This is a genomic window from Streptomyces sp. NPDC033177 (genome assembly GCF_055577715.1).
Genome location: NZ_JBVIPS010000011.1, coordinates 367432 through 425102 on the forward strand (window position 1 = coordinate 367432; position 57671 = coordinate 425102).

General features: G+C 70.8%; 51 protein-coding genes (1 of these 51 running past the window's edge). 37 read left to right on the forward strand and 14 right to left on the reverse strand.

The annotated features are described in order from the left end of the window. Positions 1–266: 266 nt before the first annotated feature. From ACZ5U5_RS34390 to ACZ5U5_RS34405, 4 genes are all read left to right on the forward strand, one after another. Positions 267–1298: an oxidoreductase gene (locus ACZ5U5_RS34390; protein WP_469029625.1), complete on the forward strand. Its 1032-nt coding sequence runs from the start codon at positions 267–269 to the stop codon at positions 1296–1298. A 140-nt stretch (positions 1299–1438) separates the two neighbouring features. Beyond that, a complete protein-coding gene (locus tag ACZ5U5_RS34395) occupies positions 1439–2629 on the forward strand; it encodes an NAD(P)/FAD-dependent oxidoreductase (protein WP_469029628.1) in 1191 nt (396 codons plus the stop codon). A gap of 44 nt (positions 2630–2673) precedes the next feature. Beyond that, positions 2674–3549, forward strand: a complete 876-nt coding sequence (locus tag ACZ5U5_RS34400; RefSeq protein WP_469029631.1) for an RNA polymerase sigma-70 factor — start codon at positions 2674–2676, stop codon at positions 3547–3549. A 58-nt stretch (positions 3550–3607) separates the two neighbouring features. Further along, a complete protein-coding gene (locus ACZ5U5_RS34405; protein WP_469029634.1) occupies positions 3608–5251 on the forward strand; it encodes an ABC-F family ATP-binding cassette domain-containing protein in 1644 nt (547 codons plus the stop codon). 39 nt (positions 5252–5290) lie between these two features. Here ACZ5U5_RS34405 and ACZ5U5_RS34410 read toward each other — a convergent pair whose 3' ends face one another. The 3 genes from ACZ5U5_RS34410 to ACZ5U5_RS34420 form a co-directional block, all read right to left on the reverse strand. Beyond that, positions 5291–7669 (reverse strand): Tex family protein, encoded by a 2379-nt coding sequence (locus ACZ5U5_RS34410; RefSeq protein ID WP_469029637.1) that lies wholly within the window; start codon positions 7667–7669, stop codon positions 5291–5293. Positions 7670–7732: 63 nt separating this feature from the next. After that, positions 7733–7900: an LPFR motif small protein gene (locus tag ACZ5U5_RS34415; RefSeq protein ID WP_469029640.1), complete on the reverse strand. Its 168-nt coding sequence runs from the start codon at positions 7898–7900 to the stop codon at positions 7733–7735. A 118-nt stretch (positions 7901–8018) separates the two neighbouring features. After that, positions 8019–8909: an SCO6745 family protein gene (locus ACZ5U5_RS34420; RefSeq protein ID WP_469029643.1), complete on the reverse strand. Its 891-nt coding sequence runs from the start codon at positions 8907–8909 to the stop codon at positions 8019–8021. A gap of 143 nt (positions 8910–9052) precedes the next feature. On the opposite strand from ACZ5U5_RS34420, the gene ACZ5U5_RS34425 reads away from it, so the two are divergent. Beyond that, the gene (locus ACZ5U5_RS34425; RefSeq protein WP_469029646.1) at positions 9053–10045 is read left to right on the forward strand and encodes a GlxA family transcriptional regulator; all 993 of its coding nucleotides are present in this window, start codon (positions 9053–9055) and stop codon (positions 10043–10045) included. 6 nt (positions 10046–10051) lie between these two features. After that, positions 10052–10684, forward strand: a complete 633-nt coding sequence (locus tag ACZ5U5_RS34430; protein WP_469029648.1) for a DJ-1/PfpI family protein — start codon at positions 10052–10054, stop codon at positions 10682–10684. Here ACZ5U5_RS34430 and ACZ5U5_RS34435 read toward each other — a convergent pair. After that, entirely contained in the window at positions 10674–11450 is a 777-nt protein-coding gene (locus tag ACZ5U5_RS34435) for an enoyl-CoA hydratase/isomerase family protein (protein WP_469029651.1), read from the reverse strand. The genes ACZ5U5_RS34430 and ACZ5U5_RS34435 overlap by 11 nt on opposite strands. A 93-nt stretch (positions 11451–11543) precedes the next feature. Here ACZ5U5_RS34435 and ACZ5U5_RS34440 point away from each other — a divergent pair, with 93 nt between their 5' ends. Further along, positions 11544–12206 (forward strand): HdeD family acid-resistance protein, encoded by a 663-nt coding sequence (locus tag ACZ5U5_RS34440; protein WP_469029654.1) that lies wholly within the window; start codon positions 11544–11546, stop codon positions 12204–12206. A 141-nt stretch (positions 12207–12347) separates the two neighbouring features. Next, complete coding sequence (locus ACZ5U5_RS34445) at positions 12348–12839, forward strand: ATP-binding protein (RefSeq protein WP_469029836.1); 492 nt, start codon at positions 12348–12350, stop codon at positions 12837–12839. 15 nt (positions 12840–12854) lie between these two features. Here ACZ5U5_RS34445 and idi read toward each other — a convergent pair whose 3' ends face one another. From idi to ACZ5U5_RS34465, 4 genes are all read right to left on the reverse strand, one after another. Continuing rightward, positions 12855–13448 carry an isopentenyl-diphosphate Delta-isomerase gene (gene idi / locus ACZ5U5_RS34450; RefSeq protein WP_469029657.1) on the reverse strand — a complete coding sequence of 198 codons (594 nt, stop codon included), beginning with the start codon at positions 13446–13448 and terminating at the stop codon, positions 12855–12857. A 105-nt stretch (positions 13449–13553) separates the two neighbouring features. After that, positions 13554–14480, reverse strand: a complete 927-nt coding sequence (locus ACZ5U5_RS34455; protein ID WP_469029659.1) for a cation diffusion facilitator family transporter — start codon at positions 14478–14480, stop codon at positions 13554–13556. A 165-nt stretch (positions 14481–14645) separates the two neighbouring features. Further along, on the reverse strand, positions 14646–15629 hold the full coding sequence (galE, locus tag ACZ5U5_RS34460) for a UDP-glucose 4-epimerase GalE (protein ID WP_469029662.1): 984 nt from the start codon (positions 15627–15629) through the stop codon (positions 14646–14648). Between the two features lie 206 nt (positions 15630–15835). After that, complete coding sequence (locus ACZ5U5_RS34465) at positions 15836–16069, reverse strand: hypothetical protein (protein WP_469029665.1); 234 nt, start codon at positions 16067–16069, stop codon at positions 15836–15838. On the opposite strand from ACZ5U5_RS34465, the gene ACZ5U5_RS34470 reads away from it, so the two are divergent. The 19 genes from ACZ5U5_RS34470 (at position 16055) to ACZ5U5_RS34560 (ending at position 37151) form a co-directional block, all read left to right on the forward strand. Continuing rightward, a complete protein-coding gene (locus ACZ5U5_RS34470) occupies positions 16055–17701 on the forward strand; it encodes a DUF5941 domain-containing protein (RefSeq protein ID WP_469029667.1) in 1647 nt (548 codons plus the stop codon). The two genes, ACZ5U5_RS34465 and ACZ5U5_RS34470, sit on opposite strands and share 15 nt — an antisense overlap. Next, the gene (locus ACZ5U5_RS34475; RefSeq protein ID WP_363207563.1) at positions 17698–18435 is read left to right on the forward strand and encodes a phosphocholine cytidylyltransferase family protein; all 738 of its coding nucleotides are present in this window, start codon (positions 17698–17700) and stop codon (positions 18433–18435) included. Before ACZ5U5_RS34470 ends, ACZ5U5_RS34475 begins: the two co-directional genes overlap by 4 nt. Continuing rightward, positions 18423–19487, forward strand: coding sequence for an iron-containing alcohol dehydrogenase family protein (locus ACZ5U5_RS34480; protein WP_249586470.1), 1065 nt, complete (start codon positions 18423–18425; stop codon positions 19485–19487). The genes ACZ5U5_RS34475 and ACZ5U5_RS34480 overlap by 13 nt, the downstream gene beginning before the upstream one ends. Next, on the forward strand, positions 19465–20244 hold the full coding sequence (locus ACZ5U5_RS34485) for a CDP-alcohol phosphatidyltransferase family protein (protein ID WP_160508728.1): 780 nt from the start codon (positions 19465–19467) through the stop codon (positions 20242–20244). Before ACZ5U5_RS34480 ends, ACZ5U5_RS34485 begins: the two co-directional genes overlap by 23 nt. Before the next feature lie 20 nt (positions 20245–20264). Next, complete coding sequence (locus ACZ5U5_RS34490; protein WP_469029839.1) at positions 20265–21137, forward strand: glycosyltransferase family 2 protein; 873 nt, start codon at positions 20265–20267, stop codon at positions 21135–21137. A 95-nt stretch (positions 21138–21232) separates the two neighbouring features. Beyond that, entirely contained in the window at positions 21233–22171 is a 939-nt protein-coding gene (locus ACZ5U5_RS34495; protein WP_469029670.1) for an ABC transporter permease, read from the forward strand. Then, positions 22164–22967 carry an ABC transporter ATP-binding protein gene (locus ACZ5U5_RS34500; RefSeq protein WP_469029673.1) on the forward strand — a complete coding sequence of 268 codons (804 nt, stop codon included), beginning with the start codon at positions 22164–22166 and terminating at the stop codon, positions 22965–22967. Before ACZ5U5_RS34495 ends, ACZ5U5_RS34500 begins: the two co-directional genes overlap by 8 nt. Positions 22968–23301: 334 nt before the next feature. After that, positions 23302–24198 (forward strand): squalene synthase HpnC, encoded by an 897-nt coding sequence (gene hpnC, locus ACZ5U5_RS34505; protein ID WP_469029675.1) that lies wholly within the window; start codon positions 23302–23304, stop codon positions 24196–24198. Next, positions 24195–25145 (forward strand): presqualene diphosphate synthase HpnD, encoded by a 951-nt coding sequence (hpnD, locus tag ACZ5U5_RS34510; RefSeq protein WP_469029678.1) that lies wholly within the window; start codon positions 24195–24197, stop codon positions 25143–25145. The genes hpnC and hpnD overlap by 4 nt, the downstream gene beginning before the upstream one ends. A gap of 109 nt (positions 25146–25254) precedes the next feature. Further along, complete coding sequence (hpnE, locus tag ACZ5U5_RS34515) at positions 25255–26667, forward strand: hydroxysqualene dehydroxylase HpnE (RefSeq protein WP_469029681.1); 1413 nt, start codon at positions 25255–25257, stop codon at positions 26665–26667. 248 nt (positions 26668–26915) lie between these two features. Continuing rightward, entirely contained in the window at positions 26916–27974 is a 1059-nt protein-coding gene (locus tag ACZ5U5_RS34520; protein WP_469029841.1) for a polyprenyl synthetase family protein, read from the forward strand. 103 nt (positions 27975–28077) lie between these two features. Next, positions 28078–30072 carry a squalene--hopene cyclase gene (shc, locus tag ACZ5U5_RS34525; RefSeq protein WP_469029683.1) on the forward strand — a complete coding sequence of 665 codons (1995 nt, stop codon included), beginning with the start codon at positions 28078–28080 and terminating at the stop codon, positions 30070–30072. Beyond that, entirely contained in the window at positions 30072–30722 is a 651-nt protein-coding gene (locus tag ACZ5U5_RS34530; RefSeq protein WP_469029686.1) for a phosphorylase family protein, read from the forward strand. The genes shc and ACZ5U5_RS34530 overlap by 1 nt, the downstream gene beginning before the upstream one ends. 5 nt (positions 30723–30727) lie before the next feature. Next, a complete protein-coding gene (gene hpnH, locus ACZ5U5_RS34535; RefSeq protein WP_469029688.1) occupies positions 30728–31753 on the forward strand; it encodes an adenosyl-hopene transferase HpnH in 1026 nt (341 codons plus the stop codon). A 4-nt stretch (positions 31754–31757) separates the two neighbouring features. Next, entirely contained in the window at positions 31758–32924 is a 1167-nt protein-coding gene (ispG, locus tag ACZ5U5_RS34540; RefSeq protein WP_469029692.1) for a flavodoxin-dependent (E)-4-hydroxy-3-methylbut-2-enyl-diphosphate synthase, read from the forward strand. A gap of 40 nt (positions 32925–32964) precedes the next feature. Then, on the forward strand, positions 32965–34872 hold the full coding sequence (dxs, locus tag ACZ5U5_RS34545; RefSeq protein ID WP_469029694.1) for a 1-deoxy-D-xylulose-5-phosphate synthase: 1908 nt from the start codon (positions 32965–32967) through the stop codon (positions 34870–34872). Next, complete coding sequence (locus tag ACZ5U5_RS34550) at positions 34869–36254, forward strand: aspartate aminotransferase family protein (RefSeq protein ID WP_469029697.1); 1386 nt, start codon at positions 34869–34871, stop codon at positions 36252–36254. The genes dxs and ACZ5U5_RS34550 overlap by 4 nt, the downstream gene beginning before the upstream one ends. Before the next feature lie 82 nt (positions 36255–36336). Beyond that, positions 36337–36978: a helix-turn-helix domain-containing protein gene (locus ACZ5U5_RS34555; protein WP_469029699.1), complete on the forward strand. Its 642-nt coding sequence runs from the start codon at positions 36337–36339 to the stop codon at positions 36976–36978. A gap of 56 nt (positions 36979–37034) precedes the next feature. Then, entirely contained in the window at positions 37035–37151 is a 117-nt protein-coding gene (locus ACZ5U5_RS34560) for a DUF6126 family protein (protein ID WP_469029844.1), read from the forward strand. 27 nt (positions 37152–37178) lie between these two features. Here the strand turns inward: ACZ5U5_RS34560 and ACZ5U5_RS34565 are convergent, their stop codons facing one another. Further along, complete coding sequence (locus ACZ5U5_RS34565) at positions 37179–38000, reverse strand: tyrosine-protein phosphatase (RefSeq protein WP_469029702.1); 822 nt, start codon at positions 37998–38000, stop codon at positions 37179–37181. A gap of 250 nt (positions 38001–38250) precedes the next feature. Here ACZ5U5_RS34565 and ACZ5U5_RS34570 point away from each other — a divergent pair, with 250 nt between their 5' ends. After that, a complete protein-coding gene (locus tag ACZ5U5_RS34570) occupies positions 38251–39069 on the forward strand; it encodes an SGNH/GDSL hydrolase family protein (RefSeq protein WP_469029705.1) in 819 nt (272 codons plus the stop codon). Here ACZ5U5_RS34570 and ACZ5U5_RS34575 read toward each other — a convergent pair. Both ACZ5U5_RS34575 and ACZ5U5_RS34580 read right to left on the reverse strand, forming a co-directional pair. Next, a complete protein-coding gene (locus tag ACZ5U5_RS34575) occupies positions 39053–39691 on the reverse strand; it encodes a TetR/AcrR family transcriptional regulator (protein ID WP_469029708.1) in 639 nt (212 codons plus the stop codon). The two genes, ACZ5U5_RS34570 and ACZ5U5_RS34575, sit on opposite strands and share 17 nt — an antisense overlap. 35 nt (positions 39692–39726) lie before the next feature. Beyond that, positions 39727–40950 carry a glutamate dehydrogenase gene (locus ACZ5U5_RS34580; RefSeq protein ID WP_469029710.1) on the reverse strand — a complete coding sequence of 408 codons (1224 nt, stop codon included), beginning with the start codon at positions 40948–40950 and terminating at the stop codon, positions 39727–39729. Between the two features lie 166 nt (positions 40951–41116). Here ACZ5U5_RS34580 and ACZ5U5_RS34585 point away from each other — a divergent pair, with 166 nt between their 5' ends. Then, positions 41117–42358: an MBL fold metallo-hydrolase gene (locus ACZ5U5_RS34585; protein ID WP_469029713.1), complete on the forward strand. Its 1242-nt coding sequence runs from the start codon at positions 41117–41119 to the stop codon at positions 42356–42358. Between the two features lie 208 nt (positions 42359–42566). On the opposite strand, the gene ACZ5U5_RS34590 is transcribed toward ACZ5U5_RS34585, so the two are convergent. After that, a complete protein-coding gene (locus ACZ5U5_RS34590) occupies positions 42567–44123 on the reverse strand; it encodes an ATP-binding SpoIIE family protein phosphatase (protein ID WP_469029715.1) in 1557 nt (518 codons plus the stop codon). 505 nt (positions 44124–44628) lie between these two features. Between ACZ5U5_RS34590 and ACZ5U5_RS34595 the strand changes: the two genes are divergently transcribed. From ACZ5U5_RS34595 to ACZ5U5_RS34615, 5 genes are all read left to right on the forward strand, one after another. After that, positions 44629–46404 carry a sensor histidine kinase gene (locus tag ACZ5U5_RS34595; RefSeq protein WP_469029718.1) on the forward strand — a complete coding sequence of 592 codons (1776 nt, stop codon included), beginning with the start codon at positions 44629–44631 and terminating at the stop codon, positions 46402–46404. Positions 46405–46471: 67 nt separating this feature from the next. Beyond that, complete coding sequence (locus ACZ5U5_RS34600) at positions 46472–46906, forward strand: roadblock/LC7 domain-containing protein (RefSeq protein ID WP_344524647.1); 435 nt, start codon at positions 46472–46474, stop codon at positions 46904–46906. A 2-nt stretch (positions 46907–46908) separates the two neighbouring features. Beyond that, positions 46909–47280: a DUF742 domain-containing protein gene (locus tag ACZ5U5_RS34605; RefSeq protein ID WP_469029721.1), complete on the forward strand. Its 372-nt coding sequence runs from the start codon at positions 46909–46911 to the stop codon at positions 47278–47280. Next, a complete protein-coding gene (locus tag ACZ5U5_RS34610) occupies positions 47258–47854 on the forward strand; it encodes a GTP-binding protein (protein WP_469029724.1) in 597 nt (198 codons plus the stop codon). Before ACZ5U5_RS34605 ends, ACZ5U5_RS34610 begins: the two co-directional genes overlap by 23 nt. Next, positions 47851–48423 (forward strand): GAF domain-containing protein, encoded by a 573-nt coding sequence (locus ACZ5U5_RS34615; RefSeq protein WP_469029847.1) that lies wholly within the window; start codon positions 47851–47853, stop codon positions 48421–48423. Before ACZ5U5_RS34610 ends, ACZ5U5_RS34615 begins: the two co-directional genes overlap by 4 nt. A gap of 14 nt (positions 48424–48437) precedes the next feature. On the opposite strand, the gene ACZ5U5_RS34620 is transcribed toward ACZ5U5_RS34615, so the two are convergent. Both ACZ5U5_RS34620 and ACZ5U5_RS34625 read right to left on the reverse strand, forming a co-directional pair. Beyond that, positions 48438–50324 (reverse strand): DUF2264 domain-containing protein, encoded by a 1887-nt coding sequence (locus ACZ5U5_RS34620; protein WP_469029726.1) that lies wholly within the window; start codon positions 50322–50324, stop codon positions 48438–48440. A gap of 51 nt (positions 50325–50375) precedes the next feature. Beyond that, positions 50376–52841, reverse strand: a complete 2466-nt coding sequence (locus tag ACZ5U5_RS34625; RefSeq protein ID WP_469029729.1) for a polysaccharide lyase 8 family protein — start codon at positions 52839–52841, stop codon at positions 50376–50378. Between the two features lie 224 nt (positions 52842–53065). Between ACZ5U5_RS34625 and ACZ5U5_RS34630 the strand changes: the two genes are divergently transcribed. The 3 genes in view from ACZ5U5_RS34630 to ACZ5U5_RS34640 are tightly spaced (at most 57 nt apart) and all read left to right on the forward strand, a layout consistent with a single transcriptional unit that may run on beyond the window. Then, on the forward strand, positions 53066–54544 hold the full coding sequence (locus ACZ5U5_RS34630) for a M1 family metallopeptidase (protein ID WP_469029731.1): 1479 nt from the start codon (positions 53066–53068) through the stop codon (positions 54542–54544). Beyond that, positions 54541–56775: a discoidin domain-containing protein gene (locus ACZ5U5_RS34635; RefSeq protein ID WP_469029734.1), complete on the forward strand. Its 2235-nt coding sequence runs from the start codon at positions 54541–54543 to the stop codon at positions 56773–56775. The genes ACZ5U5_RS34630 and ACZ5U5_RS34635 overlap by 4 nt, the downstream gene beginning before the upstream one ends. A gap of 57 nt (positions 56776–56832) precedes the next feature. Next, on the forward strand, positions 56833–57671 hold the 5' portion of the coding sequence (locus tag ACZ5U5_RS34640) for a Gfo/Idh/MocA family protein (protein ID WP_469029736.1). 349 nt of this gene lie beyond the right edge of the window; only the first 839 of its 1188 coding nucleotides appear in the window; its start codon is at positions 56833–56835; its stop codon lies off the right edge, out of view.

A 57671-nucleotide genomic window follows, 5' to 3' on the forward strand; every position in this document is an offset into this window, starting at 1 on the left:
CAAGAACGAAAGAGGAAACCCCCCCCCCCCCCCCACCACCCCCCCCCCCCCCCCCCCCCCCCACCCCCCCCCCCCCCCCCCCCCCCCCCCCCCCCCCCCCCTCCTGCGTGTGTCGTCCAGCCGGAGACCGCCGCGTACGCCATCGACCACGCGTACGGCCGGTCCGTGCCGCCCGGCTCACTGACCGGCGCCCCCTCCGTACCGGGAACGTGGCGGAATACGTCATGCCGTGCTCACATCACCGCCCAGATGGGGATACTCACACCATGTCTGCCGAGTACGCGACTTTCGGTCTGGCACCGGCCATGCGCGCCGGTGGAGTTCTCGCCAACGGTGACTTCCAAGTCCACCGGGATTTCGTCGACTTCATCGTGAACGGGCGCCCGCTGCTGTTCCAGCTCTCCGACCTCGACGCCGTCTCCCCGCTCGCCTCCGACGTACCACCCGCGATCTTCACCCACCATGTGCGCGGACTCCTCCTGGAGACCCCGGCACCCCTGCTCGACAACCGGCACGTCATCTACGGCTGCCCCGAGTGCGAGGGCCTGGACTGCGGCGCGGTCACCGCGGTCATCGAGCGGGCACCGGACGGCGCCGACACCTACGTATGGCGGGACTTCGCCTGGCAGACGGCCGACCGGGCCGACCTGGAGCTCAACGGCTACCACGGCATAGGGCCCTTCCGGTTCCAGGGAGCCGAATACCGGGAGGCGCTGGGGCAGTTGCTGACCGCAGGCGAGCCGACGCCACGCCGCAGGGTGCTCCTGATCGGCGCCCGCGTCGCCGTCCTCGCCAAGCTCGCGGCGGCGCTGCGCACGATCGGTGTCGGCGCCGAGATCGCGGCGGACGCCGCGGGCGTGCCGCCGGACGAGCTGCGGACGTACGGGGCGGTGGCCTTCGGCCGCTCCGTCCCGGCGGCGACACGCGACGGGGTGCGGGCGGCGTTCGACGGGGCGGGACTCCGGGTCGCGTACGTCGACGGCATGGCCCCGATCATCCCGCTCCTGGTCGCGCAGATAGAACACGCCCTGGACCGCAGCCCGCTGGAACTGCGGCGCCTTACGCGGCTCGCGGCGGCCGGCGGTTCGGCGGACGTGGAGATCACCTCGACGTGCCGGGTGCAGCTCGTCGCGTACCGCCTGGACCGGCTCTCCCGCACCCAGGTCCATCAGGTCTTCGACGGCGTCCTGGAGCCGGGCGAGCACCGTGTGCCGCTGGACGCCAAGGCGACGAAGGGGGAGTCGTTCGTGGTGGCCCGGACGACGGACAGCGTCCTGACGACGCCGATAGTGAGGTAGTCCGAGGGGCGCCCGGGATGGACGTCTCTCCTGTGACGTGGCTCACACTCCCGACCTGTCACGCCGGGGCCCGCGCGCTTGTCCCATGGGCGTCACCGATAAGACGCCCCGATTCCGGGGCATGAGCGCGGGAGTCGAAGATGGAGAACAACCACCGGATCCTCGTCCTGGGCGGCGGCTACACCGGCATGCTGTGCGCCATCCGTCTGGCCCGCCGCACCCGGCGTACCGGCGCCCGTATCACCCTGGTCAATCCTTCTGCGCGCTTCACCGAGCGGCTGCGGATGCATCAGGTCTTCGCCGGACAGGAGTTGGCGGACCACCGGATCGGCGATCTCCTCGACGGGACGGGCGTCGTGTTCGTGCAGGGCGCGGCCACGGCCATCGACACCGCGGGCCGGTCGGTCGCCGTCGAAACGCCGGACGGTCCGGTCGAGCTCGCCTACGACAGCATGGTCTACGCCCTCGGCAGCGCCACCGACACGAGCATGGTTCCCGGAGCCGGTGAGTACGCCCACACCCTGAACAATCCAAGAGACGCGCGGCACTTCACGGACCGTCTGACTCAACTGGCCGCAACCGGCGGCACGGTGAGTGTGTGCGGCGGCGGCCTCACCGGCGTCGAGGCCGCCACCGAGATCGCCGAGAGTCACCCCGGCCTGCGCGTCACCCTGATCAGCCGGAGCGAACCCGGCCCGCTGATGAATGTGAAAGCGCGCGCCCACCTCCAAGCCGCGTTCGCACGCCTCGGCATAACCCTTCGCACCGGCTCCGCCATCAGCAAAGTCCTGCCCGGTGGCGTCGAGCTGGCCGACGGTACGAACGTCCAGGCCGACGCGTGCCTGTGGACCACCGGCGTACGGGTCCCGGCCCTCGCCGCGGACGCAGGCATCGCCGTCGACGAGCGCGGACTGATCCTGGTCGACGCGACCCTCCGCTCGACCTCGCACCCGGAGATCCACGCGATCGGCGACGCGGCCGCCGTCCACCAGGCATGGGGCCAGATCCACGGCACCTGCCAGAGCGGCCTCCCCACCGCCGCGTACACCGCCGACGCCCTGGCGGGGCGGCTGCGCGGCAAGAGCGTCAAACCGTTCCGCTTCGGCTACTTCCACCAGCCCGTCAGCCTCGGCCGCCGGGACGCGGTCATCCAGTTCACCCACGCCGACGACACCCCGCGCCGCTGGTTCCTGAGCGGCAGGGCCGCCGTCGCCTACAAGGAGCTGATCAGCGGCAGCCCGGTCAAGATGTACCGCCTCACCAAGCGCGTCTACGTCTCCGCCCACTTGTCCCACGGCGGCCGCGCGACCCGGCCGGCGAAGAACGCGTGACGAAGGTCCTGTCGTTCTGTTCCCCGCGCTGGGAGCATGCCCCGATGACCGATGCCACGCCCGCACTTGACCCGTTCCTCGAACACCGGCGGCTGCTGCACTCCACGGCCTACCGGATGCTGGGCAGTGTCGCCGATGCCGAGGACGTCCTGCAGGACGCCTGGCTGTCCTGGAACTCCGCGGACCGCGACACCGTCCGCCACCCCAAGGCCTACCTGGTGCGCACGGTCACCAACCTGTCGCTGAACCGCCTCACCTCGGCGCGGGCCACCCGCGAGACATACGTCGGCCCGTGGCTCCCCGAACCACTCCTGACCTCACCCGACGTAGCCGAGGGGAGCGAGATGGCCGACACCGTCTCCACGGCGATGCTGGTCGTCCTCGAATCCCTGAGCCCGGTGGAGCGCGCGGTCTTCCTGCTCCGCGAGGTCTTCGGCTACTCCCACGCGGAGATCGCCGAGACCCTGGACCGCCCCGAGGCCACGGTCCGGCAGATCGCGCGCCGCGCCCGCGCCCACGTCCAGGCGCGGCGCCCCCGCTTCGACACGGACGCCGACGAGCGCCGCCAGGTCACCGCGCGTTTCCTCGCGGCCTGCTCGGGCGGCGACCTGAACGCGGTCATGGAACTCCTCGCCCCCGACGTCACCGCCTGGTCCGACGGCGGCGGCAAGGTCACGGCGGCCCGCCGCCCGCTGCACGGCACCGACCATGTGGCGCGCTGGTTCCTCGGCGTTCTGGCCAAGCCCGTGATGACGGGTGTCACCTGTGAGCCCGCCACCATCAACGGCGAACTGGGCGTCCTCTTCAAGCTGGGCGACTACATCGGAGGGTGCCTGACCTACGACCTCGCCGACGGCTTGATCCACAACATGCGTTTCCAGTTCAATCCGGACAAACTCAGCGGTCTGCGTCTGTCGTGACGGCCGGGCCGTGCTGCCGGACGAGCGGGCTCGGGCCTCGCATAAACTCGACCCCCTGATGACCGCAACCCTCGTCGCCAAGAATCTCGCCGCAGGCCACGGCGACCGCTCCCTCTTCTCCGCCCTCGAGCTGGTCGTCGCGCCCGGCGACGTGATCGGCCTGGTCGGCGCCAACGGCGCCGGCAAGTCGACCCTCCTGCGCCTCCTCGCGGGCCTGGACACCCCGGAGGCCGGCGAACTGCGCCTCGCCCCGGCCAGTGCGGCCGTGGGCCACCTGCCGCAGGAACCCGACCGCCGCCCCGGCGAGACCATCCGCGCCTTCCTGGCCCGCCGCACCGGCGTCGACGAAGCCCAGCGGACCATGGACGAGGCCACCCAGGGCCTGGTGGACGGAACCCCGGGCGCCGACGACGCGTACGCGTCCAGCCTGGAGCGCTGGCTGGCGCTCGGCGGCGCGGACCTGGACGAGCGGGCGGAGGAGGTCGCCGCCTCCCTCGGCCTCGACGTCAGCCTCGACCAGCCGATGACCTCGCTCTCCGGCGGCCAAGCCGCCCGCGCGGGCCTCGCCTCGCTGCTCCTGTCCCGCTACGACGTGTTCCTCCTGGACGAGCCGACCAACGACCTCGACCTCGCGGGCCTCGAACGCCTGGAGAGCTTCGTCCGTGGACTGCGCGCCGGCACGGTCGTCGTCAGCCACGACCGCGAGTTCCTCACCCGCACCGTCACCAAGGTCCTCGAACTCGACCTCGCCCAGCAGCAGGTCAACCTCTACGGCGGCGGCTACGAGGCCTATCTGGAGGAGCGCGACGTCGCACGACGCCACGCCCGCGACGAGTTCGAGGAGTACGCCGACAAGAAGTCCGCCCTCGAAAGCCGCTCCCAGATGCAGCGGTCCTGGATGGACAAGGGCGTCAAGAACGCCCGCCGCAAGGCGGGCGACAACGACAAGCTCGGCAAGAACTTCCGCAGCGACTCCAGCGAGAAGCAGGCCGCGAAGGCACGCCAGACGCAGCGCATGATCGAGCGGCTCGATGTCGTCGAGGAGCCCCGCAAGGAGTGGGAGCTGCAGATGGAGATCGCGTCGGCGCCGCGCTCCGGCAGCGTCGTCGCCACCCTCCGTGACGCGGAGGTGCAGCGCGGGCACTTCACGCTCGGTCCCGTGACGCTGCAGATCGACTGGGCGGACCGGGTGGCGATCACCGGCGCGAACGGCTCGGGCAAGTCGACCCTGCTCGGCACCCTGCTCACCCGCATTCCCACGGACGCGGGCCACGCGGCACTCGGCTCGGGAGTGCTCGTCGGCGAGGTCGACCAGGCGCGTGCGCTGTTCCACGGTCCGGAGTCGCTCCTGGACGCGTTCTGCGCGGCCGTGCCCGACACCGTACCGGCCGAAGTCCGCACGCTGCTCGCCAAGTTCGGCCTGAAGGCGGCACACGTCCTGCGCCCCGCGGCCACCCTCTCCCCGGGCGAACGCACCCGGGCGGGCCTCGCGCTGCTCCAGGGCCGGGGCGTCAACCTCCTGGTCCTGGACGAACCGACGAACCACCTCGACCTGCCGGCCATCGAGCAGTTGGAGTCCGCCCTCGACGCGTACGAGGGCACGCTGCTCCTGGTCACGCACGACCGCAGGATGCTGGACGCCGTACGGGTCACTCGCCGTCTGGAGGTGGCGGAGGGCAAGGTGACCGAGCTGTCACCCTGACCTCCGCCGACTCGTCCGAGCCTCCGGGCTCTCCCCGGATCAGCGCTTCTTGGGGTCCAGGAGACCGGCCCGGCGCAGCGCGTCCGCCATCGCGTCATTGGCCGGCGGCGGGCCCTGCCGCTCCTTGCGCTGGCCCTGACCGCCGCCGCCCTGCTGCCGCGGGGGCCGCTGCCCACGCTGCTGCGGCGGACGTCCACCCCGCTTCGGCTGCTCCCCGCCGGAGGAGGCCGCCTCGTCGTCCAGGCGCAGCGTCAGCGAGATCCGCTTGCGCGGGATGTCGACGTCCATCACCTTCACCTTGACGATGTCGCCCGGCTTCACCACGTCACGCGGGTCCTTGACGAACGTCTTGGACATCGCGGAGACATGGACGAGCCCGTCCTGGTGGACGCCGATGTCCACGAAGGCTCCGAACGCCGCCACGTTCGTGACGACCCCCTCCAGGACCATCCCGGACGCGAGGTCGGAGATCTTCTCGACGCCGTCCTTGAAGGTCGCCGTCTTGAAGGCGGGACGCGGGTCGCGACCCGGCTTCTCCAGCTCCTTCAGGATGTCGCTGACGGTGGGCAGACCGAAGGACTCGTCCACGAACTCGTCCGCCCGGAGCGAGCGCAGCGTCGCCGTGTCGCCGATGAGCGAGGCGACCTCGCCGCCCGTCTTCTTCGCCATCTTGCGCACCACCGGATATGCCTCGGGGTGCACGCTGGACGCGTCGAGCGGGTCGTCGCCGCCGCGGATGCGCAGGAAGCCCGCGCACTGCTCGTACGCCTTGGGGCCGAGCCGTGCCACGTCCTTGAGGCCCTTGCGGGAGGAGAAGGGGCCGTTCGTGTCGCGGTGCGCCACGATGTTCTCGGCGAGGCCGGCGCCGATGCCGGAGACCCGGGAGAGCAGCGGGGCGGACGCGGTGTTCACGTCCACACCGACGCCGTTCACACAGTCCTCGACGACCGCGTCGAGGGAGCGGGACAGCTTCACCTCGGAGAGGTCGTGCTGATACTGGCCGACGCCGATGGACTTCGGGTCGATCTTCACCAGCTCGGCGAGCGGGTCCTGCAGGCGCCGGGCGATGGACACGGCGCCACGCAGCGACACGTCCATGTCGGGCAGCTCCTGCGAGGCGAAGGCCGAAGCGGAGTACACAGAGGCGCCCGCCTCGGAGACCATCACCTTCGTGAGGTTCAACTCCGGGTGCTTCGTGATGAGTTCACCGGCGAGCTTGTCCGTCTCGCGGGACGCCGTGCCGTTCCCGATCGCGATCAGGTCGACCGAGTGTTCCTTGGCGAGCTTCGCGAGCGTGGCCAGGGACTGGTCCCACTTGTTCGCCGGGACGTGCGGGTTGATGACGTCCGTCGCGACGACCTTGCCGGTCGCGTCGACCACGGCGACCTTCACGCCCGTACGGAAACCGGGGTCGAGGCCCAGCGTCGCGCGCGTGCCCGCGGGTGCGGCGAGCAGCAGGTCGCGCAGGTTCGACGCGAAGACGCGGACGGCCTCGTCCTCGGCGGCCGTGCGAAGACGCAGGCGCAGGTCGATCCCCAGGTGCACCAGGATGCGGGTCCGCCAGGACCAACGCACCGTGTCCTGCAGCCACTTGTCGGCCGGGCGGCCGCGGTCCACGACGCCGAAGCGGTGGGCGACCATCCCCTCGTACGAGGACGGGCCCTCCGTGGCCTCCTCCGGTTCGAGGACGAGGTCGAGCACGTCCTCCTTCTCGCCGCGCAGCATCGCGAGGACGCGGTGCGAGGGGAGCTCCTTGAAGGGCTCGGCGAAGTCGAAGTAGTCGGCGAACTTGGCGCCCGCCTCCTCCTTGCCCGCGCGGACCTTCGCGGCGAGGCGGCCGCGCACCCACATGCGCTCACGCAGCTCACCGATCAGGTCGGCGTCCTCGGAGAACCGCTCGGCGAGAATGGCGCGGGCACCGTCCAGGGCGGCCTGCGGCTCCGCGACGCCCTTGTCGGCGTCCACGAAGGCCAAGGCCGCGGCGAGCGGATCCACCGACGGGTCGCCGAGCAGGCCGTCGGCCAGCGGCTCAAGCCCTGCCTCGCGGGCGATCTGCGCCTTCGTGCGGCGCTTCGGCTTGAACGGCAGGTAGATGTCCTCGAGCCGGGCCTTCGTGTCCGCCGCGCGGATCCGCGCCTCGAGATCATCCGTGAGCTTGCCCTGCTCGCGGACCGATTCGAGGATCGCGGCGCGCCGCTCCTCGAGCTCCCGCAGATAACGCAGCCGCTCCTCGAGCGTACGCAGCTGCGCGTCGTCGAGCATCTCGGTCGCTTCCTTGCGGTAGCGAGCGATGAAGGGCACCGTCGAGCCGCCGTCGAGCAGGTCGACGGCGGCCTTCACCTGCCGCTCCCGTACGCCGAGTTCTTCGGCGATCCTGCCTTCGATCGATGCTGGACTGGACGTCTGCAGAGGTGCCACGTTTCCCGCCTTCTCACTGGGGTTGCGGGGCAATTGTGGCAGGTGGCACCGACAGCGGGGGGATCAGACCCGGCGTGCCCGCCCGGGACGGCGTCCCGTCCGGCGCCCGCCTCGCCGCGTGGAGCTCGAGGCACCGCCGAAGAGCCGGGCAACGGCGCGGAACGGCAGCGTCACCACGGTGGCGAGTGCCGCGCCGATCTGACGCAGGACATCTGCGATCGCTCGGAACACGGGATTTCCCCTTTCGTCGCCCGGTCCGGCGCCAGGCGCGCCGGAGCGGAGAGGAACGGGTACCTCGCGGGGCGTAATCCATGCCTGCGCCGTGGCGCCGAGCGCACCGCGGGCCCGGCTACTCCTTGCCGAGCAGATCCGCGGGGAACGCGCCGGCCTGGAGCGCCGCGCCCGCGAACACGGTCCCCAGCTCCGTCAGACGCTCGACGCCGGCCGCGCCCAGGTGTTCGTACGGAGCCCGGTCGAGGCGGTCCGTGGCCTCCTCGACGTCCTTGCGCAGTGCGACGCCCGCCTCGGTCAACTCGGCCACGCCGTCGTGCAGTCCGCGGGTGCGCAGCCGCTCCACGGCCGCGTCCCAGTCCTCCTGGGTCCAGCCGCGCGTGTTGAAGTTCCACTTGGGCCGCATGCCCTTGCCGGTCGCGGTGTGGCTCACCAGGGCCTCGATGCCGTCGAGTTCGGCGTGCTGGAGGGCCGTGAGATGCCCGTCGCCCCGGTGCTCGCGCAGCAGCGTCGCCGCGTGCCAGAGCGCGAGGTGCGGCTGCTCGGGTACGGGCAGGTCCGCGTGGGCGGCGTAGAGCGGCCGTGCCGAGCGGGAGCAGGCCTCGGTGGCGCGCAGTGCGAGCTCGGCGGCCTCCGCCATCTCCGGCGACGCGAGGGCGTCCTCTCCGAGGAGGCGCCGCAGCGTCGAGTCGACGGCACGCGCGCGTGCCGCGAGGACGTCTTCGGGGGACGCGGTGCGCCAGATCCCGGGCACGTGCCGGGCGACGGTCTCGTGCTTGTAGTTGTAGAACGCGGCCGTGACCACTCCGGCGGCGACCGGCCCCATCGCCGCGGTGCGCACGGCGAAATTGACGGCCTTCGGGTGGGTGATCCCGATCGCGGTCAGCTCGCGCCCCGTGTCGGGCGAGAAGTAGTGCGTCGAGTGCAGCGAATTGAGCACGGTGTGACACCGACGTCCCGCGCGCGGGTGCAGTGCCGCAGCCGGGGAGGGGGGCTTGAGAGAAGTCATGACCGCACGCTACCGACTGGTTGGTATGACGTGAAGCCCGGGGCGCCGGGAGACCGGGCGGCCCCCGTGTCGCCACCATCGATGGCAGGAAAAGTGGGGCATTCGTCATTGCGGCCATCCGGTGCGAGGCCAAGAATCAGGGCATGGAGCAGCGAACTGTCCTGGTCGTCCTCTACGACGGTGTCCAGAGCCTCGACGTCACGGGACCGGTGGAGGTCTTCGCGGGCGCCGCCGCCTGCCACGGCGGTGACGTTCCCGCCTACCGCGTCCGCACCGCCTCCCTGGACGGCGGCCCCGTCCGCACCTCCAGCGGCCTCACGCTCGTACCGGACTCCTCCCTCGCCGACGCCCCCGCCCCGCACACCCTCCTCGCCCCGGGCGGCATCGGCAGCCGCGACGCCGACCCCCGCCTGATCGACTGGCTCCGGACGAACGCCCCGCGGGCGCGGCGCCTGGTCTCGGTCTGCACCGGCGCCATCCTCTTCGCCGAGGCCGGGCTCCTGGACGGCCGCCGGGCGACGACGCACTGGGCGTTCTGCGACAAGCTCGCGCGTGATCACCCCGCCATCGAGGTCGACCCGGACCCGATCTTCGTCCGTGACGGTCACGTCGCGACCTCCGCGGGCGTGACCGCGGGCATCGACCTGGCCCTGGCCCTGGTGGAGGAGGACCTGAGCCGGGACGAGGCGCTGATGGTCGCGCGCTACCTCGTCGTCTTCCTGCGGCGGCCGGGCAACCAGGCGCAGTTCAGCGCCCAGCTCGCCGCGCAGACGGCCCTGCGCGAGCCGCTGCGCGAGGTCCAGCAGTGGATCACCGAGCACCCGGACGAGAACCTCTGCGTGGAGTCGCTCGCCGCCCGCGCCCGGCTCTCGCCGCGGCACTTCGCCCGCGCGTTCCAGACGGAGACGGGGATGACGCCGGGCAAGTACGTCGAGCGCGTGCGCGTCGAGCACGCGCGCCGCCTCCTGGAGGACACCTCGCACGGGATCGGGGAGGTCTCGCGCGCCTGCGGCTACGGCACTCCGGAGGCGATGCGCCGCGCCTTCGTCAAGACCCTCGGCGCGGCGCCCGCCGAGTACCGGCGGCGCTTCCACGCCCCTCTCGCACCTCAGCCGGCCCCCGCCCTGAACGGATAGGTACCCATGCAGATCGCCATCGCCCTGTTCGAACGCTTCACCGCCCTCGACGCGGTCGGCCCGTACGAGACCCTCAGCCGCATGCCCGGCGCCGACACCGTCTTCGTGGCCGAGCGCCCCGGCCCGGTGCGCAACGACAACGTCTCCCTCGCGCTCGTCGCCGACCGCTCCTTCGCCGACGTACCCGAGCCCGACGTCCTGGTCGTCCCCGGTGGTCCGGGCCAGAGCGACCACATGGCGGACGAGGCACTCCTGAGCTGGCTGCGGTCCGCGGACGCCACCAGCACCTGGACGACGTCCGTGTGCACCGGCTCCCTGCTGCTCGCGGCGGCGGGGCTCCTCAAGGGGCGCCGCGCCACCTCGCACTGGCTCGCCCTGGCGGAGCTGGCGAGGTTCGGCGTGGAGCCGACGGAGGAGCGGGTGGTGTTCGACGGCAAGTACGTCACGGCGGCCGGGGTCTCCTCCGGCATCGACATGGGGCTCGCCCTGATCGGCCGCATCGCGGGGGAGGAGCAGGCCCAGACCGTGCAGCTCCTCACGGAGTACGACCCCCAGCCGCCGTACGACGCCGGTTCCCCGCACAAGGCGCCCGCGCACCTCGTCGAGAAGTTCCGGGCGGGCAGCCGCTTCAGCCAGTAGCGCCGTCGCCCGCGACGGCACCGCCGGGAGTCCAGGTGAAGCGCGACGCACGGCGCTCCAGGAAGGCGGCGACGCCCTCGGCGGTGTCGCCGCCCGCACGCGCCTGCTCGCCCCAGTGGGCGTCGCGGTCCAGGCGCCCGGCGGCGAACTCCTTGGCCGCTGCCTGCGTCAGCTGTGAACGTGAGGCGAGGACGGCGGTGAACTCGGCGACCCGCTTGTCCAGTTCGCCCGCGGGCAGCACCTCGTCGACGAGACCCGTGCGCAGCGCCCGCCCGGCGTCGATCAACTCACCGGAGAACAGCAGGTACTTGGCGGCGGACGGACCCACGAGCGACACCAGGCGCCGCGTCGACGACGACGGATAGACGATCCCGAGCTTCGCGGGAGTGATCCCGAACAGGGCGCCCTCGTCCGCGAACCGCAGATCGCAGGCCGCCGCGAGCTGGCTCCCACCGCCCACGCAGTAGCCGCGCACCGAGGCCAGCGTCGGCTTGGGGAAGGCGGAGAGGGCTTCCTCGGCCCGCACCGCCAGGTCCTGCGCCTCACCCGGCGACTCCCGGAGCGAGGAGATGTCGGCCCCCGCGCAGAAGGTTTCGCCCTCGCCGGTCAGCACGAGCGCCCGCACGGCCGGATCGGCGGCGAGCCCTGCGAGCAGCGGCGGCACCTGACGCCACATGTCCGCCGTCATGGCGTTGCGCTTCGCCGGATGATCGATGACGACGGTGGCGACGCCGTGGGTGACGGCCTGCCTCAGCTGCGGCTCCATGCGCAGGATGCTATCCGCACCTCTCGAACGTACGATCAAGAAGGGGCGGCCCTGAGAACTCTGTGCAGCGGGGGAAGCAGGACGGAGACGCTGATGGCCCGATCCAAGAGCGCCGAGGCCGCCGCACCCCAGGCCCAGGGCGCCAAGCAGCTCAACCGCAGTCTCGGCTGGCTGGCCCTCCTCGGCGCGGTCCTGGCGATCGCCGGGCTCGTGGGCCTCGTCTACACGGGCGTCGCCACCCTCACCTCCATGCTCCTCTTCGGCTGGCTGCTCCTGATCGGCGGGTGCGTCGGTCTGCTGCACGCCGTGCAGTCACGCGGCACGAACTTCTTCTGGCTCGGCGTGGTCGTCGCCGCCCTGAACCTCGCCGCCGGTGTCGTGATCATCCGAAGGCCGGATGTGGCGGCGGAGGCGCTGACGATGTTCGCCGCGCTGCTGTTCCTGACCGGTGGTGTCTTCCGGCTCGTCGGCAGTCTGGTGGTACGCGGCCCCCAGTTCGGCTGGACGCTCGTGCAGGGTGCCTTCGGTCTGCTTCTCGGCATCCTGGTGCTCGCCAACTGGCCCAGCAGCAGCCAGTACGTGATCGGCTGCTTCTTCTCGCTCGCGCTGCTCTTCGACGGCCTCGGCCTGCTCGCCACGGGCCTGGGCGGGCGCCGCATCGTGAGCATGGTCAGTGAGGGCACGGAAACGGGACAACGCGAACAACCCGTACAAGCGGAAGAAAGCTTCAAAGCGAAGCCGGAGGGTCAGAAGTAGTCGCTCGCCCGACGCGCTCGGACGTCAGTGATCAAATGCCGTCGATAGTCGCTGACTTCTGTTCAGGCACACGGTCCGGACCAACGTAGTCCCAACACTCGACACGTGGTGACAATCGAGCGCAAGGGCGGCGACCGGACGATGGACGACGACGGGAGGGGCCCCGGCCCACTCCCTCGGGAGCCCGCGAAAGTGCCGTACGAGGGCGTGTGGCGGTTCACCGCCGCCGCCGTGGACGCCTCGGTGCCCCAGGCGCGGCACGCGGTGCGCGACCTGCTCGCGCGGCAGGGCGTGCCCGTATCGGACGACATCGTGCAGGGCCTGCTCCTGATCGTCTCCGAACTGGTCACCAACGCGGTGCGGCACGCGGCCCTGCTCTCACCGATGCTGGCGGTGGAGGTGGCGGTGGGCGCCGAGTGGGTGCGGGTCTCCGTGGAGGACGACCACCCCTACCGCCCGACCGCCCTGGTGGCCGACCACGGCCAGACCGGCGGCCGCGGCCTTCTCCTCGTACGCGAGATCACCCAGGAGGCGGGCGGTGCCTGCGACGTCGAGCACACCGCGAGCGGGGGCAAGGTCATCTGGGCGGCCCTGCCCCTGAAGCCCAACGGATCGGCTCCGTCCGGGGGTTGACGCACCCCCTGGCTCTCACCAGCCGGCGGAAGGCCCCGTCAGCTCCCGGATCGCGGGCCGCGCCGCGTCCAGGACGGTCATGAACCACGCGGAGAACGGTCCCTCCGCATGCCGCTGCGCCAGCTCCCCGGCCGTCACGAACGCGGTCTCGCCGACCTCGGACGCGTCGGGCCGCAGCGGCGCCTGGACCATTCCGACGAAGAGGTGGTTGAACTCCTGCTCCACCAGACCCGAGTCGGGGTCCGGGTGGTTGTAGCGCACCGTGCCCGCCTCGGCGAGCAGCGAGGGCGAGACGCCCAGCTCCTCGTACGTCCGGCGCGCGGCGGCCGCGAACGGCGCCTCGCCGGGGTACGGGTGCCCGCAGCAGGTGTTCGACCAGACGCCGGGGGAGTGGTACTTGCCCAGGGCGCGCTGCTGCAGCAACAGCCGCCCCTGCTCGTCGAAGAGGAAAACGGAGAACGCCCGGTGCAACTGCCCGGGCGCCTGATGCGCGGAGAGTTTCTCCGCTGTGCCGATGGTCCTGCCGTCCTCGTCGACGAGTTCCAGCAAGATCGCTTCTCCGGTGCCGTTCGACGAGCTGTTCGCCGCGGTGGCAGGTGTGGTCGGCATACGCATCCTTCGCTTCGGTCTTCCGAGCCTCAAGTCTGCCGCACGTGACGGGCCCTCCTGGCAAGGAACCACCGGAAGCCACCCTCACCGGTACTCGAAGACCGATCAGTGGCAGAGCTTCGCCTCGTGCTCCGCGTGGCCGACCGGCTCCAGCTGGAAGGTGCAGTGCTCGACGTCGAAGTGGTCGCCCAGGCAGCCCTGCAGTTCGTGCAGCATCTTCTCGTGGCCGATCGCGTTCAGGGTCTCCGTACTGACGACCACGTGCGCGGAGAGGACCGGCATCCCCGAGGTGATGGTCCAGGCATGCAGGTCGTGGACGTCCTCGACCCCCGGCAGATCCAGTATGTGCGAGCGGACCTCGGCCATGTCCACGTCCTTCGGCGCGGACTCCAGGAGCACGTTCAGGGTCTCCCGGAGCAGTTTCACCGTGCGCGGGACGATCATGAGGCCGATGACGAGGGAGGCGATCGGGTCCGCCGCCTGCCAGCCGGTCGTCAGGATGAGCACCGCCGCGACGATCACGGCCAGGGAGCCGAGCGCGTCGGCCATGACCTCCAGGAACGCGCCGCGCACGTTCAGGCTGTCCTTCTGGCCGCGCATCAGGAGCGAGAGGGAGATCATGTTCGCCACCAGGCCGATGACGCCGAAGACGATGGTCAGTCCGCCCTCGGTCTCGGCGGGCGTGATGAACCGCTGGATCGCCTCGAACAGGACGTAGCCGCCGACGCCGAGCAGCAGCAGACAGTTGGCGAGCGCGGCGAGGATCTCGGCGCGGGCGTAGCCGAAGGTGCGGTTCTCCGTGGCCGGGCGATTGGCGAACTGGATCGCGAGCAGCGCCATGCCGAGGCCGAGCGCGTCCGTCGCCATGTGCGTCGCGTCCGCGATGAGCGCGAGCGAATCCGCCATGATGCCGCCGACGATCTCGACGACCATGACGATGATCGTGATCGAGAGCGCGATGCGAAGCCGCCCCCGGTACGCCGCTGTCGCCGTCCCCCCGTGCGAGTGTCCGTGATCGTGCCCAGCCCCCATGGAAGCCGCCTCCGTGTGTTCGGTATCGGTCTTCTGTTCCCTGGTCGCGCGTCTGTCGCGATCACAGTGAACTACTGGTGGGGGGTATCCGGCAACACGGCACTGAACACCGTTGTCATATGCTCTGACCTGCGGAAATGACCGCAGGTCAGAGCGCTGACGTGATCAGGAGCGGCGTGCCTCGGGGTGGTGGAGGCGCCAGCCGGCCCACGCGGATTCGACCATCTCGCGTACCGTGCGCCGCGCCTTCCAGCCCAGCTTCTCGGCGGCCAGGCCCGCGTCCGCCACGGCGCGCGGTGCGTCGCCGTCGCGGCGCGGCTCGACGATCGCGGGGCGGGTGTCGCCGGAGATCTCGCCGATGAGTGTGACGAGTTCGCGTACGGAAACACCCTCGCCGCTGCCGATGTTCACCGTCAGGTCGCCCTCGGGGTGCGCCTCCACGCGGCGGGCCGCCGCGAGGTGGGCGTCGGCGAGATCGGCGACGTGGATGTAGTCGCGTACGCAGGTGCCGTCCGGGGTCGGGTGGTCGGCACCGAAGATCCGCGGCGACTCGTCCCGGGTGAGCCGGTCGAAGACCATCGGGATCACGTTGTAGACCCCGGTGTCCGCGAGCTCGGGGGTCGCGGCGCCCGCCACGTTGAAGTAGCGCAGGCACACGGTCGCGATGCCGTGCGCCCGCCCGGCAGCCCGCACCAGCCACTCCCCGGCGAGCTTCGTCTCGCCGTAGGGGCTGATGGGCATGCAGGGGGTGGCCTCCGTCACCAGGTCCACGTCGGGCGGGTTGCCGTACACCGCGGCCGACGAGGAGAAGACGAAGCGCTTGATGCCGGCCTCGGCCACCGCTTCGAGCAGCGTCACCAGACCGCCGAGGTTCTCGCGGTAGTAGCGCAGCGGCTGCTCCACGGACTCGCCGACCTGCTTGCGGGCCGCGAGATGTACCACACCCGTCACCTCGTGCTCGGCGAACACCCGCCGCAGCAGCTCACCGTCGAGCGATGAGCCCCTAATGAGAGGGATGTCCGCGGGGAGCCGCTCGGGCACCCCGGCCGAGACATCGTCCAGGACGACCACCCGCTCCCCGGCGCCGGCCAGAGCCCGCACCACATGTGCCCCGATATATCCCGCTCCACCTGTGATCATCCATGTCATGGGCGTCGACTTTATGTCGTTTGTGCCGGTCGCTCGAAGCGCGGTTTGTGGGGGCCGCCCCCGATCGACCATGATGATCGAGTTGGCGGAGGCCGCTGCAGGTCATGCTTATGGGGCCGTAAACAGGCGGTGAACGCCCGCTTCCCATCATCCGATAGCCTCTGCCGACGTGCCGCCCGGCCGCTGCCGGCCAGGGGCGCCCCTCATCACGCACGTGCCCGGCGCGAGCCGCGCCGGCAATCAAGGAGTGAGTTCGTCTGTCGACCGCCATCCTGACCGGTCAGCCGGTCCCCGGGTCGCCGCTCGAAGGCGATCTGCGGTCCCTGGGGTTTGACGTCCGGGTCGCCTCCGACGCGGCGGACACCGAGACGCTGCTCGCCGCCGTCCCCGCCGGGCAGCGGGTCGCCGTCGTCGACGCGCGCTTCGTGGGCCACGTCCACGCGCTGCGCCTCGGCCTGACGGACCCGCGCTTCCCCGCGTCGGCCGTCCCCGGCGCCGTCACCGCGCAGCCCGAGGCCCGCGCCGATCTGACGCGCGCCCTCCGGGCCACCACCGGCTCCGGCAACGGCGGCGGCTCCGCCGTGACGGTCGAGGCGCTCGCGGACCACGTGGCCGAGGCGATCGAGGCCGAGGGCCGCGCGCTGCACCGCCCCGACCTCGGCACCCTCGTCGCCACCGTGCCCAGCGATCCGCAGACGCGGAACGAGGCACGCCAGGCCGTCGCCGCCGTGGACGACGAAGCCGTACGCCTGCGCACGGCCGTCAAGTCGCGGGACGGCTTCTTCACCACGTACTGCATCTCCCCGTACTCGCGCTACATCGCCCGCTGGTGCGCGCGCCGCGGCCTGACCCCGAACCAGGTCACCACCGCCTCGCTGCTCGTCGCCCTGATCGCGGCGGGCTGCGCGGCCACCGGTACTCGCGGCGGCTTCGTCGCGGCCGGCCTCCTTCTGCTCTTCTCCTTCGTCCTCGACTGCACGGACGGGCAGCTCGCCCGCTACTCCCTGCAGTACTCGACGCTGGGCGCCTGGCTGGACGCGACGTTCGACCGCGCCAAGGAGTACGCCTACTACGCGGGACTCGCGCTGGGCGCGGCCAACGCCAACGGCGACGACGTCTGGGCGCTCGCGCTCGGCGCGATGGTCCTGCAGACCTGCCGGCACGTCGTCGACTTCTCCTTCAACGAGGCGAACCACGACGCGACCGCCAACACCAGCCCCACCGCGGCCTTCTCCGACAAGCTCGACAGCGTCGGCTGGACGGTCTGGCTGCGCCGGATGATCGTGCTGCCGATCGGCGAGCGCTGGGCGCTGATCGCCGTGCTCACCGCGGTGACCACCCCGCGCATCACCCTGATCGTGCTGCTCATCGGCTGTGGCCTCGCCGCCTGCTACACCACGGCGGGCCGCGTCCTGCGCTCCCTCACCCGCAAGGCGACCCGCACCGACCGCGCCGCACAGGCACTCGCGGACCTCGCCGACACCGGGCCGCTCGCGTCGTCCTTCGCCGCACTCAGGCTCGGCGGCCGCTCGCTGCCCGCGCCGGTCCTCGCCTTCGTCGGCGGCGCCGTGCTGGTCTGCGTGGCGGGACTCACCTCGTACGGCAGCCCATGGGTGATCGTCGCCGCGGTCGTCTACGTCATCACGTCCGGGCTCGCCGTCGCCCGCCCCCTCAAGGGCGCCCTCGACTGGCTGGTCCCGCCGTTCTTCCGCGCGGCCGAGTACGGGACGATCCTGCTGCTCGCCGCCAACGCGGACGTGAACGGTGCCTTGCCCGCGGCTTTCGGACTGGTGTCCGCTGTCGCCTACCATCACTACGACACGGTGTACCGCATTCGCGGCGACGCAGGCGCGCCGCCGCACTGGCTGGTGCGGGCGATCGGCGGGCATGAGGGCAGGACGCTGGCGGTCGCTCTCGCCGCCGCCCTGCTCACCGACACAGATTTCACCGTCGCGCTCACGGCTCTCGCCGTGGCCGTGGCACTCGTGGTGCTCGTCGAGAGCATCCGCTTCTGGGTGACCGCTCACAAACGCGGCGCACCCGCCGTACACGATGAAGGAGAACCCGCATGATCGGCCTCGTGCTGGCGGCCGGCGCCGGACGGCGTCTTCGCCCCTACACCGACACGCTCCCCAAGGCCCTGGTGCCGGTCGACGGTGACACCACCATCCTCGACCTGACCCTCGGCAACTTCGCGGAGATCGGTCTCACCGAGGTAGCGATCATCGTCGGCTACCGCAAGGAGGCGGTCTACGACCGCAAGGCGGCGCTCGAGGAGAAGTACGGCCTCAAGCTCACGCTGATCGACAACGACAAGGCCGAGGAGTGGAACAACGCCTACTCCCTCTGGTGCGGTCGTGACGCGATCAAGCACACGGTGATCCTCGCCAACGGCGACACCGTGCACCCCGTCTCCGTCGAGAAGACGCTGCTCGCCGCCCGCGGCGACGGCAAGAAGATCATCCTCGCCCTCGACACGGTGAAGAACCTCGCCGACGAGGAGATGAAGGTCATCGTGGACCCCGAGAAGGGCGTCCAGAAGATCACCAAGCTGATGGACCCGGCGACCGCCACCGGTGAGTACATCGGTGTCACGCTCATCGAGGGCGACGCCGCAGAGCAGCTGGCCGACGCCCTGAAGACCACCTTCGAGCGCGACCCCGACCTCTACTACGAGGACGGTTACCAGGAGCTCGTCAACCGCGGCTTCAAGGTCGACGTGGAGCCGATCGGCGACGTCAAGTGGGTCGAGATCGACAACCACGACGACCTCGCCAAGGGCCGGGAGATCGCGTGCCAGTACTGACGAGGCTCATCCCCTCGCCGGTCGTCGTGGACATCCGGCCGGGGGCGCTCAACGACCTGGCCGGTGTCCTGGCCGACCAGCGGATCTGCTCGTCAACCGGCAAGCTCGCCATCGCGATCAGCGGCGGCTCCGGCGCGGTGCTGCGCCAGCGGCTCGAACCGTCGCTGCCCACCGCCGAGTGGTTCGAGGTCGGCGGCGGCACGCTCGATGACGCCATCAAGCTCGCCGACGCCATCAAGAAGGGCCGCTACGACGCGGTCGTCGGCCTCGGCGGCGGCAAGATCATCGACTGTGCCAAGTTCGCCGCCGCGCGCGTCGGCGCGCCGCTGGTCGCTGTCGCGACGAACCTGTCGCACGACGGCCTGTGCTCGCCGGTCGCCACGCTCGACAACGACGCGGGCCGCGGCTCGTACGGAGTGCCGAACCCCATCGCGGTCGTCATCGACCTCGACGTGATCCGTGAGGCCCCCGTACGGTTCGTGCGCTCCGGCATCGGCGACGCCCTGTCCAACATCTCCGCGATCGCGGACTGGGAGCTCGCCGCCCGTGAGCGCGGCGAGGACATCGACGGCCTCGCGGCCGCGATGGCCCGCCAGGCCGGCGAAGCCGTTCTGCGTCACCCCGGCGGTGTCGGCGACGACGCCTTCCTGCAGGTCCTCGCCGAGGGTCTGGTCCTCACCGGCATCGCGATGTCCGTGTCGGGCGACTCCCGCCCGGCGTCCGGCGCCTGCCACGAGATCAACCACGCCTTCGACCTCCTCTTCCCCAAGCGCGCGGCCAGCCACGGCGAGCAGTGCGGCCTGGGCGCGGCCTTCGCGATGTTCCTGCGTGGAGCGCGCGAGGAGTCGCTGTACATGGTGGAGGTCCTGCGTAGGCACGGTCTCCCCGTGACGCCGGAGGAGATCGGCTTCACCGTGGACGAGTTCGTCCAGGTCGTGGAGTACGCCCCGCAGACGCGCCCCGGGCGCTACACGATCCTCGAGCACCTCAATCTGAATTCCGACCAGATCAAGGACGCATACGCCGACTATGCCAAGGCCATCGGTAGCTGAACTCCGCCCCGTCGTTCACCCCGCAGGGGTGAAGGACCGGCGCAGTGGTGAGCACTGGGCGGGACGCCTGTACATGCGAGAGATCTCGCTGCGCTGCGACCGCTACCTGGTGAACACCAGGATCACGCCCAACCAGCTCACGTACCTGATGACCGTGGCCGGCGCCCTGGCCGCCCCGGCGCTTCTGGTGCCGGGGATCACGGGCGCCGTGCTCGGCGTGATCATGGTCCAGCTGTATCTCCTGCTCGACTGCGTCGACGGCGAGATCGCCCGCTGGCGCAAGCAGTACTCCATGGCCGGGGTCTACCTGGACCGGGTCGCCGCCTACCTGTGCGACGCCGCGGTGCTCGTCGGCTTCGGCCTGCGCGCCGCGGACCTGTGGGGCTCGGGCCGCATCGACTGGCTGTGGGCCTTCCTCGGCACGCTCGCCGCGCTCGGCGCCATCCTGATCAAGGCGGAGACCGACCTCGTCGGTGTCGCCCGCCACCAGCAGGGCCTGGCGCCGGTCAAGGAGTCGGCCTCCGAGCCGCGCTCCTCCGGCATGGCCCTGGCCCGTCGGGCCGCCGGAGCCCTCAAGTTCCACCGGCTCGTGCTCGGCATCGAGGCGTCCCTGCTGATCCTGGTCCTCGCGATCGTGGACTCGGTCCGGGGCGACCTGCTCTTCTCGCGGATCGGTGTCGCCGTCCTGGCCGGCATCGCCCTGCTGCAGACCCTGCTGCACCTCGTGTCCATCCTCGCCTCCAGCAGGCTGAAGTGAGTGCGGCGGGGAGCTGGCCCCTGAAGGTCGGCGCGGTCATCATCACCATGGGCAACCGGCCGCAGGAGCTGCGCGCCCTGCTCGACTCGGTCGCCAAGCAGGACGGCGACCCGGTCGAGGTGGTGGTCGTCGGCAACGGCGCCCCCGTGCCCGAGGTCCCCGATGGCGTACGCACCGTCGAGCTGCCCGAGAACCTGGGCATCCCCGGCGGTCGCAACGTCGGCATCGAGGCCTTCGGCCCCGGCGGCACCGACGTCGACATCCTTCTCTTCCTCGACGACGACGGCCTCCTGGCCAACACGGACACGGCCCAGCTGTGCCGCGAGGCCTTCGCCGCCGACCCGAAGCTGGGCATCATCAGCTTCCGCATCGCGGACCCGGACACCGGGGAGACCCAGCGCCGCCACGTCCCGCGCCTGCGCGCGGCCGACCCGATGCGCTCCTCCCGGGTGACGACCTTCCTCGGCGGCGCCAACGCCGTCCGTACGCAGGTCATGGCCGAGGTCGGCGGTCTTCCCGACGAGTTCTTCTACGCCCACGAGGAGACCGACCTCGCCTGGCGTGCCCTGAACGCGGGCTGGATGATCGACTACCGCGCCGACATGGTGCTCTTCCACCCGACGACCGCCCCCTCGCGGCACGCGGTCTACCACCGGATGGTCGCGCGCAACCGTGTCTGGCTCGCCCGTCGCAATCTGCCCGCGCTCCTGGTCCCGGTCTACCTCGGCGTGTGGATGCTCCTGACCCTGGCCAGGAAGCCTTCCGGCCCCGCGCTCAAGGCCTGGTTCGGCGGCTTCAAGGAGGGGTGGACGACGCCCTGCGGACCTCGCAAGCCGATGAGGTGGCGTACGGTGTGGCGCCTGACCCGACTGGGCCGACCTCCTGTCATCTGAGAAGCTCGGGTCTGAGAACATCTGGGCCATACCCCGGTCCCTGGCCCACGCCTACGCCCGACCGGCTGCGCATCTGAAGACGAAAGTTTCCACTCGTGAGTGAGACAACGCATGACGGCGGAGTCGCGGTGACCTCGCCTCCGTCGCCCGATGACGGGCTCTCCCGGGCCGATCTCGCCGCCAAGTACGGTCTGACCGTCAGCGGCGCACGGCCCGGACTTTTCGAGTACGTCAACCAGCTCTGGGGACGGCGCCACTTCATCCTCGCCTTCTCGCAGGCGAAGCTGACCGCCCAGTACAGCCAGGCCAAGCTCGGCCAGCTGTGGCAGGTGGCGACGCCGCTCCTCAACGCCGCGGTCTACTTCTTCATCTTCGGACTGCTGCTCGGCGCCCGGGACGGCATTCCGCACCACATCTACGTGCCGTTCCTGGTCACCGGTGTCTTCGTCTTCACGTTCACGCAGAGCTCGGTCATGGCGGGCGTGCGGGCGATCTCCGGCAACCTCGGCCTGGTCAGGGCCCTGCATTTCCCACGGGCCTCGCTGCCGATCTCCTTCGCGCTCCAGCAGCTCCAGCAGCTGCTGTTCTCGATGATCGTGCTGGTCATCATCATGTGCGCGTTCGGGATCTTCCCCGCCCTGTCCTGGTTCCTGGTCCTGCCGGCGCTGCTGCTGCAGTTCGTCTTCAACATGGGCCTGGCGCTGATCTTCGCCCGGATGGGCAGCAAGACGCCCGACCTGGCGCAGCTGATGCCGTTCGTGATGCGGACCTGGATGTACGCATCGGGCGTGATGTTCAGCATCCCCGCCATGCTCGCGACCAAGGAGAGCGTGCCCAGCTGGATCGGGGACGTGCTCCAGTGGAACCCGGCCGCCGTCTACATGGACCTGATCCGCTACGCCATGATCGACGACTACGGCAAGGAGTACCTGCCGGAGCACGTGTGGTTCATCGCCGCCGGCTGGGCGGTCCTGTTCGGCGTAGTCGGCTTCGTGTACTTCTGGAAGGCTGAGGAGCGTTACGGCCGTGGCTGATGAGACCCCCCTTGACAAGGCCGACAAGATCGACAGGACGCACATCCCCACCGTCATCGCCGACGAGCTGCACATCGTCTACCGCGTGAACGGCGCCAAGACCGGCAAGGGCAGCGCCACCTCCGCCCTGAGCCGCATCCTCAGGCGCGGCGAGGAGCGCGGCGTACGCAAGGTGCACGCCGTGCGCGGCGTCAGCTTCACCTCCTACCGCGGCGAGGCCATCGGCCTGATCGGCTCGAACGGCTCCGGCAAGTCGACCCTGCTCCGTGCCATCGCGGGCCTGCTGCCCGCCGAGAAGGGCAAGGTCTACACCGACGGCCAGCCCTCGCTGCTCGGCGTGAACGCGGCCCTGATGAACGACCTCACGGGCGAGCGCAACGTCATACTCGGCGGGCTCGCGATGGGCATGACGCGCGAGCAGATCAAGGAGCGCTACCAGGAGATCGTCGACTTCTCGGGCATCAACGAGAAGGGCGACTTCATCACCCTGCCGATGCGCACGTACTCGTCGGGCATGGCGGCCCGCCTGCGTTTCTCCATCGCGGCCGCCAAGGACCACGACGTACTGATGATCGACGAGGCGCTCGCGACGGGCGACCGCAAGTTCCAGAAGCGCTCCGAGGCCCGCATCCGCGAGCTGCGCAAGGAGGCCGGCACGGTCTTCCTCGTCAGTCACAACAACAAGTCCATCCGTGACACCTGTGACCGCGTGCTGTGGCTGGAACGCGGAGAGCTGCGCATGGACGGGCCGACCGACGAGGTCATAAAGGAGTACGAGAAGTTCACGGGCAAATAGCCCCGCCGTACCCCCGAATGCACCAGGGCCCCGCCGGAGTCAACCCGGCGGGGCCCTGTCGCGTCCTGAGTCCCGACAGCCCCGGTGGTTACCTCAAGTCCCTTGCGCCCAGGGAAGATTGATGTCAATCGGTGTGTTGTTGTGATGCGCGGAACACCCCGACGATGCAGGCTGCGTTGTACAACGTAAGCTGTACCGGTGCTGATTCGCGGCAAGTGGGGCGATTTCGCGCGGCGCCCCGGGGCATGGCACGGTCCACCTCGCGGAGGGCCGGGCGGCGTGTCCGAAATAGGATGTATTGGGTCGGCAGTGTAGAACGGGAGATGTGACGGCAATGGCTACGGATGATCTCCATCTGCGCGACGCATCCGCCGTCCTCGCGAAGGCCGCGGACGAGAACTTCCCCGTGGCGCCTTTCTTTCTGGCCCGCGCCTGGCGCGACGACCTCATGGCCGTGTACGGCTACGCCCGCCTCGTCGACGACATCGGCGACGGCGACCTGGCCCCCGGCGGCGCCGACGCCCGCCACCTCGGTGTGGACCCCGAGGCCGCCGACGACCGGCTCGCCCTCCTGGATGCCTTCGAGGCCGACCTGCACCGGGTCTTCGACGCCACGCCGAGGCACCCGCTGATGCGCGCGCTCCAGCCCACCGTTCGGCGCTGCGGTCTCACCCCCGAACCCTTCCTCGGCCTGATCGCGGCCAACCGCCAGGATCAGCTCGTCGCACGCTACGAGACGTACGACGACCTCCTCGCCTACTGCGAACTGTCCGCGAACCCCGTGGGCCGGCTCGTGCTCGGCATCACGGGCACCGCGACGCCGGAGCGGATCCGCCGCTCGGACGCGGTGTGCACCGGCCTCCAGATCGTCGAGCACCTGCAGGACGTGGCGGAGGACCTTGGACAGGGACGCATCTACCTGCCCGCCGAGGACATGAAGCGATTCCATGTCCAGGAGCGGGATCTCGCCGCGCCGACAGCAGGCGCATCGGTGCGCGCGCTGGTTGCATATGAAGCAGAACGCGCCCGCTGCCTCCTGAATGAAGGCACCCCCCTGGTGGGTAGCGTCCACGGCAGGCTGAAGGTGCTGCTTGCAGGTTTCGTGGCTGGGGGGAGGGCGGCGGTCTCCGCGATCGCCGCCGCCGGATACGACGTACTTCCTGGACCGCCGAAGCCCACCAGACCGCGTTTGCTGCGCGAGGTGGGGGCGGTCCTGCGAGGAGAGGGGTGAGCCGGACCGTGGAGTCAGGCCCGAACGTGTCCGCGCCGGTACTCGCCGCATACAGCTACTGCGAGGCCGTCACCGGACAGCAGGCACGCAATTTCGCGTACGGCATCAGGCTGCTGCCGATGCCCAAGCGCCGCGCCATGTCGGCGCTCTACGCCCTCTCTCGGCGCGTGGACGACATCGGCGACGGCGCGCTCGCCCCTGACGTCAAGGCCGAGCGCCTCGACGAGACCCGGGCCCTCCTCGCCCGGATCCGCGCGGGGAACGTGGACGAGGACGACACCGACCCCGTGGCGGTCGCGCTCGCGCACGCCGCGGACCACTTCCCCATCCCGCTCGGCGGGCTCGACGAACTGATCGACGGGGTCCTGATGGACGTCCGCGGTGAGACGTACGAGACGTGGGAGGACCTGAAGGTCTACTGCCGGTGTGTGGCGGGGGCCATCGGGCGGCTCTCCCTGGGCGTGTTCGGCACCGAGCGGGGGGCGCTCCATGCCGAGCGCGCGCCGGAGTATGCCGACACGCTCGGTCTCGCGCTCCAATTGACCAACATCCTGCGTGACGTGCGCGAGGACGCGGAGGGCGGCCGTACGTATCTGCCCGCCGACGACCTCGCCAAGTTCGGCTGCTCCGCCGGGTTCTCGGGTTCCGAGCCGCCCGCCGGTTCCGACTTCGCCGGGCTCGTGCACTTCGAGGTGCGCAGGGCGCGGGCGCTGTTCGCCGAGGGGTACCGGCTCCTTCCCATGCTCGACCGGCGCAGCGGGGCCTGCGTCGCCGCCATGGCGGGCATCTACCGGCGCCTCCTCGACCGCATCGAGCGGGAGCCCGAGGCGGTCCTGCGCGGCCGCGTCTCGCTGCCCGGCCGCGAAAAGGCATACGTCGCCGTGCGCGGTCTCTCCGGTCTCGATGCGCGCACCATCTCCCGACAGACTGTCAGGAGGCGTACTTGATGGGCATCCACGGCGAATGCGGCGAACGTAGGGCATCTCCCTGCAACCGGCGGGCAACCCTCCGCCGGGCCCTGGCGTCCCAGACTGCAACCGCCGAGGGGAAAAGCGCATGAGCGACGACGACACGCGGTCGGCCACGGAGGCCGACGGCAAGGTGGGCCGCGGGGCCGCCGTGGTGGTCGGCGGCGGTCTCGCCGGCATCACCGCGGCGCTGTCCCTCGCCGACGCGGGGCTGCGTGTGACGCTGCTCGAAGGGCGACCGCGCCTCGGCGGGCTCGCCTTCTCCTTCAAACGCGGCGATCTGACCGTCGACAACGGCCAGCACGTCTACTTGCGCTGCTGCACCGCCTACCGCTGGTTCCTCGACCGCGTCGACGGTGCTGCCCTGGCGCCCCTGCAGGAACGTCTCGACGTGCCCGTACTCGACGCCGACCGGAACCGACTCGGACGTCTGCGCCGCACCGCGCTGCCCGTGCCGCTGCACCTTGCGGCGAGCCTTGCCACGTACCCGCATCTGTCGCTCGCGGAGCGCGCCAACGTGGGCCGCGCCGCACTCGCCCTCAAGGGACTCGACCCGACCGACCCCAAACTGGACTGCCAGGACTTCGGCAGCTGGCTCGCCGAGCACGGTCAGTCGGCGCGCGCCATCGAGGCGCTGTGGGACCTGGTCGGCGTGGCCACGCTGAACGCCGTCGCGGGGGACTCCTCCCTTGGGCTCGCCGCGATGGTCTTCAAGACCGGGCTGCTCTCGCAGCCGGGCGCCGCCGACATCGGCTGGGCCCACGTGCCCCTCGGTGATCTCCATGACACGCTCGCCCGCAAGGCGCTCGACTCCGCGGGCGTGCGAACCGAACTGAGGACACGCGTCACCTCCATCTCCCGTACGGAGAACGGGGGTTGGCAGGTCGAAGTTCCCGGCGAGACGATCCAGGCGGAGACGGTCGTGCTCGCCGTGCCGCAGCACGAGACCCACGATCTGCTCCCGGACGGCGCCCTGGACGAGCCCGACCGGCTGCTCGACATCGACACCGCGCCGATCCTCAACATCCACGTCGTGTACGACCGCAAGGTGCTCAAGCGGCCGTTCTTCGCGGCCATCGGCTCGCCGGTCCAGTGGGTCTTCGACCGGACCGACGCCTCCGGGCTCACCGAGGGGCAGTACGTCGCGCTGTCCCAGTCCGCCGCCCAGGACGAGATCGACGCGCCCGTCGCCGCGCTGCGCGAGCGCTATCTGCCGGAGCTGGAGCGGCTGCTGCCCGCCGCGCACGGCGCGGAGGTACGGGACTTCTTCGTGACCCGGGAGCGCACGGCGACGTTCGCGCCGACTCCTGGTGTGGGCCGGCTGCGGCCCGGTGCGCGCACCAAGGCTCCAGGCCTGTATCTGGCCGGGGCGTGGACCGCCACGGGGTGGCCCGCGACCATGGAGAGCGCCGTGCGCAGTGGCATCGGTGCCGCCGGGGCCGCTCTCTCCGCTCTCGACCGCCCACGTGATCACCTTTTCGACGTCGAGGAGGCCGCGTGAAGCCAGGCCCTGTCTCCCCGATCCCTGCGGGCCCGCGACGCCTGGCACGCACTCTCGCCGCACCGGCCGAGCCCCCAAGTACGTCCAGTACGAGGGGCCACGGCCGGCACGCCGAGAGCACGCACCAGACGCCGCAGGCTGATCCGCAGGGATCGGGGAGACAGGACCTGGCCCTCCTGGGGTCAGGTCCCCAGGAAAACAGCACCGGAACAACCAGTACCGGAACAAGAGGAGAGACTGTGCCGACTGTGCCCTCGGCCGAATCGGCTGCCGACACGGTGGACGTGACCTCACTGCTCGAGCGCGGAAGGACGCTGGCGACCCCGGTGCTGCGGTCCGCCGTGGACCGCCTCGCACCACCCATGGACACCGTCGCCGCCTACCACTTCGGCTGGATCGACGCCGAGGGCAACCCGTCGGACGGCGACGGCGGCAAGGCCGTGCGCCCCGCGCTCGCCCTGCTCTCCGCGGAGGCGGCGGGGGCCGCGCCGGAAGTCGGCGTACCCGGAGCTGTCGCCGTCGAACTGGTGCACAACTTCTCGCTGCTGCACGACGACCTCATGGACGGCGACGAGCAGCGCAGGCACCGCGACACGGTGTGGAAGGTGCACGGCCCGGCCCAGGCCATCCTCGTCGGCGACGCCCTCTTCGCGCTCGCCAACGAGATCCTCCTGGAGATCGGCACCGTCGAGGCGGGCCGCGCCACGCGCCGCCTGACCACCGCGTCCCGCGCCCTGATCGACGGCCAGGCGCAGGACATCTCCTACGAGCACCGCGAGCGGGTCACCGTCGAGGAGTGCCTGGAGATGGAGGGCAACAAGACCGGCGCCCTGCTCGCCTGCGCGGTCTCCATCGGCGCGGTACTCGGCGGCGCCGACGACCACACCGCCGACGTCCTGGAGAAGTACGGCTACCACCTCGGCCTCGCCTTCCAGGCCGTGGACGATCTGCTCGGCATCTGGGGCGACCCGGAGTCCACCGGCAAGCAGACCTGGAGCGACCTCCGCCAGCGCAAGAAGTCCCTGCCGGTGGTGGCCGCGCTCGCCGCGGGCGGGCCCGCCTCCGAGCAGCTCGGCGAGCTGCTCGCGGCCGACGCCAAGAGCAACGACTTCGACAGCTTCTCCGAGGAGGAGTTCGCCGCACGCGCCGCCCTGATCGAGCAGGCGGGCGGCCGCGAATGGACCGCCGAGGAGGCCCGGCGCCAGCACACCATCGCCATCGAGGCCCTGGACACCATCGAGATGCCGGAGCGGGTTCGGGCGCAGCTCGTCGCGCTCGCCGACTTCGTCGTCGTACGAAAGAGATGATCACTATCGGGCAGATATAGCGCTCGCAGTCGCCGGCCGGCGCCCAGCGCGTCGGCCGACGGCGGACCCACAGCAGAGAAGACGACTGCACGAAGGGGAAGCCATGACAGCGACGACCGACGGAAGCACCGGAGCGGTGACGCCCCGCGCAACCTCGGCCAGCCAGCCACTCGACCACGCCGCCGCGACAGCAGGGCCACATGACGCCGCCGCGCGCGCCATACAACGCTCCACCGAGTTCCTGCTCCGACAGCAGGACGCCCAGGGCTGGTGGAAGGGCGACCTCGAGACGAACGTGACGATGGACGCCGAGGACCTGCTGCTCCGTCAGTTCCTGGGAATCCGGGACGAGAAGACCACCCGCGCCGCCGCGCTCTTCATCCGCGGCGAGCAGCGCGAGGACGGCACCTGGGCCACCTTCTTCGGCGGCCCAGGCGAACTCTCCACCACCATCGAGGCGTACGTCGCGCTGCGCCTCGCGGGCGACGCCCCCGACGACCCGCACATGGCGAGGGCCTCCGCCTGGATCCGCGGCCAGGGCGGCATCGCCGAGAGCCGCGTCTTCACCCGCATCTGGCTCGCCCTGTTCGGCTGGTGGAAGTGGGACGACCTGCCCGAACTCCCGCCGGAGCTCCTCTACTTCCCCAAGTGGCTGCCCCTCAACATCTACGACTTCGGGTGCTGGGCCCGGCAGACGATCGTGCCGCTCACGGTCGTCTCCGCCAAGCGCCCCGTCCGTCCCGCGCCCTTCCCGCTGGACGAGCTGCACAGCGACGCGCGCGTCCCGAACCCGGACAAGCCCCTGGCCCCGATGGGGAGTTGGGACGGCGTCTTCCAGCGTCTCGACAAAGCGCTGCACGTCTACCACAAGGTCGCCCCGCGCAAGCTGCGCAAGGCCGCGATGAACAGTGCCGCTCGCTGGATCATCGAACGCCAGGAGAACGACGGCTGCTGGGGCGGCATCCAGCCGCCCGCCGTCTACTCCGTGATCGCGCTGCATCTGCTCGGCTACGACCTGGAACACCCGGTCCTCAAGGCAGGCCTGGCCTCGCTCGACCGGTTCGCGGTGTGGCGCGAGGACGGTGCACGGATGATCGAGGCGTGTCAGTCGCCGGTCTGGGACACCTGCCTGGCGACCATCGCCCTCGCCGACGCGGGCGTGCCCGCCGACCACCCGCAGCTCATCAAGGCCGCGGACTGGATGCTCGCCGAGGAGATCGCGCGGCCCGGCGACTGGTCCGTACGCAGGCCACAACTCGCCCCCGGTGGCTGGGCGTTCGAGTTCCACAACGACAACTACCCCGACATCGACGACACCGCCGAGGTCATCCTGGCCCTGCGCCGCGTCGACCACCCGGACCGCGCCCGCATGGAGAACGCGATCAGTCGCGGAGTGCGCTGGACCCTGGGCATGCAGTCCAAGAACAACGCCTGGGCCGCCTTCGACGCCGACAACACCAGCCCGTTCCCCAACCGGCTGCCGTTCTGCGACTTCGGAGAAGTCATCGACCCGCCGTCGGCTGACGTCACCGGGCACGTCGTCGAGATGCTCGCCATCGAGGGCAAGGCACACGACCCGCGCACCCGGCGCGGCATCGAGTGGCTGCTCGCCGAGCAGGAGCCGGACGGTTCCTGGCTCGGCCGCTGGGGCGTCAACTACGTATACGGGACAGGGTCCGTGGTGCCCGCGCTCATCGCGGCGGGCCTGCCGGGATCACACCCGGCGCTGCGCCGCGCCGTCACCTGGGTGGAGTCGGTGCAGAACGACGACGGAGGCTGGGGCGAGGATCTGCGCTCCTACCGTTACGAGGAATGGCGGGGCCACGGCGTCTCCACCGCCTCGCAGACCGCCTGGGCGCTGCTCGCACTGCTCGCCGCCGGGGATCGGAACTCCAAGGCCGTGGAGCGTGGCGTCGCCTGGCTCGCCGAGACGCAGCGGGACGACGGCTCCTGGGACGAGCCGTACTTCACCGGCACCGGCTTCCCCTGGGACTTCTCCATCAACTACCACCTCTACCGACAGGTGTTCCCGCTCACCGCCCTCGGTCGGTACGTCAACGGGGAGCCGTTCGCCGGCCTCTCCGTCAAGGGGGGTTGATGGCGAGGACCCCGGCCGCGCCGGACCCCGCACCGCTGCTGATCGCCTGCGCGCTCGGCATCGAGCACCTCGCCCTGCGCACGGGCGACCGCGGGAGCGCGCACGGGCGGGCCACCCTGCTCCGTACGGGCATGGGCCCCAAGAACGCCGAGCGCGCCGTCACCGGCGCCCTCGGCAAGGAACCGCTGCGCCACGCCGCCGTCGTGGCCACCGGTTTCTGCGCCGGGCTCGCCCCCGGCATGCACCCCGGCGACCTGATCGTCGCCGACGAGACCCGCGACGCACATGGCCACACGCCCTGCGTCGGCACCGACCTGCTGGTCAAGGAGCTGGAGCGGGCCCTTCCCGGCCGCACCGTGCACACCGGCCCGCTCACCGGATCCGACCATGTCGTCCGAGAGCACGAACGTGCCGGCCTGCTCGCCACGGGAGCCATCGCGGTGGACATGGAGTCCGCCGTGACCCTGCACAGCGCCCTGCGGGCGGGAGACCGTCCTGTTGCCGCCGTCCGGGTGGTCGTGGACGCCCCACAGCACGAACTCGTCCGCATCGGCACGGTGCGCGGTGGAATATCAGCTTTCCGTGTTCTTCGCGCCGTGCTTCCCGCATTTTTCGAATGGCACCGTTCTTCTTTGCTCCCTCGGAGGTGAGCCAGATGGCCATGCCGCTGCGCCAGACCATCAAGGTCGCGACGTATCTCTTTGAACAAAAGCTCCGCAAGCGCGAGAAGTTTCCGCTGATCGTCGAGTTGGAGCCGCTCTTCGCGTGCAATCTCGCGTGCGAGGGATGCGGGAAGATCCAGCATCCTGCCGGTGTGCTCAAGCAGCGCATGCCGGTGGCCCAGGCCGTGGGCGCCGTCCTTGAGTCCGGTGCGCCGATGGTGTCCATCGCCGGTGGCGAGCCGCTGATGCACCCTCACATGGACGAGATCGTGCGGCAGTTGGTGGCCAGGAAGAAGTACGTCTTCCTCTGCACCAACGCCATGCTGCTGCGCAAGAAGCTGGACAAGTTCACTCCGTCCCCGTACTTCGCGTTCGCCGTGCACATCGACGGGATGCGGGAGCGGCACGACGAGTCCGTCGCGAAGGAGGGCGTGTTCGACGAGGCGGTGGCAGCGATCAAGGAAGCCAAGAAGCGCGGCTTCCGGGTCACCACCAACTCGACCTTCTTCAGCAACGACACCCCGCAGAACATCATCGAGGTCCTCAACTACCTCAACGACGAGTTGCAGGTCGACGAGATGATGCTGTCGCCTGCCTACGCCTACGAGAAGGCGCCGGACCAGGAGCACTTCCTGGGCGTCGAGCAGACCCGCGAGCTCTTCAAGAAGGCCTTCGCGGGCGGCAACAGGCGGCGCTGGCGCCTGAACCACTCGCCGCTGTTCCTCGACTTCCTGGAGGGCAAGGCGGACTTCCCGTGCACCGCGTGGGCGATCCCGAACTACTCGCTCTTCGGCTGGCAGCGCCCCTGCTACCTGATGAGCGACGGGTACGTCCCGACGTACAAGGAACTCGTCGAGGAGACCGACTGGAGCAAGTACGGCCGCGGCAAGGACCCGCGGTGCGCCAACTGCATGGCGCACTGCGGCTACGAGCCGACCGCCGTCCTGGCCACCATGGGCTCCCTGAAGGAGTCTCTCCGTGCCGCCCGCGAGACGGTCTCCGCGAACCGCGCGGGGTGACGTCATGACCCCTGGAACGCCTGTCGCACTGGGCCTTCCTGAGCTGCCGGTCCGGCCGGTCGCGGAGCGTCGCCTCTCGCGGCGCATCGAGGTCGGGCCGGTGGCCGTGGGGGGCGGCGCGCCGGTGTCGGTGCAGTCGATGACGACGACGCGTACGTCCGACATCGGTGCGACGCTGCAGCAGATCGCCGAACTCACCGCGTCCGGCTGCCAGATCGTGCGGGTGGCCTGTCCGACGCAGGACGACGCGGACGCCCTCGCGACGATCGCGCGCAAGTCGCAGATCCCGGTGATCGCGGACATCCACTTCCAGCCGAAGTATGTGTTCGCGGCGATCGACGCCGGGTGTGCGGCGGTGCGGGTGAATCCGGGCAACATCAAGCAGTTCGACGACAAGGTGCGCGAGATCGCCCGAGCCGCGTCGGCGGCGGGCACCCCGATCCGGATCGGGGTGAACGCGGGCTCGTTGGACGCGCGTCTTCTCCAGAAGTACGGCAAGACCACCCCCGAGGCTCTGGTCGAGTCGGCCCTGTGGGAGGCGTCGCTCTTCGAGGAGCACGGCTTCCGGGACATCAAGATCTCGGTCAAGCACAACGACCCGGTGGTCATGGTCAGCGCCTACCGGCAACTGGCCGCGGCCTGCGACTATCCGCTGCACCTCGGCGTCACGGAGGCCGGTCCCGCGTTCCAGGGCACGATCAAGTCGGCGGTCGCCTTCGGGGCACTGCTGAGTGAGGGCATCGGCGACACCATCCGGGTCTCGCTGTCCGCGCCGCCCGCCGAGGAGGTCAAGGTAGGCATCCAGATCCTGGAGTCGTTGAACCTCAAGCCGCGCCGCCTGGAGATCGTCTCCTGCCCGTCCTGCGGGCGGGCCCAGGTCGACGTGTACAAGCTGGCCGACGAGGTCACCGCGGGCCTGGACGGCATGGAAGTGCCGCTGCGTGTCGCCGTCATGGGGTGTGTCGTGAACGGGCCGGGGGAGGCCCGTGAGGCGGATCTCGGCGTCGCGTCCGGCAACGGCAAGGGGCAGATCTTCGTCAAGGGCGAGGTCATCAAGACCGTCCCCGAGTCGAAGATCGTGGAGACCCTCATCGAAGAGGCGCTGAAGATCGCCGAACAGATGCAGGACGACGGCGTCACCTCAGGGGTGCCGGACGTCACCGTGAGCTGAGTTCCACCAGAGCTGAGTTCCACCAGAGAGGGGGCCGAGCATGACCATTCTGGAAACCATCCGGGGGCCGCGTGACCTGAAGGCGCTGACCGAGGACGAGCTCGACGAACTGGCCGAAGAGGTGCGGGAGTTCCTGGTGCACGCGGTCGCCAGGACCGGAGGCCACCTCGGCCCCAATCTGGGGGTGGTGGAACTCTCCATCGCCCTCCACCGCGTCTTCGAGTCACCGGTCGACCGCATCGTGTGGGACACCGGCCACCAGAGCTACGTGCACAAACTCCTGACCGGCCGGCAGGACTTCTCCAAACTGCGCGGCAAGGGCGGCCTGTCCGGCTACCCCTCGAGGGCGGAGTCCGAGCACGACATCGTCGAGAACAGCCACGCCTCGACAGCGCTCGGCTGGGCCGACGGTCTGGCCAAGGCTCGTCAGGTCCTGGGGGAGCGGGGGCATGTCGTCGCCGTCATCGGGGACGGCGCACTCACCGGCGGCATGGCATGGGAGGCGCTCAACAACATCGCGGCCGCGAAGGACCGGCCGTTGATCATCGTCGTCAACGACAACGAACGTTCGTACGCCCCCACCATCGGCGGTCTCGCCGACCACCTCGCCACGCTCCGCACGACCGACAGCTACGAACAGGTTCTGGCCTGGGGCAAGGACATCCTTCAGCGCACTCCCGTCGTGGGGCACACGCTGTACGAGTCGCTGCACGGCGCCAAGAAGGGGTTCAAGGACGCCTTCGCGCCGCAGGGCATGTTTGAGGACCTGGGCCTGAAGTACGTCGGGCCGATCGACGGGCACGACACCGGTGCCGTGGAGTCGGCACTGCGGCGTGCGAAACGCTTCCACGGCCCCGTCATCGTCCACTGCCTCACCGAGAAGGGCCGCGGCTACGAACCCGCGCTCGCCGACGAGGCCGACCGTTTCCACACGGTCGGGGTGATGGACCCGCTGACCTGCGAGCCGCTCGCACCCTCCAACGGCCCCTCCTGGACCTCGGTGTTCGGTGATGAGATCGTCCGCATCGGTGCTGAGCGGGAAGACGTGGTCGCGATCACCGCGGCCATGCTGGGCCCGGTCGGTCTGACGAAGTTCGCCAAGGCCTACCCCGACCGGGTGTGGGACGTCGGGATCGCGGAACAGCACGCCACGGTGTCGGCGGCCGGACTCGCGACCGGGGGCCTGCACCCCGTCGTCGCCGTCTACGCCACCTTCCTCAACCGGGCCTTCGACCAGCTCCTGATGGATGTCGCGCTGCACGAGTGCGGCGTCACCTTCGTCCTGGACCGAGCCGGGGTCACGGGCGTCGACGGGGCCTCGCACAACGGCATGTGGGACATGTCGATCCTCCAGGTCGTGCCGGGGCTGCGGATCGCCGCGCCGCGCGACGCGGACCAACTGCGCGCGCAGCTGCGGGAAGCGGTCGCCGTGGACGACGCGCCGACGCTGCTCCGCTTCCCCAAGGAGTCGGTGGGACCCGCCATTCCCGCGGTGGACCGGATCGGCGGCATGGACGTACTGGCCCAAAGCGGCCAAATCAGCCAAAGCGGCCAAGGCGCCGACGCGGACGTGCTGTTGGTGGCGGTCGGCGTGATGGCGCCCGTCTGCCTGCAGGCCGCCGATCTGCTGCGGGAGCGCGGCCTCAACTGCACGGTGGTCGACCCCCGCTGGGTCAAGCCGGTCGACGCCGAGCTGCCCGCCCTTGCCGCACGGCACCGCGTCGTGGGGGTCGTGGAGGACAACAGCCGGGCGTCCGGGGTCGGCGCGGCCATCGCCCTCGCGTTGGACGATGCCGAAGTCGACGTCCCTGTACGGCGGTTCGGCATCCCCGAGCAGTTCCTCGCGCACGCCAAGCGGGCCGAGGTGCTCGCGGACATCGGGCTCACCCCCGTCGAGATCGCGGGGCGGATCAGCGGCACACTGGCAGCCAAGGAGCACGGAGCATGACCAAGGAGTTCGACCTCGGCAGACTCCTCGCCGAGCGGGGTGCCGAGCGCTACGAACTGCACGCGCGGCATCTGAACCATCAGCTGCCGCGCATGCTGCACACCATCGGCTTCGACAAGGTCTACGAACGGGCCGAGGGCGCGTACTTCTGGGACGCGGAGGGCAACGACTACCTCGACATGCTCGCGGGCTTCGGCGTGATGGGCCTGGGCCGCCACCACCCCGTCGTACGCAAGGCGCTGCACGACGTCCTGGACGCCTCGCTCGCCGACCTGACGCGCTTCGACTGCCAGCCGCTGCCCGGCCTGCTCGCCGAGAAGCTGCTGACCCACAGCCCGCACCTGGACCGGGTCTTCTTCGGCAACAGCGGCACGGAGGCCGTCGAGACCGCGCTGAAGTTCGCGCGGTACGCCACGGGCAGGCCGAGGGTGCTCTACTGCACGCACGCCTTCCACGGCCTGACCACCGGTTCGCTCTCGGTCAACGGCGAGTCGGGCTTCCGGGACGGATTCGCACCCCTGCTGCCCGACACGGCGGTGCCGCTCGGTGACCTGGACGCCCTGCGCGCGGAGCTGGCCAAGGGCGACGTGGCGGGACTCATCGTGGAGCCCATCCAGGGCAAGGGCGTGCACGCGCCGCCGCCCGGCTATCTGCTCGCCGCCCAGGAGCTGCTGCGCAAACACAAGGCGCTGCTCATCGCCGACGAGGTGCAGACAGGCCTCGGCAGAACCGGCGACTTCTACGCCTACCAGCACGAGGAAGGCGTCGAGCCGGACCTGGTGTGCGTCGCCAAGGCGCTGTCCGGCGGCTATGTGCCGGTGGGCGCCACGCTCGGCAAGGACTGGATCTTCAAGAAGGTCTACTCGTCCATGGACCGGGTGCTCGTGCACTCGGCGAGCTTCGGGTCCAACGCGCAGGCCATGGCGGCCGGGCTCGCGGTCCTGGCCGTCATGGAGGACGAGAAGATCGTCGAGAACGCGCGCGTGACCGGCGAACTCCTGAAGACGCGGCTCGGCGCGCTCGTCGACCGCTACGAGCTGCTCAGCGAGGTGCGCGGCCGGGGCCTGATGGTCGGCATCGAGTTCGGGCGCCCCAAGTCACTGAAACTGCGCGGCCGTTGGACCATGCTGCAGGCGGCGCGCAAGGGGCTCTTCGCGCAGATGGTCGTCGTGCCGCTGCTGCAGAAGCACCGCATCCTCACCCAGGTCTCCGGCGATCACTTGGAGGTCATCAAGCTGATCCCGCCGCTGACCGTCGGGGAGCGGGAGGTGGACCGGTTCGTAGAGGCTTTCACCGCCGTGATGGACGAGGCGCACAGCGGGGGCGGGCTGATGTGGGACTTCGGCAGGACGCTGGTGAAGCAGGCGGTCGCCAACCGCTGAGGCACCGGCGCAGGCACAGACAGGCTTTTGCCTCTGGGGCAAGAAAGTTGCCTCGGGGGCAAGGGCCTGGCTCAATCGAGGTATGAGCAATGCCGAGCCAGAACCGCTCGACCCGGAGGCCGCCGAGGCTCTGCCCGCCGTCGCCCCGCAACTGCGTGAGCTGCGGCGTCGTGCCGCGCTGACACTGGAGGCCGCGGCCCGCACCGCCGGGCTCTCGCCCGCCCATCTCTCCCGTCTGGAGACCGGGCAGCGCCAGCCCTCACTGCCGATGCTGCTCGCACTCGCTCGTACGTACGGTACGACGGTCTCGGAACTCCTCGGCGAGAAGCCCGCCGACCGGGACGCCATCGTCCGCGCCTCGGACATGGAACCGACTCGGGCGGGCGGCTGGACCTACTGGCAGGCGGGCGCGCAGGCCCGGGGCATGCAGGCGCTGCGGGTGCACGTGCCCCACGGGGCCCAAGGCGACATCGTGCGCGTCCACCCCGGTGAGGAGTGGCTGTACGTCCTCCAGGGGCGCCTTCGGCTGCGGCTCGGCGACACCACGTACACGCTCGAACCGGGGGACAGCGCGCACTTCGACTCGCTGACCCCGCACCGGATCGCCGCCGCGGACCACCTCGGCACCGACCTTCTCTTCGTCCACACCCTGCTGCAGAGTCCCGCCACCGCGCTGTGCCTCGGCGGGACCCCGCACAGTTCCACCCTGGGAGACACGCGATGACGGAACCCGAAGCGCGGCAGCCCGAACCGGCCGTCCCCGCCAAGAAGGCCATGTCCATGGAGGAGAAGCTCCCCCGCGGGCTCTGGGTCCGGCTGATCATCTACGTCGCCGTGGGCCACGTGTTCGCGGCCTTCATCTACCTGCTGTTCACGCTGGGCGCGCAGAACCAGTGACGGTGAGGCCGGGGGAGGCGGGGCGGCTCAGTCCAGGAGGTGCTCGCGCAGCCGCTCGCGCGTCTCGGGGGCCAGCTTGAGGCCCTCGGTGAGGTAGGTCTCCGTGTCGCCCCAGGTCTGCTCGATCGTCTCGAAGGCCGCGGCCAGATACTCGGCGCGGGCCTCGAAGAGCGGGCTGAGCAGCTGCATGACCTCGGGGGACATCGCGTTCGGGGAGCTGTCGCTGCGGCGCACCTTGTAGCGGCGGTGCGTGGCGTTCGACTCCAGGTAGTCCGCCTCGATGGCCTCGCGCTCCACGCCGACGGCAAGGAGCGTGACGGCTATCGAGAGGCCCGCGCGGTCCTTGCCCGCCGCGCAGTGCATCAGGGCTGGCACGCTGTCCGCGGCCATCTCGTGCAGCACCCGGCTGTGCTCGGCGGTGCGGTCCCTGATGATCTCGCGGTACGTGTCGGAGAGGCGCCCCGCGGCCTGCCCCTCGGAGAGCGCCGCGCGCAGCTGGTCCAGGTCGCCGTCGCGGACCATCGTCCAGAACTCGGCGCCGTGGGCCGGGTCGGTCAGCGGCAGGTTCACGTTGCGTACGCCGGGCAGCTCGACGTCCGGGCCTTCAAGGCGCTGGTCGGCCGCGTTACGGAAGTCGTAGATCGTGTGCAGGCCCAGGGTGGAGAGGAACGCGGCGTCGGACGCGGTGGCGTGCGCGAGGTGACCGCTGCGGAAGAGCCGGCCGTGGCGGACCCGGCGGCCGTCCACGGTCGGAAGTCCGCCCACGTCACGGAAGTTGCGGACTCCGGCCAGCTCGGGCTCCGCCTGCTCGGTCGTCGTCAGCTCTGTCGGCGGGACCTGCTGCGTCACGGGGGCTCCTCCGGGCCGGGCGCCGGCGCGACTCGCCGGTCGGGGTGGGACTTCGACCATACGACATGGGTACCTGAGGCAATCACTGCCGGTGCATGAGCGTTGCCTCACAGGTGAACCCCCTCGCGGCGGTGACGGGTTGCCGTCTATTCCTGGCTTGGACGAAACTTGACCGGTGGCTTATCTCACCCCCCGTCAACCCCTCCCTACGGTGGCGTAGGTCACTTGGTGAGGTGAAAGATGTGACGACGTGAGAGCAGAGTCGACAACCTTCATTCCTGACACATTCACCTCCTACGCAGCGGTCGGCGACAGCTTCACCGAAGGCGTGGGGGACCCCGGTCCCGACGGCGCGTTCGTCGGCTGGGCCGACCGCCTCGCGGTGCTGCTCGACGACCGGCTGCCGGAGCACACCTTCCGGTACGCCAACCTCGCCGTGCGCGGCAAGCTGCTCGACCAGGTCGTCGCGGACCAGGTGCCCCTGGCCAAGAAGCTGGGCCCCGACTTCCTGACGTTCTGCGCGGGCGGCAACGACATCATCCGGCCCGGCACCGACCCGGACGAGGTCGCCGAGCGGTTCGAGCGGGCCGTCGTCGACCTCACGTCGTCGGTCGGCACGGTCATGGTGACCACGGGGTTCGACACCCGCGGGGTCCCGGTCCTCAAACGCCTGCGCGGCAAGATCGCCACGTACAACGGCCATGTCCGCGCGATCGCCGACCGTTACGGCTGCCCGGTCCTCGACCTGTGGTCCCTCAAGACCATTCAGGACCGCCGTGCCTGGGACGGCGACCGCCTGCACCTCTCCGCCGAGGGCCACACCCGGGTGGCGCTGCGCGCGGCCCAGGTCCTTGGCCTCGAGGTCCCCGCGGACCCGGACCAGCCGTGGCCCCCGGAACCGCCGCGCGGCACGCTGGAGGTGCGCCGCGACGACATCAACTGGGCGCGCGAGTACCTGGTTCCGTGGTTCGGGCGGAGGCTGCGCGGGGAGTCGTCGGGGGACCACGTGGAGGCCAAGGGGAGCGTTGACCCCTACACCGTCCGGATGCACATCAAGTCGGCGTCCTGAAGGGGGCGTCCGCGGAGGGCGATTCGACCTGGGCCAGGCCCAGTTCACGGTCCAGGGCCTCGTCCACCCACGCCAGCATGCGGGCGCGGGGCAGCGCGCCCTCGTAGGCCGTCATCTGCACCGCGAGGCCGTCGAGCAGGGCCGTGAGGCGCAGGGCCGTGGCCCGGGGGTCCGCGCAGGTGAACTCGTCCGCGGTGACGCCCTCCCCGATGACCTCCGCGAGGGCGGCCTTCCACTGCTGGTCCAAGTCACGCGTCACCGTGCGCAGGGTGGGCTCGCGCAGCGCCGCGGACCAGCCCTCGATCCAGAGGCGCCAGCCCTTGGCCTGGCCGGTGGGGGCGTACCACCGGACGGCGGAGCGCAGTCGGCGCAGGGCCGTCGTGCGGCGGCCCAACAAGGCGCGCAGATGCGCCAGATCACCCTCGGCGGCGTGCGCGAAGGCCGCCGCCACCAGCTTCTCCTTCGTGGAGAAGTGGTACAGGACCAGCGCGTTGCTCACCCCGAGCGCCGCGGCCACGTCCGCGATGCGTACGGCCGCCACACCGCGCACCTCGATCTGTTCGACGGTGGCGGCAAGCAGCTCCGCCCGCCGTTCCGCCACGCTCAACCGCACTCTCGCCACACCGGGCAGCCTATCCACCTCCCGGCCCCTGCCGACTACGCGTTCACGTACCAGTCGAAGCGCTCCCCGATCTCCGGCAGCCGGTCGGCGACCAGCGCGTGGGCTGCCGCGCGCGGCGTCGTGCCGTCCGCATCGGCGCGCCGCAGCATCACGTCGACCAGGGCCCGCATCGAGCGGCGCGTGTACGCGAAGGCATCGTCCGCGTCGGGGCCGATGTCGCCGAAGAGCGTCCACCACCACCAGGCGTTGGTACCGGAGTTGACGACGACATCGGGCAGGACGGTGATGCCCCGCTGTGCGAGGAGATGCTCCGCCTCGGGCAGCACCGGCATGTTGGCCGCTTCGGCTATCCAACGGGCGGTGATCCGCGCCTGGTTGGTCCGGTCGATGGCGTACGACACCGCCGCGGGGACCAGGATCTCCGCCTCCGTGGACAACCAGGCCGCGCCCGGTAGTTCGCGGTCCCCGGGCCGCAGGGCGGAGCGGTCCACCGTGCCGTGCGCGTCCCGGGCGGCGAGCAGTGCCTCCACGTCGAGACCCGCCGGGTTGGCGATCGTGCCCTTGATGTCGGCGACGGCCACGATCGTCAGGCCCGCGCGCGTGAGGAACCGTGCGGTCGCGCCGCCCATGGTGCCCAGGCCTTGTACGGCCACGCGCGCGCCCACGTGCGTGTGGCCCGCGCGGTCGAGGGCCGCGAGGACCGCTTCGGCGACGCCGTGGCCGCCGACCAGCTCGGCGAGGCCGATCCCGTCGACCTGCACGGCGAACGCGTCCGCCAGGCGCTTGCGGGCCGCCACCTCGTCGTCCAGGAGCGGGTGGACGGCCTGGACACAAGAGATCAGACCGGCTTCCGCCGCCGCCTCGTCGACCATGTCCTGGGTCAGCCCCAGGTCCTCGCCCGTCGTCCAGGAGCTCTCGACGTACGGGCGCATCGCCCGCAGGTAGCGGACCAGGACGTCGTACGCCTCGGGGGCGCGCGGATCGCAGTCGATGCCGCCCTTGGCGCCGCCGAGCGGGATGTAGCGGGCGCTGGGGTCGTAGTGCAGGGACTCCTTCATCGTCATGCCGCGGGCAAGGCCCGCGACCTCGTCGAGGGTGCAGCCGGGGCGCATGCGCAGACCGCCGCTGCAGACGCCGCGTACGAGACGGTCGATGACCAGGAAACCCCGGTGGCCGGTGATGTGGTCGGTCCAGGTGAGGGAGAGGAGGGGTGCGGAGGTGGTGGCCGGGGCGGCGGGTGGCGCCGGAACTGGGGGCATGAGGCGTCCTCCTACTGAATGACGGATCAGTAGAAGTACAGCATGCGCGTGCGCGCGCGTGGCCGGTGCGGGGCCCTCCGCGTGGCCGGTGCGGGCCCCTCCGGGCAGCCGCTGTCAGAGGCGGTGCACATAATGGAGATCTGACCTACCCCTTCCAGGAGGTGCTGTGTCCCGTTCGCTGAGCTCTGGGCTCCGCTCGCTCAGGACCGCCGCCTTCGGCGCGGATCCGGCCGGTGAGCGGCTCGCGAGGATCCACAGATCGCCGAACTTCGCCGACGGGTCCTTCCAGAACCCCGAGGGGGCGCGGACCCGGCCCACCGGTTCGACGCTCGAGTTCGCGAAGATCTACTTCCGCAAGGAGGAGCGGATCCGGCGCGGGCCCATGGGCACCGTCCCCGTGCATCCCACCACCCTCGCCGATCTCGCCGTGCCCCCGGCCGACGGATTGCGCATCACCTGGATGGGGCACTCCAGTGTGCTCGCCGAGATCGACGGGCAGCGGGTGCTGTTCGACCCCGTCTGGGGAGAGCGGTGCTCTCCCTTTTCCTGGGTCGGACCCAAGCGCCTGCACCCCGTGCCGGTGCCTCTCGCGGCGCTCGGCCCGGTGGACGTCGTGGTGATCTCGCACGATCACTACGACCACCTGGACATGCCCACCATCCAGGCCCTGGTCGGCACGGACACCGTCTTCGCGGTGCCGCTGGGCGTCGGCGCCCACCTGGAGCACTGGGGCGTCCCCGCCGACCGGCTGCGCGAGCTGGACTGGAACGAGACCACGAAGGTGGGCGGTCTGACCTTGACGGCGACGCCCGCGCGCCACTTCTGCGGCCGCGGTGTGCGCAACCCGCAGCACACGCTCTGGGCGTCCTGGGCAGTCGCGGGACCCGAGCACAGCGTCTACCACAGCGGCGACACCGGTTACTTCGGCGGTTTCCGCGAGATCGGCGCGGAGCACGGACCGTTCGACGTCACGATGATCCAGATCGGGGCGTACAGCGAGTTCTGGCCCGACATCCACATGACGCCCGAGGAGGGGGTGCGCGCGCACCTGGACCTCCAGGGCGGGCGTCCCGAGGGCGTGATGCTGCCGATCCACTGGGGCACGTTCAACCTCGCGCCGCACCCGTGGTCCGCGCCGGGCGAGGGGACGCTCGCCGAGGCGACCCGCCTGGGGTCGAGGATCGCGCTGCCCGTGCCGGGCGAACCGTTCGAGCCCGCTTCGGACTCGGTCCCGGTCCAGCCGTGGTGGCGCGGCGTCGCCATCGAGCCGGAGGGCGGGTGGACCCGCCCGGAGAGCACCACCGCGAACGCCGAGTCAGCGACGGGGCCCACCGAGCGCACGGCAGCGGCCGACCGCCCCGAGCACACGGAAGGCACCGGGGAGCCTGAGGCGGCGCGGGTCGGCTGATGCGTACGGCACGGCGGTAGGGGCCGAAGGGGCTCGTGGCACCGGCCGGGGGCGGGGCGGTGGCGTACGACGTGCTGCTCCGTGGCCGTGTCGGTGATGCCTGCCCGCCAGCCGGGCAGGCGTTGAGTCGGCCGCGGGGCCCGCCCAGGCCACGAACCGCTCCGAGCGCACGGATACGGCACCGCGCTTCGCCGCCGTGTCGGCCGCGTCAGCCGGGCGTGGACGTCAGGGTCGGCTGAGGGGGGGACCCCTTGGCGGCCGGTGTGATGAGCATGGTGAACCAGACGGTCTTGCCGCTGACGGTGGGCCGCGTGCCCCAGGCGTCGGCGAGCGCCTCGACCAGGAGCAGCCCGCGGCCGTCCTCCTCGGTGCTCTCCGCGAGCCGGGCCCGCGGCCGGGGAATGGAGTGGTCGGTGATCTCCACGCCCAGCTCGCGGACGCTGTGCCACACCCGCAGATTGAGGGGCCCCCGCGCGTGGCGGTACGCGTTGGTCAACAGCTCGGAGGCGAGCAGGAGAGCCGTGTCGGTCTGCGCCGTGAGCCCCCATTCCGCCAACTTCGCCTGCAGGAAGCGCCGCCCGGCCGGGATCGAGGGCGCCTCGCACTCGAGACCCGTCTCGGCGGTGTGCAGGGGCGCCGTGGGGAAGCTGACGAGGAGCAGCGTCACGTCGTCCGCGTACGTCTCGGTGTCCGGCAGCAGCGCCTGCAGGACGCGGTCGGCGGCGCTCTCCAGGCCACCGGCCGTGGCGAAGACGTCCTCCAGCATGCTGGTCACCAGCTTCAGCCGGAGGTCGATGTCGCTGCTCGCCGTCTCCACCAGACCGTCGGTGTAGAGAGTCAGGGTCGTGCCGGCCCGCAGCGGCAGACGGACCTGCTGGTGCGGTACCCCGCCCACCCCGAGCGGGATTCCGGTCGGCACCGGCAGCTCGTGTACGGTCGCGTCCGGTTCGATGAGGAGCACCGGCAGATGACCGGCCGAACACACGATCACTTCGCCCTGGGCGGGGTCGGCCTCCAGATAGACGCAGGTGACGAACGGTTCGGGCAGATCACGCGTGAACGCGTCCAGCGTCTGCATCAGTTCGCACGGCGGGAGCCCCGCCAGGGCCAGGGCGCGGGCCGCGGAGCGCAACTGCCCCATGACCACGGCCGCGTCCAGACCGCGTCCCATCACGTCGCCGACGAAGACACCGACCCGGCCCGCGCCCAGGTCGATCAGGTCGAACCAGTCCCCGCCGACCCCCTGCCCCTGCGTCGAGGGCAGATAGCGGCTGGCCGCCAGAGCGCCCGGAATCTGCTTGGCGTTGCCCATGAGGTTGAGGGCCAGCGCGACCTGGCGCTGCTGCGCGTGCAGCTTGGTGAGCTCCGCGTCGGCTCTCTTGCGGGCGGTGATGTCGCGCATGAGGGAGCAGGCGGCCGTGATGGTCCCGTCGTGGGCGCGGATCGGCCACAGGGTCACGTCGATGTCCAGGTCACGGCCGCCACTGGCCGTCCGGCGGGTCTCGTAGTGCTCGATCCGCACGCCCCGGGCGATCTGCTCGAGGAGACCGGCTTCCTCGTCCTTGAGGTCCGGGGGCACGATCATGCCGACATGGCTGCCGACGGCCTCTTCGGGTGTGTATCCGTACAGCCGTTGCGCCGCCGCGTTCCAGAAGATGATCTGACCGTCCAGGGTCTTCATGAGGATCGCATCCTGTGAGGATTCGACCAGTTCCCGGAAGAACCCCGGCTGGCTCCCGGTGCCCCGCAGCCTTTCCACCGACATCGCTGGTGCCTCGCTTCACCTGACGCGTCCGCACCCGGGCGGAGAGAGTCACCTCTCCCGCACCTGTCCAGGACCACGTCGCCCATCACGCTCGTGCTGACGGATATTGCAGTACGGCATGGGCGGCTCTCAGGGTTCTATCGGTATTTCACCGATACGGATGCGCAGTTGTCCTTTCTCTGCGTAGTCCGGGTGGGGCAGGTGTCACATTGGGACGTTCGTGAAGTGTCGGACTCCTGCCGGTTCGCTGCCCGCCGACTGCCGGAGACTTCCCGGGGCGGTTAATTCGGACGGTCGTGCGACGTGTCATACCAGAGCGGGACGCTGGGTGCCGGACTTTGTCAACTGCCCCCCGCACATGAAGCGTTGGTGACTACCGTGAGTGTCCGCCGGTCGACGCAGGGATCATGGCAGCGCTCCTGCCTGCGCCCTCCCGACCGGTACGGCGATGCCGCGAACCCCTACGTCGCGCCCGCCGGAGCCCGCTCCCCGACCGAGGACGCTGATGTCTCACCTCCGTGCACCGGCCGCCCGCGCAGACCGCCGAGAGGGCGGGCGGCACGGCAGGCCCGGGAGCCGACCCGGCACGGCGCTGCCCGAGGCCCGGATACGGCCCCAGCTCCTGCGCATCGCCGTACTGCCCGCCGTCGCGGTGGTGCTCTGCGCCGCTGCCGCCGTGCTGTTCATCGTCCGCTCGGCCCCCGGCCCGCTCGAACCCGCGCTGCTCGTCATCCTCGTCGCCGCCGGCGCCATCAGCCTGGCCAGCGTCGTGATCGCCGCCGTCGCCGCCGACCGCACCGCCACCTCCGTACGCGACCGCGTCGGTACCCTGCGCCGCACCACCGCGCGCGGACAGGCCGAGCTGCGCGAGGTCGTCGAGAAGCTGCGCCGCGGCGACGGCCCGCCCCCGCGCAAGGCTCCCGCCTCGCCCGCCCCGGACGGCGACGAGTTCGGGCTGCTCGCCGCCGAGCTGTCCCGGGCCCAGGACGTCGCCGTCACCGCCGTCGTACAGGCCTCCCAGCTCTCCAGCCACGCGGGCAGCGAACAGAAGGTCGAGGTCTTCGTCAATCTGGCCCGGCGGCTGCAGTCCCTCGTGCACCGCGAGATCTCGATCCTCGACGAACTGGAGAACGAGGTCGAGGATCCGGAGTTGCTCAAGGGCCTCTTCCACGTCGACCACCTGGCCACCCGCATCCGCCGGCACGCCGAGAACCTCGCCGTGCTCGGCGGCGCCATCTCGCGCCGCCAGTGGAGCAACCCGGTCTCCATGACGGAGGTGCTCCGCTCGGCCATCGCGGAGGTCGAGCAGTACTCGCGCGTCAAGCTGGTGCCGCCGATCGCGGGCACCCTGCGCGGCCACGCCGTCGCCGACGTCATCCACCTGCTGGCCGAACTCGTCGAGAACGCCACGGTGTTCTCCGCCCCGCACACCCAGGTCCTGCTGCGCGCCAACCTGGTGACGGCCGGGCTCGCCGTCGAGGTCGAGGACCGCGGCCTCGGCATGCCGCTGACCGAGCAGAACAAGATGAACCACCTGCTCGCCGACCCGGACCAGGTCAACGTGGCGAGCCTCCTCCAGGACGGGCGGATCGGCCTCTACGTGGTTTCCGCGCTCGCCCGGCGCCACGGCATCGCGGTCCGTCTCCAGACCAACATCTACGGAGGCGTGCAGGCCGTACTGATCCTGCCGCAGGGCCTCCTCGGCACCGAGCCCCAGGCCGAGCCCGCCGCCACCGGACGGCCGCAGCCGGCCCCGGAAGCCGCGCGGCCGGCCGCCCCCGGCGTCGTACGGGAACCGGCGCAGGCGCCCGCCGCCCAGCCGGTGCCGGTGGCCGTGCCCCGGCAGCCGCAGCGGGACGCGCCGCAGAGCCCGCCGCCTACCGCTCCCGTCCCGCACGGCTCCGGGCCCGCCCCGCTGCCCGTCCGGGGCAGGGAGGGCAGGCCGACGCCGGCCGAAGCCGTGCCGGGAATCCGGCCGGAGGACCGGCAGGCCGCCGCCGAGAACACCGGGACACTGCCGACCCCGCTCAACGGCAGCGCCGTACGCGGCCGGGTGGAAAGGCCCCGACTGCCCAAGCGGCGCGCCCAGGAACACATCGCGCCCCAACTGCGGGAAGCGCCCACGCCCCGCCCGGAGAGCGAACACCACATCGGCCACGACCCGGGCCTGATGGCCGCCTTCCAGCGCGGCATCGGACTCGCCGCCGCACAGGAGATGCGCGACCCGGCGCCCGGGCCCGACCTCGACGCCCCCCGCGACGGGGGCGACCAGGGTGGCTGAACCGCACCACCCCACCAGCACCATGTCTGCCCCGGCAGACCCTCGTACCCCAAGGAGTCGATCCACCATGGCGAGCGATGCGCCGACCGGGCAGGTATCCGACCTCGACTGGCTGATGAGCGGGCTCGTGCAGCGCGTGCCGCACACCCACAGCGCGGTCCTGCTCTCCTCCGACGGACTCGTGAAGTCGGTCCACGGCCTCGACCCGGACAGTGCCGACCACATGGCGGCCCTCGCCTCCGGGCTCTACTCACTGGGGCGCAGCGCGGGCATCCGGTTCGGGGACGGCGGCGACGTGCGCCAGGTCGTCGTGGAACTCGACTCCACCCTCCTGTTCGTCTCCACGGCGGGCTCCGGCACCTGCCTCGCGGTGCTCGCCGGGCGCGACGCTGACGCGGCGGTCCTCGGCTACGAGATGACGATGCTGGTCAAGAGCGTGCGCCCCTACCTCCTCACCGCGCCCCGGCAACCCGTCGGCGAACCCGCCCCGATGAGGCATTGAGCGTGGCGGCCCCGCACGACGGGCCCTGGCTCGACGAATCCGCCGGACGGCTCGTCCGGCCCTACACGGTCAGCGGCGGGCGGACCCGGCCGACCGCCCAACTGGACCTCCTGTCCCAGGTGCTGGCCACCGGAGGTCTGGTCACCGGCTACCTGGGGCCCGAACACACCCAGGCGCTCAAGCTCTGCACGGCACCCACATCGGTCGCGGAGATCGCGGCGCAGCTGAAGCTGCCCGCGGTCGTCACCAAAGTGCTGCTCTCCGATCTCGTCGACTGCGGGGCGCTCACCCTGAGAGCCCCGGACTTCTACCACAACCCCACCGACCGGTCCCTGTTGGAGGCAGTGCTCGATGGACTACGACGACAGCTCTGACCCCTTCCCCACCGCGCTGAAGATCCTTGTGGCGGGAGGTTTCGGGGTCGGCAAGACGACCTTCACGGGCGCGGTGAGCGAGATCGCGCCACTGAGCACGGAGGAGCTCCTCACCACGGTCAGCGAAGGCACCGACGATCTGTCGGGCGTCGAGAACAAGACCACGACGACCGTGGCCATGGACTTCGGGCGCATCACCCTCGACCCGGAGCACGTGCTCTACCTCTTCGGGACGCCCGGCCAGGAACGCTTCTGGTTCATGTGGGACGAACTCTCCGAAGGCGCGCTCGGCGCGGTGGTCCTCGCCGACACCCGCCGCCTGGAGGACTGCTTCGCGGCGGTGGACTTCTTCGAGCAGCGCGGCATGGGGTTCATCGTCGCGATCAACGAATTCGACGGCGCCCACCGCTATGAGCCGGAAGAGGTGCGTTCCGCCATCGACCTGGATCCGCAGGTGCCCGTCGTGCGGTGCGACGCGCGGATCTCCAGCTCGGGCATCGCGACCCTCCTCATCCTTGTCAAACACCTGCTCGCCCACGTCCCGGCCGCCCCGAGCTACGGAGCCCACACCTGATGTACGACTCGACCGCACCCCTGCTGCTGACTCCCGTCGACAAGGAGGCGCCGAGCCGGGTGCGGCGGCTGCGCAGGCTCGGCATAGGCCTGCGCCCGGAGCGTGCCTTCGACGCCTTCGCGGCCCGGCTCGCCGAGATCACGGGCGCGCCGTACTCCATGGTCAATTTCATCGACGAGAACCGGCAGTTCTTCGCGGGCCTGCACACCCCCGACGACACGGGGGACGGCTGCGAGCTGACCTCCACGGCGGCCTCGGAGAACACGGCGTTCCGCTACATGGCGCGCGATCACGGGTACTGCCCGCATGTGATCGTGCGGCGCAAGGCCCTCGTCCTTGAGGACGTCTGCGACTATCCGCGGTTCGCGGGCAATCCGGTGGTCGACGAGATCGGCATCCGCTCCTACCTGGGCGCCCCGCTCATCGACCGCACGGGCATCGCGCTCGGCACCATCTGCGTCGTGGACGTCGAGCCCCGGCCCTGGGGCAGAGCCGGTCTGGAGACGATCAAGGCCATGGCGGCGGAGCTGATCGAGCAGATTCACCGCCGGGAGGACGGCGGGATCTAGGGTCCTTTTGACGCTCACACCTCCAGCTGGGTGCCGTCGGGGAAGTGGAGGCGGACGGTGTCGCCGTCCACAGTGCAGGTGATGGACTCCCTCAACGCCGAGGGAAGAACGGTGTCCTGGGAGAGCGCGACCAGGGTGACGTGGACGCTTGCGCCGCCCTCGTGGCCGGTCAGGTTCAGGTACGGCGTCGCCGAGTGCGGGCCGTAGGCGTTGGCGGCCACCTCGCGGGCGATGCCCGCCTCCTCGTCCCAGCCGTGGAGCGCGACGACGGCGCTGGTCAGCCCGGCTTCCGTACGGGTGAGGGCCCAGCCGGTCCCCTGCTCGGCGCACGGCTGTGCCGCGTCGGCCACCGCATAGCCGCCCTCGCGTACGGTCACGCCTGCCGGGGCCTGTACGCGGTGGACGCGGATCTCCCAGGGGCCGTGCAGCACACTGGTGGTCTCGACGGGGAACTCACCCTCGAATCCCGGCAGTTGCGCGTCGTGGCGGGAGGCGGCCACACGTCCCTCGCAGCGCACCGGGTGGATTCGGCGGCGGCGTGACGGGGTGCCGTCCGGCGTGAGGAGCGCGAGGTGGTTGTCCACGGAGCGTTCCCACGCGCTCGGGGCGGTCTCGGGGGCGGTGGCCGTGGAGTAGCCGAACTTGGCGTAGTGCGGGTCGTCGGCCGCGGGGCCTTCGAGGGGGTTGTGGTCGCTTCCGTGGTTGATCAGGCGGACGATGCCGTCGTGGCGCGTGCCATGCAGGAGCCAGCCGGGCTGGGGGAGCGCCGTGTACTGGTCGGACTCCTCCACGGGGAGGGGGAGTTCGCGTTCCGTCCACACCGGGTGGTCGGCGGGCAGCAGCAGGCCGAGGAAACCCTTGCTCGCCCAGTACGGGGATGCCGGGCCTGAGTACGCCTGGGTGGACGGCAGGAACGTCCCGTACCAGCCGAGCGGAAGCAGTCCGCGTTCGTCGGGGACGCCGCGCTCCACGAAGTGCCGTGCGGCGCCGGACGCGAGCCGCCGGGTGAGGCCGGGGGCCAGGGGCGTGCAGTTGGCGAGGGCGCCCATCCAGACGGGGGCGGTCGCCGCGAAGCGGTAGGTCAGGGAGCGGCCCTGGTGGACGGGGGCGCCGTCGGCGCCGAAGAAGTGCGGGTAGGTCGTGAGGAATTGGGCCAGCCGCTCGCGGTAGACCTTGCCGCGTCCCTCGTCGTCCGGGCCCGCCATGCGGGACCAGAGCAGCGGGTACAGATGCATGGCCCAGCCGATGTAGTAGTCGAAATTGCGGCCGTCGCCATCGCTGTACCAGCCGTCGCCGCGGTACCAGTCCTCGATGCGGTGGAGCCCGCCGTCGATGTCCGCCTTGCTGTGCGGGGCGCCGACGGATGCCAAGAACTGCTCGGACACCACCTGGAAGAGGCGCCAGTTGTTGTCCCACGTTCTGCCGCCGACGAAGCCGGAGAACCAGTCGACGACCCGCTCCTGGACCCGGGTGTCGAGCTTGTCCCAGATCCAGGGGCGGGTCTCGTGCAGACCGATCGCGATGGACGCCGCCTCCACCATCTGCTGTGAGCAGTCGCTGAGTTCGGGCCAGGCCTCGCCGCCCGCGGCGGCACGGTCCGTGCCCGTTGTCAGACCCTGCGCGTAGCGTTCGATGAGGTGAGGGTCCACCTCGCCGTCCGCTCCCGCGATCCGGAAGGAGGCGAGGAGGAATGACCGCGCGTACCCCTCGAGGCCGTCCGACACGACCCCCGACCAACTGCCCCGGCCGGGCAGTCGGTACTGCGCGAAGCGGGGCGTCGCGTACGGGACGAGCGCCTCCAACTGCCGGTCGGCGAGGGCCTCCCAGTGGGCGCGGGTCCAGCCCGTGAGCGGGGAGCGGACCCGGTCGGTGGGCGGCAGGGCCAGGTGCGGTGCGGGCATGGTGGGTCCGTGCTTCCTAGGGGCGGGGGCTTCCGGGCGAGGGCGTGCCGGTCACCTCAGGTGTGCGGTGTGCGTGTGGCCTCGTGAACCTTCGACGCGGACGGTGACGACGGGGCGGCGCCCCGGGGTGACGGTGACCGTGTCGTCGGCGCTGACCACCTTCCGTACGGGGAAGGGCAGTTCCAGGGTGACGGTCGTGCCGGTGCGGCCCGGGTCGGCCACGGCCAGCGATATGCCGCCGCCGTCGCGTCGGACGATCACGGTGCAGGGGTCCGACGTAGAGATCCCGGCCGCGCTGCCCGGCCCCCAGAAGTGCGCGGCGAGGAGTCCGTGGCGGCGGGCCTCGACGGCCTGGGCGGTGGCGTTGTTGGCGACGACGCGGACCGGCCGTGAGTGGGCCCAGACGGCGGTCGCGGCGGCGCTCGCTCCGGGAAGCAGGACGTAGGCGTACGAGGACGAGGTGGGGGAGACGCCGTGGTCAAGCCACAGGGTCAGATAGCGGCGGGTGAGGGGCGTGGTGCTGCCTCCGGTGTCCGCGCCGGTGTTGATCGCGCGCCAGGTGCCGGTCCGCTCCTCACGCAGGGCGTTGAGGTGGACGCCGCCCCGGCCGTGCGAAGGCCGCCCGGGGTCGTCGGGGAAGACATAGCCGCCGGTGCCGTCCAGGTGGGCCCAGCGGGCGCCGGGCAGGGGCGCCGACCAGCCGGTGCGTGAGGGCTGTCGCCGGCCGTCGACCACGAGACGGGGCGCGCCGTCCGCGTACAGGTTGCGGTTCTCGACGACCGTCTCGATGGTCCGGCCGTCGCTCGCGGTGATGTCCGCGCCCAGAGCCATGACCGCGTTGTCCAGGAAGAACCACGCCTTCCTGGCGCGCAGCGAGCTGCCGTCGGCGAGGAGTTCCATCGCGGCCGCGCCGAATCTCGCGTCGAGCACCGCACCGCCCGCGACGGCGTTCTTCGGCCGGAAGGTCCCCGTCCCCGCGCCCGAGCCGATGTCGGCGCGTTCGCGGGTGTCCACGGTGGTGCCCGGCAGGCGGTACGGATCGACCGTCGCCCAGAAGCCGTCCCCGAACTGCCCCAGGTCGTCGCCGTCGTACAGATAGGTCATGCCGTCGCCGGTGTACCAGCCGTGCAGGTTCTCGCCGTTGCCCGCCTCGTAGGCGGCGATGCGCTTCGAGGAGAGCGAGAGCGTGAGCGCCCAGCCGGGGCGCCGGTGCACCACCCGGTCCATGTCGGCGAACGCGAAGTGCCCGGTGAGGCGGGCGGTGGTGGGTACCTCACTGTCGTCGAGAACCGCCTTGGCGCGGGCGATCGCGGGAACGCCGACCAGGCTCAGATAGGGGTGGGACTGGTTGCGGCTGATCCACCCCTTGGCAAGGGCGCGCCAGCGTTCGGCGTACACGGCGGGCGCCCCGCCCGCCAGTTGCAGGATGTGGGAGAGGGCCGCCGCGCCGTCCTTGTGGTCCGGCGCCTTCTCGCGGGATGTCGCACGGCCGCGCACCGCGTCCATCATCAGCCCGTCGAAGATCACCGGGGAGAACGTCCGGTCCACCGCCTCGTACAGCACGGAGGTCTTCGGATCGGTGACGGCCCACTCGGAGTCCGCGAGCAGCGCGATCAGCTGCCCAGCGCTGCCGAGCAGGACACTGCCGTACGTACCCGTGTACGCGACGGAGCCGTGCTGCACGAAGGACCCGTCCTCGTAGAAGCCGTCGCCCGAAGTGACGTACGTGAACAGGCTGTTCCTGCCCTTGTCCCGGACGTCGGACAGGCCGTCGCGGGCCAGCGTCAGCGTGGCCGCGTCCCGCGCGAGGAGGCCGCGCAGCGCGACGATGACGGCCTTGTCGGCGCGGTTGGCTCCCGTCTCGGACAGGGTCGGGGAGTTGGTGCGACGGTCCGGGTCCGGGCAGAACTTGGCCACGGTGGAGATGTACGCCGTGAGGTCGGCCGCCGGGACCTTGTCGCCCAGCAGGACGCAGGTGTCCATCAGGGCGCGGGGTGCGCCGATCTCCCAGAACCACCAGTTGCCGGATTCGGGGCGCCCGGGGTTGTAGGCGTCGTCGTGCAGGAAACGCAGGGCTGCGAGCAGGGCGTCCGCGGCTTCGGTGCTGCCGCTGAGGGAGGTGCCGGGCGTGGCCCAGGCCGTGGCGATCGTGCGCAGCCGGGTGTAGCTCTGACCGAAGTTGCCCGCGTCCTTCGCGGGGGAGAGGTCGGCCCACAGGGCGGTGCGGCCCGTGGACCGGTCGAGGTCCCGCCACCAGCCGGAGGCCTGGGTGTCCAGGACTTTCAGCGCCGCTGCGAAGTCCGGGTCCTCGGGGTCGAACGTGCCGCCCGTGAGTTGTTCCGCGGCGCGTGCGAGCAAAGTCTCGTACGGGTCGGCGTCCGGGGAGGCGTCCGGGGCGGCCCACGCCGTGCCCCCGAGCGACGGTGCCAGCGACGGTGCCACGAGGGCGGATGCGGCACTCGCGGCGAGGAGCGTACGGCGGCTTGGACCGGTGGAGCCGGAGCTGGGCGTGCGCATGGGGAACTCCCGTGAGGCGTCGGGGCATCGGAGTGTGGGGGAGTGAGCGGCGTGGGCGATTCCGCGACAGCATGTAAGCGGTTGCTATGCGAGGGCAAGAGGGCCCGACATCTTTCTATGTTCTTTCTGTCCTGGCCCGGGTGGTGGCAGGCGCGGTCAGGGGCAATCGGAAGGGGCTCCAGGGTGTTGACGGCGACAGTAAGCGATTACTACGTTGCGGCCCCATGGCTGAGAACAGGACCCGAACCGTACGTGCTCGCAGCGTCCCTGCTCGCACCGTCCGTGCCGCGACGGCGACCGTCGCCGCGGCCGCCACTCTCGCGCTCGCCCTCCCCGCCCACGCGGCGCCTTTCGACCCGTCCCCGGGAGCGGACGGCGTCGGCGACCCGCTGTTCCCGACGCTCGGCAACGGCGGCTACGACGTCCGCCACTACGACCTCTCCTTCGACTTCATGCCGGTGACGTACGACTTCACCGGCACCATGAAGATCAAGGCGAGAGCCTCCCAGGACCTGTCGTCCTTCAACCTCGACGTCGACTCCCTGGCCATCGACGCGGTCAAGGTCAACGGCAGGAAGGCGACCTGGGCGATCACGCCCGGCCAGAGCGGCCAGGAACTCACCGTCACCCCGGCGCGCGCCCTGCGCGACCACCGGGCCTTCGACGTCGAACTGACCTATCACGGCAACGGCAAGACCAAGCCGATCGGCCAGCCCGGCTGGCGCTACATGTCCGACGGCGGCTTCGCCTCCGCGGCCCAGGCCTCCCGCGCCGACACCTTCGCGCCGGTCAACGACCACCTCTCGGACAAGGCCACCTGGTCCTTCCACCTCACCGCGCCCGACGGCTGGACGCCCGGCGCCAACGGCAACCTCACCGGAACCCGCGACGCCGGGGGCGCGAAGACCTGGGACTTCTCCCTCAAGTCCCCCATGGCGCCAGAGCTGTTGGGAATCTCCGTCAACAAGCAGACCTACCTCTACGGCCGCGGCCCGCACGGCGTGAAGCTGCGCCACCTCGTCCCCGAGGACCAGCAGGCGAAGTACAAGCCCATCGCCGAGGAGACCGGCGGCCAGCTGGCGTGGCTGGAGAAGACCCTCGGTGTGCGCTACCCGTTCGACACGTACGGGGTGCAGATCGTGCGGGACGGCTACAGCGACGCGTTGGAGAACCAGACCCTGTCGCTCTTCGGCCCTTCGTGGTTCGAGCGGCCCACCTACTCGACCACCATGGTCCACGAACTGACCCACCAGTGGTTCGGCGACTCGGTCACCCCCGCGACCTGGCAGGACGCCTGGCTGAACGAAGGTCCCGCCGTCTACTACGCCGCCTTGTGGGCGGACCAGAAGGGCTTCCAGGCAATCGAGGAGAAGATGCGGACCGCGTACGCCGAGCTCGACGCGGTCCGCAAGACCGACGGGCCGCCCGGAAAGCCCACCGGGCTCGGCGGCTTCAACATCTACGACGGCGCGGCGGTCACCTTGTACGCCCTCAACCAGCAGATAGGGCAGGATAAGTTCGAAGCCGTCATGAAGGCATGGCTGACCGAGCACCGGCACGGCAACGCCTCCACCCAGGACTTCGTCGCCACCGCCGTCGAGGCCACCGGCGACGACTCGGTCGGCACCTTCCTGAACCACTGGCTTTTCGACCTCGACAACCCACCCATGCCGGGCCACCCGGACTGGGGTGTCGCGAAGTGAGGCGCCCGCACTTCACCGCGGCGGCTGTTGCCCTCGCTGCCCTCGGGGCCGTCATCGCCCCGCACGGCGTGGCGCAGGCGGCCCCGGGCCCCAAGGTCATCCACGCGGCCCCGAACGGCTCGGGGGACTCCTGCACCGCCACCCGCCCCTGCACCCCGCGGGCCGCCCGCGACGCCGCCCGCACGGTGAGCGGACAGGACATCCGCATCGAACTCGCCGACGGAACCTACGAGTTGAGTGAGCCGCTGAAGCTGGGCGCGGCCGACTCCGGACGCGACGGGCACACCGTCACCTGGACCGCGGCACGCGGCGCCGAGCCCGTGTTCTCCGGCGGCCGGGCGCTCAAGGGGTGGTCCGCGGCCAACGACGGCACGTGGACCGCCTACGTCCCCGACGGGGTCACCCCGCGCCAGCTATTCGTGGACGGGAGGCGGGCCGTGCGCGCGCGGGGCGAGGCCTGTGCGGCAAGCACCTGCGACGCGACGAAGACCGGCATGACGGGCGCCACCGCCACCGGGATCGACACGTGGCGGCGCCCCACCGGCGCGGAGGCCGTCATCAAGGTCCGCTGGCGCGACTACCACTGCCGGATCGCCTCCGTGAACGGCGACCGAATGACGTTCGCGCAGCCCTGCTGGACCAACTCCGCGAGCGGCACGAACCGTACGGGTCCGGCGTGGGACTCCACCACCGTCGACTCGGCGCGCTACTCCGGAGTGGCCTTCTTCGAGAACGCCCGCGAACTCCTGGACAAGCCGGGCGAGTTCGTGTGGGACGCCGACGACCGCACCGTCACCTACCTCCCGCGCAAGGGCGAGGACATGCGGCGCGCGGGCGTGCTCACCCCTGTGACCGAGAACCTCATGGTCCTCGACGGCGCCCACGACGTACGCGTACAGGGCATCGGCTTCGCCCACGCCGCGTATGCCCAGCCGTCCACCGACGAGGGCTACGCGGGCACTCAGGCCGGGCTCACCCTCACCGGGGCGAGCGGCCCGGTCGACCACGCGGGCCGGCACTACACCAAGCCGAGCGCCGCACTGACGGTCCGGGGCGGTCGCCATGTGGCGGTCACCGGGGCCGAGTTCACGCAGCTCGGCGGCGCCGGAGTCATCTTCGAGGCGGGCACCAAGGACTCGTCGGTCACCCGCTCCCGCTTCACGGACCTGTCGTCCGGCGCTGCGTACGTCGGCGACACCGAGCCGAAGCCGCAGACGGCTCGCGCGGGGGAGCGGAACACCGTCGCGTACAACACGATCCGCCGCGCCGGGGTCGAGTACACCGACGCCGTCGGCATCTGGGCCGGATACGAGGCAGAGCTGACCGTCGACCACAACACCCTCGACGACCTTCCCTACTCCGGGATCTCCGTCGGCTGGGGATGGAACCAGCCCGAGGCCCAGGAATCCGTCCTCCGCGACAACCGGATCACGGACAACCGGATCACGAACGTGATGCGCGTCGAGCACGCCCAGCACGACGGCGGCGCCATCTACACCCAGGGAGCCCAGCCCGGCACGGTCGTCTCCGGCAACTACATCAACCGCTCCGCCTACGGGAACACCGAGCGCGACGGCAACGGCATCTACCTCGACGAGCAGTCCTCGTACATCCGCGTCGAGGACAACGTGATCACCCGCGTCGGCTACAAGTGGGTCTCCAACTGGGCCGATTACGGCATCCGCAACCACGCGACCGGCAACTGGACCGACACCGACGCACCGGCCCTCACCGGCACCGGATCGACGATGGAGGGCAACCACACCAAGCTCGACCGGCTGCCCGCGCGGGCACTCGCCGTGGCGGCCCGTTCGGGGGCGCACGGAGCGCCGGCCGAGCAGCTGCGCCCCGACCTCGCCCGCGCGGGCACCGCGACCCAGTCCTCCACGGACGGCGTGGCCCCGGCGGCGAACGCGACCGACGGGGACACCTCCACGGACACCCGCACGCTGTCCGAACCGGGCGCCTGGTGGCAGGTCGACCTCGGCAAGGCGCAGCGCGTGGGACAGGTCGAGGTCTGGAACAACACCTCCATGACCACAACCGACTTCGACGTGCAGTTCGCGAGGACCGCGGACTTCTCGGACGCGACGACCCTGCATGTCGGCGGACGAGCGCTCCGGCCCACACTCCTCGATACGGACAGGGAAGCCAGGTACATAAGGATCAAGCTCACCGGCACGGGAAGCGTGGCGCTCGCCCACGTACTCGTGCACCCTGCACGTACATAGCGACACCCGCACGCGCACAAGGAATTGTGCACAGGTATTGGTACGGAAAGGCACACCATGACCGACCTCCGTCTCGGCGTCCTCGGCTACGGCCTGCGCGGTTCGCTCGCCCGCACCGCACACCGGCCGGGCGCGGGCTCCCGCGTCACCGCGCTCGCCGACCACGACGTCAGCGCGCGGACGGAGGCGGCCGTGGCCTTTCCCGGCGCCCTGATATCCAGCGACCACCGCAAGGTCGTCGAGGACCCGGACGTCGACGCCGTCGTGATCCTCACCCCCGACCACACCCATGCCGGGCTCGCCTGCGAGGCGTTGCGCGCCAACAAGCCCGTATTCGTGGAGAAGCCCCTCGACATCGCCATCGAAGCCTGCGACGAGATATTGCGGACCGCGTACGAAACCGGAACGCGCCTCTACGTAGGCCACAACATGCGCCACATGCCGGTCGTCAGGCTGATGCGCGACATCATCCGGCGCGGAGACATCGGAGAGGTCAAGACGGTCTGGGTCCGACACTTCGTCGCCTACGGAGGCGACTGGTACTTCAAGGACTGGCACGCCGAACGGCAGCACACCACCAGCCTGTTGCTCCAGAAGGCCGCCCACGACATCGACGTACTGCACTGGCTGGCCGGCGGCTACACCCGCCAGGTGCAGGCCCTCGGTGACCTCATGGTCTACGGCGATAATCCGCACCGCCGCGAGCCGGGTCAGCCGAAGACGGACGACTGGTACACCAAGGAGGGCCACTGGCCGCCGCACACCCAGCGCGACCTCAACCCCGTCATCGACGTGGAGGACGTCTCCCTGGTCAACATGCGGCTCGACAACGGGGTGTTGGCCTCCTACCAGCAGTGTCACTTCACGCCCGACTACTGGCGCAACTACACCGTCAT

Coding starts and splice junctions, on each gene's coding strand:
- ACZ5U5_RS34390 (WP_469029625.1), top strand. CDS start 267: ATGTCTGCCGAGTACGCGACTTTCGGTCTGGCACCGGCCATGCGCGCC.
- ACZ5U5_RS34395 (WP_469029628.1), top strand. CDS start 1,439: ATGGAGAACAACCACCGGATCCTCGTCCTGGGCGGCGGCTACACCGGC.
- ACZ5U5_RS34400 (WP_469029631.1), top strand. CDS start 2,674: ATGACCGATGCCACGCCCGCACTTGACCCGTTCCTCGAACACCGGCGG.
- ACZ5U5_RS34405 (WP_469029634.1), top strand. CDS start 3,608: ATGACCGCAACCCTCGTCGCCAAGAATCTCGCCGCAGGCCACGGCGAC.
- ACZ5U5_RS34420 (WP_469029643.1), bottom strand. CDS start 8,909: ATGACTTCTCTCAAGCCCCCCTCCCCGGCTGCGGCACTGCACCCGCGC.
- ACZ5U5_RS34425 (WP_469029646.1), top strand. CDS start 9,053: ATGGAGCAGCGAACTGTCCTGGTCGTCCTCTACGACGGTGTCCAGAGC.
- ACZ5U5_RS34430 (WP_469029648.1), top strand. CDS start 10,052: ATGCAGATCGCCATCGCCCTGTTCGAACGCTTCACCGCCCTCGACGCG.
- ACZ5U5_RS34435 (WP_469029651.1), bottom strand. CDS start 11,450: ATGGAGCCGCAGCTGAGGCAGGCCGTCACCCACGGCGTCGCCACCGTC.
- ACZ5U5_RS34440 (WP_469029654.1), top strand. CDS start 11,544: ATGGCCCGATCCAAGAGCGCCGAGGCCGCCGCACCCCAGGCCCAGGGC.
- ACZ5U5_RS34445 (WP_469029836.1), top strand. CDS start 12,348: ATGGACGACGACGGGAGGGGCCCCGGCCCACTCCCTCGGGAGCCCGCG.
- idi (WP_469029657.1), bottom strand. CDS start 13,448: ATGCCGACCACACCTGCCACCGCGGCGAACAGCTCGTCGAACGGCACC.
- ACZ5U5_RS34455 (WP_469029659.1), bottom strand. CDS start 14,480: ATGGGGGCTGGGCACGATCACGGACACTCGCACGGGGGGACGGCGACA.
- galE (WP_469029662.1), bottom strand. CDS start 15,629: ATGACATGGATGATCACAGGTGGAGCGGGATATATCGGGGCACATGTG.
- ACZ5U5_RS34475 (WP_363207563.1), top strand. CDS start 17,698: ATGATCGGCCTCGTGCTGGCGGCCGGCGCCGGACGGCGTCTTCGCCCC.
- ACZ5U5_RS34485 (WP_160508728.1), top strand. CDS start 19,465: ATGCCAAGGCCATCGGTAGCTGAACTCCGCCCCGTCGTTCACCCCGCA.
- hpnC (WP_469029675.1), top strand. CDS start 23,302: ATGGCTACGGATGATCTCCATCTGCGCGACGCATCCGCCGTCCTCGCG.
- hpnE (WP_469029681.1), top strand. CDS start 25,255: ATGAGCGACGACGACACGCGGTCGGCCACGGAGGCCGACGGCAAGGTG.
- shc (WP_469029683.1), top strand. CDS start 28,078: ATGACAGCGACGACCGACGGAAGCACCGGAGCGGTGACGCCCCGCGCA.
- ACZ5U5_RS34530 (WP_469029686.1), top strand. CDS start 30,072: ATGGCGAGGACCCCGGCCGCGCCGGACCCCGCACCGCTGCTGATCGCC.
- hpnH (WP_469029688.1), top strand. CDS start 30,728: ATGGCCATGCCGCTGCGCCAGACCATCAAGGTCGCGACGTATCTCTTT.
- ispG (WP_469029692.1), top strand. CDS start 31,758: ATGACCCCTGGAACGCCTGTCGCACTGGGCCTTCCTGAGCTGCCGGTC.
- dxs (WP_469029694.1), top strand. CDS start 32,965: ATGACCATTCTGGAAACCATCCGGGGGCCGCGTGACCTGAAGGCGCTG.
- ACZ5U5_RS34550 (WP_469029697.1), top strand. CDS start 34,869: ATGACCAAGGAGTTCGACCTCGGCAGACTCCTCGCCGAGCGGGGTGCC.
- ACZ5U5_RS34555 (WP_469029699.1), top strand. CDS start 36,337: ATGAGCAATGCCGAGCCAGAACCGCTCGACCCGGAGGCCGCCGAGGCT.
- ACZ5U5_RS34560 (WP_469029844.1), top strand. CDS start 37,035: ATGGAGGAGAAGCTCCCCCGCGGGCTCTGGGTCCGGCTGATCATCTAC.
- ACZ5U5_RS34580 (WP_469029710.1), bottom strand. CDS start 40,950: ATGCCCCCAGTTCCGGCGCCACCCGCCGCCCCGGCCACCACCTCCGCA.
- ACZ5U5_RS34590 (WP_469029715.1), bottom strand. CDS start 44,123: ATGTCGGTGGAAAGGCTGCGGGGCACCGGGAGCCAGCCGGGGTTCTTC.
- ACZ5U5_RS34595 (WP_469029718.1), top strand. CDS start 44,629: ATGTCTCACCTCCGTGCACCGGCCGCCCGCGCAGACCGCCGAGAGGGC.
- ACZ5U5_RS34600 (WP_344524647.1), top strand. CDS start 46,472: ATGGCGAGCGATGCGCCGACCGGGCAGGTATCCGACCTCGACTGGCTG.
- ACZ5U5_RS34610 (WP_469029724.1), top strand. CDS start 47,258: ATGGACTACGACGACAGCTCTGACCCCTTCCCCACCGCGCTGAAGATC.
- ACZ5U5_RS34620 (WP_469029726.1), bottom strand. CDS start 50,324: ATGCCCGCACCGCACCTGGCCCTGCCGCCCACCGACCGGGTCCGCTCC.
- ACZ5U5_RS34625 (WP_469029729.1), bottom strand. CDS start 52,841: ATGCGCACGCCCAGCTCCGGCTCCACCGGTCCAAGCCGCCGTACGCTC.
- ACZ5U5_RS34630 (WP_469029731.1), top strand. CDS start 53,066: ATGGCTGAGAACAGGACCCGAACCGTACGTGCTCGCAGCGTCCCTGCT.